The sequence below is a fragment of the uncultured Brachyspira sp. genome (assembly GCF_944393015.1).
In the GTDB taxonomy this organism is placed as follows: domain Bacteria; phylum Spirochaetota; class Brachyspiria; order Brachyspirales; family Brachyspiraceae; genus Brachyspira.
The window spans coordinates 1-56,004 of record NZ_CALXYQ010000016.1 but is presented as its reverse complement, the minus strand read 5'-3'; the positions used below and the strand labels follow the sequence as shown (position 1 = coordinate 56,004).

Sequence of the window (56,004 nt, the reverse complement as noted above, 5' to 3'; positions counted from 1 at the left end):
ATTTTTTAAATTTAAAATATTTGCAGGGCTTTGCCCCGCACCCCACTTCTTTTGTTGCCACAAAGAAGCAAAAAGGCCATATTTTAACTTAAATTTAATATTTTATATTACAAGTAAGACAAAATTAGTATTATTTAATACTAATTTTATATTTTCACTTTTTGCAACTTTTGCGGCGGGAAAAGTTGATATATTTTATTACTAATGTTAGAAATAAATTTATTATTTGTATAATAGAAAATCTAGTAATATACATAGTAAGTTAATATATACCCAATTTTTTATTTTTATTTATCAGTTATCATCTGCTCGTTTATCACTTTATAAAAAAGCCCGATTACTTAATAATCAGGCTTTAATAATCAATCATATTTTATAAACTATTAAGGTACATTGATATTAGCGAGAAGATTTTCTATAATCATATCGCTATTAACATTTTCAGCCTGTGCTTCATAGCTTACGCTTATTCTGTGCCTTAATACCTCATAAGCAACGGCTCTTATATCTTCAGGCATTACGAATCCTCTGCCCTGCATCATAGCATTTGCTTTTGCCGCTTTAGTTAAATATATTCCTGCTCTTGGAGAAGCTCCGTATTCTATATATTCGCTTTGAAGTTTATAATCTTTTGGATTTCTTGTGGCATCTATAATGTTTACTATATAATCAATCAATCTTTCTTCTATATGTATTTGATTAGCTAACTTTCTTAATTTTTCTATTGTTTCTATAGTAGTAATAGGTTTTAAAGAAGCTGGTTTTGAAGATGACATATTTTTTATTATAGTTTTTTCTTCGCTTTTAGTAGGGTATTTTACTATAACTTTAAGCATAAATCTGTCAACCTGAGCTTCTGGAAGAGGGTAGGTTCCTTCCTGTTCTATAGGGTTTTGAGTTGCTAATACTAAAAATACATCAGGAAGTCTATATGTTTTATCTCCTATAGTAACCTGATGTTCTCCCATAGCTTCCAAAAGTGCTGACTGTACTTTAGCAGGTGAACGGTTTATCTCATCGGCTAATATTATATTAGAAAATATAGGACCTTGTTTAGGAAGAAATACTGAATTTTTTATATCGTAAATTTCAGTACCTACTATATCTGCAGGAAGCAAATCCGGTGTAAACTGTATTCTTTTGTAGCTTGCATCTATTGTGCTTGCCAATGATTTTACAGTTAATGTTTTTGCAAGTCCTGGCACACCTTCTAACAATACATGCCCATCACATATAATTCCTAATAGAAGTTTATCGAGCATATTTTCCTGTCCGATAATTACTTTTTTTATTTCATTTTTTATAGCATTTACAACATCAAGAGCCATTTTTGAAGCTTCTGATATAGCTTGTAAATCCTTGCTGGCATTAGCTATTTCACTGCTGATTTCATTTGTATTTTCGCTGTTATTGATATTATCTGTCATATGTTATTCCTCATAGTTCTTTATATATTAAAATTATGGTGTTTGTTTATTTGCAAAGTTCTTTTTATTTAATTTATGCTGATCTTTTATGAACTTATAAATTAAAAGTGCTATAAGTATTATTACAATCCACTGTCCTATCATTATTAATAAGAACCATGAACTAAATACTCTTATATTATGTTCATTTATCATCTGTTCTTTAGGTACTAAACTGTTTCCTCTCTCTACATTATAATATCTTGCTTCCAACTCAGGTATTTTTAATTTACCGTTTCTTAAAGGCTTCATAGTATATATTATTTTATAATTCATAGTTGGAATTTCATTATCTTTATGTATAGTTTCTATTTCCACTCTTTCATTAAGCACTTCAAAATCGCTTATAGCATTTGTGTTTATACCTTCAGGTTTAAATTTATCAGCATCTCCTGTATATGTTAGGGTATACTCTAAATTCTGCCAAAGGTACATACTCTTTTTACTTACTTTTTCTTCTACTATCACTATGGGGTATAGTGCATTTACTGTTATCATTATTATTAAAAAAATATAGTATTTAATCATTGAAGTAGATTATATAAAAACATAAAAAAAGTCAATATATAAAATTATTAATAGATTAGTATTCTGAATATATTTTATAAGCTTTAATTCAAATCAAAATCCTGATACTTTCAAACTTTCATTACACTAAAAAATAATAGTATAGTTTTTATAACTGCATTAGTTAATTAAATTATCAAATATATTATTATCTAAGGAATTGGCTGAAATCAAATGTATATGATATAGAAGCACCTATTCCGAAATAGAATCCTGAGGCTAATTGCTCTAAATAAGGAGTAAAGTTTAGAGATAGGCTAGCATCACTGTTTAATACTAAATAAAGACCTACTCCTAAGTGATTAAGATATAATACTGCACTATTATAAAAATCATAAGCGAAATGATATTCTAAATATATACCAGCTAAAGAGAAGCCGAATAATGCTCCAGGATAAACCCCAAAAGCCGTCTTTAATCTTATAGATTCAACAACTCCCCTTGGATCATCGAAATACATAGGAAGTTCAAAATTGAAGAAGGCTGTAAAAAAGTCTCCTAAACCTATTAAATAATGAAGCTGAGGATTAAGTCCGAATTTCTGTTTATCTGATCCTGGAAATAATACTTCAATGGCTCCTATGAATCCATTAAAAAATTGGAATCTAGGCATTATAGAAAATTGAGGCTGTCCTTGTACACCTACACCTAGTTCAGGAAGATAAGTTATAGGAACTACTCTTGCAAATATATCTAAATTTCTTAATATTCCGAAATTTATCATTAAAGGGCTTGATAAAGTATATTTTGATGTACCTATTCTGTCATTGTTAAGATAAAGAGTTCCGCCAAGACGTAATGCTCCAGTCATACCTGTATACATTTTGTATGGAAAAGAGTAAGCCAATGCAGATAGTATTAACATTAAAATAGATGTAAATAAAAACTTTTTCATAAATTTAATCTTCTTAATTTATATTTTTTCTATAATAATACACTTTATACTATACTAATATAATATATTATGTAAAAAATATCAATAAATAAATATGATAAGTACTGAAATAAAATTTAGTATTTATAAAAAAATATTAGTCCAAAATTTGACTTATAAATTGTATATGATATAATACATGTCAAGTTCATCGGAGGACTTATTGGAGAGAAAAAATACCAAAGGTTGGATAAGATGTCTAATTATTAGATTTCTTATTCAGCCTTTTTTGTTTTTAAACTTTAATATTGGAGTTTATTTATGGATATGCTAAAAACAGATGTAAAAAAAATATTTTTTAAATATTTATCTGCTAGTTTTGGAAGTGCATTGATAGCTGCTATTTATTCTATAGTTGATGTTGCTATGGTTGGACAATATGAGGGCGATAATGGGGCTGCTGCTTTGGCAGTATTTGCTCCTATATGGAATGTAATATATGGTATAGGACTTCTTTTTGGTATAGGAGGCTCTGTACTTTTCAGTAAGGCAAAAGGCTCAGGAGAATATGATAAACAAAATAATTTCTTTACCGCCTCATTTATTGCTTTATCAATAGTAATATTTATAGTTTGGATATTATCATTAATATTTGAAGATAATATACTTTATTTTTTCGGTGCTGATGAAGTACTGCTCAATTTAGCTAAAAGATATTTTCTTCCTATAAAAATTATTCTTCCTCTATTTGCTTTCAGTCAATTTTTTGCTGCATTTCTTAGAAACGATAATGCCCCTATGAAAGCCACTTTAGGAGTTATGGCAGGAGGTATTTTCAATGTATTCGGTGATTATTTCTTTGTGTTTATATGCGATATGGGTATATTTGGTGCAGGACTTGCAACAGCTATAGGACAAATTATTACTGCTTCTATATTGATATCTCATTTATTTACTAAAAAAAATACTTTGAAATTTCAAAAGGTTAATAAATTATTTTCATTATCAAAGAATATTGCTTCTATTGGCTTTTCTACATTCTTTATAGATATAGCAATGGGAATACTGGCTTTAATGTTTAATAGGCAGATAATGAAATATTTCGGAACATCAGCCTTGGCAGTTTATTCTGTAATAATAAATATTAATATATTAGTTCAGTCATCAGCTTATGCAATAGGGCAGGCAGCTCAGCCTATAATATCAACTAATTTAGGTGCTGGAAAAATGGAGAGAATAAAATCAGCAGTAAAATGCAGTATATTTTCAGCTTTGGTTCTTAGCATAGTATATACTTTATTCACATACTTTAATACAGACTTTTTAATGAAAGCATTTATGAAGCCTTCAGAAGAAGCTTTGTCTATATCAAAAAATATTATGAGAGCCTATTTTATATCATTTTTAATACTTCCTTTCAATGTATATGCAACTTACTATTTTCAGGCAATAATGAAGCCTTCATCTTCTTTTATAATTGCTGTATTAAGAGGACTAATAATAAGCGGTATTTTAATATTTATAATGCCTTTAATATTTGTAAAAGATAGTATTTGGTATGTCATGCCTATTACAGAAGTTATAACTTTTATTATTGCTATGGTATTTTTTATGAAATACAGAATTATATATACCTAAACAAATATTTTTTGTTAAAAATAAATTTTTTAAATTTAAAATATTTGCAGGGCTTTGCCCCGCACCCCACTTCTTTTGTTGCCACAAAGAAGCAAAAAGGCTACATATAGGATTTTATTTAATAGGTTATCTTACATATAAGACAATTTTAGTATGATTTAATACTAATTTTATACTTGCACTTTCGCAAAGCGTGCCTGCGGCAGCAACTTTGACGAAGTCCGCAGAGCGTATGCGGCGGGAAAAAGTTGATAATACATTTACAAAATATATAAATTAATAAAATGTAATTGTTTAGTTATATTTAAAATAGTTATATTCATTATAAAAATATTTATTAAATTTAATGTAATAATAAAATATAAAGGAGATATATGGTTATGAAACTTTTAGATAAAAAAATAGCATTGGTAACATCATCTACAAGAGGTATAGGCTTAGCATGCTCAAAGAAACTTGCAGAAAATGGTGCGAAAGTTTATTTAGCTGTAAGAAGACTTGATGCCGGAAAAGAAGTGGCAAATGAGATAATAAAAAACGGAGGCGAAGCTGATGTTGTATATTTTGATGCTACAAAAGAAGAAACATTTACTTCTATGATTGAAGATGTTATAAAAAAAGAAAATAGAATAGATATACTTGTAAATAATTTCGGTACTACTGATACTAGTAAAGATTTTGACTTAGTTAATGGTGACACTGAAGCCTTTTTTAAAATAGTTAATGAAAACCTAAAGAGTGTTTATCTTCCTTCAAAGGCAGCTGTTAAACAAATGATTAAAACAGGAGGCGGAAGCATCATAAATATATCATCTGTAGGCGGTATTTTTCCTGATATGTCAAGACTAGCTTATGGTATATCAAAATCAGCAATAAATTTCCTTACAAAAAATATAGCAGTGCAGTATGCTAGAAATAATATAAGATGCAATGCTGTGTTACCCGGATTTGTAGCAACAGATGGGGCAATGGAGAGTATGTCAGAAGAGTTTCTAAAATCATTTTTGAAGAATGTACCGTTAAACAGAGCGGCAGCTGCTGAAGATATAGCTAATGCAGTATTATTCTTTGCAAGTGATAATTCTTCATTTATAACAGGTGAAACTATGCCTGTAGCTGGAGGTTTCGGGCTTCCTTCACCTATGTACAGTCAGTATATGGATATGGGTGGAAAGAAAGGTTAATTAATTTTCAATAATTATTTATTATGTAAAAAACGAAAAAGGCATGCTGTTTTGGCATGTCTTTTTTATTGACATTTTTTATAACAGCAATATAATACAAATATGTGATAAATTATATTAACCAAAAATCAAAAAGTGTTCTCACTAAATTAATTATTTTTTAAGAGGTTTATATATGTTTATAAAATTCAATAAAGTTTCTTTTTCTTATGATAGTTCTGATAATATATTAAATGATGTTTCTTTTCATATAGATAATTCATGCACTGCAATAGTAGGTGAAAATGGATGCGGTAAAACCACGTTAGCTAAACTTATAACAGGAATATTAAAGCCTAATTCAGGAAGCATAGAATATTCAAATAAAAATATTATAACTGCTTACTGCGATCAGGAGTGTATTAATTTACCTGATAATGCTGAAAATTTATTTTATGATGATAGTTCATACTCAGGATATTTAACTTCTATATTTAAAATAGATTATAATTATTTATATAGATTTGATACTCTTAGTTTCGGAGAGAGAAAAAGATTACAAATAGCTTCTGCTTTATACTCTAATCCTGATATATTGGTATTAGATGAGCCTACGAATCATATTGATATAGAATGCAAAGATATACTTATTAATGTAATAAAAAGACTCGATTGTATAGTTATAATTATAAGCCATGATATTGATTTTCTTGATGAGTTAGTAGAAAAATGTATATTTATAAGAAATGGAAATTGCAAGATAAGAATAGGTAATTACACTCAATGCAGAGGATATGAAAAAGATGAAGAAGATTATAATTTTAGTTTATATGAGGAAAGCAGGAAGAAAGCTAAAATATTAGAAAATAGATACAAAAAACTACAAAATGAATCGGATGCTAAAAAAAGCAAATGCGGAAGTAAAAGACATATAGATAAAAAAGATCATGATGCTAAGGGAAAAATTGATGCTGCAAGACTTACAGGTAAAGATTCAAGACTTGCAACTAAGGCTAAGCAGGCCAAAAGTTTATACAATAATACTGTAATAGAAATGGAATCTCTTTATACTAAGAAAAGAGAAGTTATGGATATGGAGTTTATTGGAGAAAGATATAAAGGTAAGTTTTTATTTTATTTAGAGGCAGGAGAAACAAAAATAAATAGTATAGTTTTAAGACATCCCGAACTTATAGTAAAAAAAGACAGCAGAATAGGAATTGAAGGTGTAAACGGAGCAGGTAAAACCAGTTTATTAAATTATATAATTGAAACAATGCATAATAATTCTATAGATAGAGAAAAGATAATATATATTCCTCAGGATATAGATAGAGAAAGTTGGAATAATACTTTTAATAATATAAAGGCATTGGATCATGAATCATTAGGTTTTTTAATGAGTTTTGTAAATAGGCTTGGAAGCAATGCTAAATCTGTTATTAATTCATTGAATCATAGTCCGGGTGAGATGCGTAAAATAATGCTTGGAATGGCGGTTATAAAAAAGCCTTATATTATAATGTTAGATGAGCCTACGAATCATCTGGATATAGACTCAATAGAGCGTTTGAAAGAGGCTTTAATTTCTTTTAATTGTGCTTTGATAATAGTAAGCCATAATAGAAATTTTATCAAGAATGTAGTAAATAGTTTATGGAATATAAAAATAGTAGATAATTATAGTATTTTAAATATTAAAAACACTATATAAATATATATGTAGGTTTAATATTTATATGTAATAGTATTAACTTTAATAAATTACTTCCGATAATAAGTTGTATATTTTATAAGGTTAATAATTTTATGTATTTCAATGTGAGAATCAGCTCTAAAATATTCTATGGTATCATATTAGTTGGAATAGCTTTTATGGTATATTTATTTGTATTCAGCCCTAAAGGGTTTCTTACATTAGATGCTAAAAAAGTTATTATAGAAACTAAAAAAAAGAAAGTTGAAGAATTAAATAGAAGAAAAATTCAGATATCAAATAATATAGAAAGGTTAAAAACTGATAAAGAATATATATTATCTTATGCTAAAACATTCGGTTATTTAGATGATACTAAAAACGAAAAGATTATAAAGATTATTAAAAATGAAGATGAAACAAAAAGTGCTGGAGAGGCATCAATATCATCAGATATAAAAGAAAATGATAATTATATTAATATCAGGGGTGCTTTAATATTAGCTTCAATGATAGCTCTATGTTTTATAACATATTTACTTCTTATAAACAAAAATTTACTTCCAAAATTGAAAAAGAAAAAAATAATTACTTCCAGAGGTTAAGTTTATATCAATATTATAATAAGCTTAAGGTATAAATTTATGTATTCTATCATAATTTTTTATTTAAATTAAGTATACAATACAAATTTACTATAATATTTATATGTATGAAAAAATAATTAATGGTTTATTTTATTTGTTAGAGAGGGTGATTCAAAGAAAATAGAAATCCAGCATCTTTATTTATTGGCTCATAAAATGGCACAAAACTAAAGCTGAATCCGTCATTCTTTTTATTACCATAAACCCTTTGATAGCTGTCATAAGCTACCGCAGCTCCGCAGAATAATCCAGCTGTTATTTCAAATAGCAAAGTTGATACCCATAAATCTTTATATCTTTTTCTTCCTGTAGTTGAAGTAATAACATTGGAGTTTTCTATAGATGATAGTAACATTATTGCATAAGTAGCATAAGTATATGAGAAAAATGCAGTTAAAATAAATGTTACTTCGGTATATCTAAAAGGATTGCTTTTATAAGTATCTTCCAATATAACAGGTGAACTTACAACTCCATTTTGATTTATAATATTTGTACCTTCCATACTAAAGAATGAGCCTACACTGTTAGTATCAATATTATATTCAGTTTTTAATTGTTCATTTGTTTCAGTTACAGTTTTTTTCACTGCATTATTATTTTCATTAGTTCCGTATTCCTTAGCTATATCAGAAAAATAAAAGGCACCAAAAAATGTATTTGATATGATAAATAGTATTAATATAATTTTAGTACTCATTATAGTATAAAAAACGCTCCAAATGTAAATTCTAATCCTGTAAGATTAACAGTTTTAATCTTTTCCGGTAAAGAAACCTCATGACCATCACTGAAAACGCCTAAATTAATAGGATTAGTGTAAAATCTATATCCAACTCCTAAATTTAATCCTATAGTATCTGTAACATTATACTGTAAAGAAGCTATAGCTCCTATGCCAAACATAATATCTCTTGAATCTATTTTAGATCCGCTTTTTAAATAGCTGTAGCTGTCAGTATAGTAATTTCCTCCAATTACTTCTCCTATAGTTGTAAACGATATTCCCATACCTATATAAGGAGCAATTACAAATCTCAAAACTTCCTGATATAAATTTATATTAATATCGAAATTAAATCTAGTGTCTACAGCATAACTTGATTTTAAAAAGTCTCCGAATAATATACCTATACTTAAATTTGGTGAAAATAATACACCATTATATCCCATTTTAAGATGCAGACCCAAAGCATATTCATTTTTCTTTAATGATATTTTTATTTTTCCTGCATTTGGGTTATAACTGCTTTGATATATTTTTTCTGTAGCCTGTATGTTATAAGAAGCATAATTTAAGAATATTCCGAATCCGAAATCACCTATAACTGTTTCTCTAGCAATATCTCCCGGCAATATATTATTTCCTCTTGATATTTTTGCTATTGAATATTCATTATTAAGTTCTTTTATTCTTAAAGTACCTTTATAGTTATATCCTCCGCTTATTACATTTCCAGAAGGCAGTATTATATCTTCTTTTTTGGAATAAACTTTAAATCTAGTTTTTGAACTTACTCCATGATTTTTACCAGCAAGAAGTATTACATTTCCGCCGTCTACATCAGCTATAGTTAATGTTATTTTGAATATGCTTTTCATTTTACTTTCTACTTTGTATGCCAAATTATTGCAGGCATTATCAATAAGACTTTCTCTTAAAGAATAAGAAGGGTATGTACTAGTACTGTAATAAGCAGAACCTTGTAATTTTGAAGAGTAAAGTATTTTAGTAGTTTCTACATCAACTATTTGAAGTACCATATCAACTGTAGAATATAAACTAAAACTGCCGTCATCATTATATTCTACTGCAACATTAGCGGCCACTATTTTACCTGTTACTGCTTTTGAATATCCGTATATTTTACCAACTTCAATTACTTGTTTTTCTGTGATACCAGTTAATTGAAGTTCCATTTCTTTTAAATATTTATCTAAATTTTTCCTATCTACTATATTAAATCTATTCATTCTTGTTAATGAATTTTCTATTAATGCTGTCATTTTAGCACCTACCTCTTCACCATATCCAGATGATGTACCTTGTATTTCGAAGACAGCTATATTTTCCTTTTCGTAAGTTTCGCCTATTTCTTTTTTTATTTGCTGAGATAGCAATAGAGATGGAAATATCAATATTAAAAATACAATTTTTCTTATAAACATTATTATATAGTTTTATTTCAATTTTCATTAACCTAGTATATGTTATATTCTTAGAATAAAAAAGTCAAATTTATACAGTTTTATTATTGTTGATAAATTATTAAAAAGAATATATATTATATCATATTAATAAAGAGGAGTATAAAATTATGAGTGAAAATAGTATAAAATACAGTTCAGCAGGTAATTTAGTATCTTTGACTATGAATAAATCGTATAATATAACTAGTTTTAGTATAGATGAAAGTCTTTTAGCAAAGGATCAGAAAGAATTATTAGAAGAAATGATAAGCTCAAGCATTAATGAAGCTGTTTCAAAAGTAAATGAGTTAAGAAAAAAATTAGAGGAAGAAGATTCTGATAATGAAAGAGAACAGGCTAAACCACAGCCTAATTTGTTTAATATGAATTTTAAAGATATGAATCAGATGTTTAATGATATAAGCAAAATGACTTCCGTAGAGTATAAAGACGGCAAAATAAATATTTCTTTAGATTCTATAACTCCAGATATGATATCAAAGATGAATGATATGATGAATAACATGAATAATAAAAATGATGATGATAATAAAAAGGAATAATCATTTTGAATAATATACAATCCTTAGATAAACTTACACAGATTATATCAAGACTTCCAGGCATAGGTACAAGGACAGCTATGAGGCTTGCCTTGTATTTATTTGACTGTGATGATGAATATTTAAAAGAATTTTCAGAGGTTTTATCTTCTTTGCATGAAAATATTAAGTTATGCAATATATGCTATAGTTTGAGTGATAATGATATTTGTGATATATGCAGTAATGATAAGAGAGAGCATAATAAAATATGTATTGTAGAATCTTATCCGGATATGCTTGCTATAGAAAAAACAGAAGAATATAATGGAGTTTATCATATATTAGGAGGGCTTATATCTCCTCTTAAAGGCATTGGTATAAGCGACATAAGAATAAGAGAACTTATAGAAAGAGTTAATAAAAATAATATAGAAGAAATAATGATAGCATTCAGTGCATCTTTAGAAGCTGATACAACTGCATCATATATTTATAAAACATTAAAAGAAAATAATTTTAGCGGTAAAGTAACACGCATCACTTATGGAATATCTTTAGCAAGCGATATAGAAAATGCAGATTCAAGGTCTTTAGCTAGAAGTATTTTAGACAGAGTCGAAATGAATTAATTTTTAATTTTTTTTAGTTTTTTTGTTTATAGTTATTATAATTATTATATAAAAGGCATTAAATGAAAAATTATATAGTATCTATTGGCGGCTCAAATATAGATATACAAGGATTTTCAAAAAGCAGAATACTTTTAAAAGAATCCAATCCGGGAAAAATAAAAGTCTGTACAGGCGGAGTAGAAAGAAATATCATTAATAACTTATCGAATATAGGATTGAAAAATATAAAATTTATTACTTCTATAGGAAATGATATTTTCGGTGATATACTTTTCAATAATATAAAATCATTAGGTGTTGATGTTTCTTATATAGTAAGGAATGGAAGCAGCACTTCATATATAGCTATTATGAATAATGACAGAGATATGGAAATAGCTATGTCTGATATGGATACTTTAGATAAGAATATAAATATCGAGTATTTAGAGAGTATAAAAGATATTATAGAAAATGCTGAGTTCATAACTATGGATGCCGTTATGAATAGAGATATATTTGAATACATTATAAAAAACTTTCCAAATAAAAAACTTCTTACCGATGCCGTTTCAATAAAAAAATCAGAACATATAAAAGGATTAGAAAAACATATTTATGCTTTGAAGCTTAATTCTAATGAAGCATCTTTTCTTATTGACAGAGATATAAATACTATAGAAGAAGGAAAAGAGGCTGTAAAAATATTTTTAGAAAAAGGCGTCAAAGAAATTTATATAACATTCGGGGCTTTAGGTATATGTTACGGTACTTATAATAATATTAATGAAGCATATTATCTTAAAGCTCCAAAGGTTAATATTGTAAATGCTACAGGGGCAGGTGATGCTTTTATGGCTGGAATTGTATATTCTATATTTCATGATTATGATTTGGATTATAAAGTGAAGTTTGCTGCTGTTATGGCTATGTTTGCTTTGGAGAGCGAGGAAACGGTTAATGACGGTACTAATTTTGATAAAGTAACAAAAAGAATAGATATATTTTTGGAATAAAAAATTAATTAAATATTGGAGAATAAATATGAATAATTTAGAAGAATTTTTAGATATAAGCGAAGAAGTTAAAGAGGCTTTATATGAGAAAAAGGCTGTTGTGGCATTAGAAAGTACAATAATATCACATGGTATGCCTTATCCTGAAAATGTTGAAAGTGCTTTAAACTCTGAAAAAAATATACGTGAAAATAATGCAGTGCCTGCTACCATTGCGATAATAAAAGGAAGAATAAAAGTAGGTTTAAATAAAGAAGAACTCGAATATATGGGCTCTAATAAAAATATAGCAAAATCAAGCAGAAGAGATTTACCTGTTATGCTTGCTTTAAAAAAAGACGGTGCTACTACGGTAACAACTACTATGATAGGTGCTTCTCTTGCAGGAATAAAAGTATTTGCTACAGGAGGAATCGGAGGAGTTCACAGATATGCTCAGGAAACTTTTGATATATCAGCCGATTTGCAGGAATTAAGCAAAACAAATGTTGCTGTTGTATGTGCAGGAGCAAAATCAATACTTGATATAGGGCTTACCATAGAATATCTTGAAACTTTTGGTATACCTGTTCTTGGTTATAAAACAGAAAATTTCCCAGCATTCTACACAAGAGAAAGCGGATACAAAGTTGATTATAAAATAGATACTACAAAAGATATAGCTAATATACTTAATACAAAATGGAAATTAGATTTGAACGGCGGGGTTTTAGTTTGTAATCCTATACCTGAAGAATATGAAATGGATAAAGATTACATCAATAAAATAATAGATGATACTGTAAAAGAGGCTAGGGATAAAAACATATCAGGAAAAAATGTTACTCCTTATATACTAGCTAAGCTTCATAGCGTAACAGAAAATAAGAGTCTTAAAGCTAACAAAGAGCTAGTTTATAATAATTGCCGTGTTGCTGCTAACATTGCTTATTATTATTCAAATTTGATTAGATATACTAAAAATTTTTAACTTTGTCAACTGATGTACTTTATATATATTATCTACTTTTTTCCGCACAAAAAAGTAGCAAAAAACTCAATTACTAGAACTTTATATTTGAAAAATATTTATTAAATATAGGATATAACCTAAATTTAGATTAAAAATGCAGGCTTTTTGGTTCTTTGTGCCAACAAAAGAACTGGGGTGCGGGGCAAAGCCCTGCAGATATTTAAAATTCAAAAAAATTATTTATGACAAAATATAGTTGTTTAGGTATAACATAATAAATAATTTTAATAATGTTAACTCCGATATTGATAATGGAGTATTTTAATATGTATGTAGAAAATGTTCGTATAAATAATTTTACAGTATTTAAAGATTGCTATACAGATTTCAGTAAAGGAGTTAACATATTTATTGGTGAGAATGGAACAGGCAAAACTCATTTACTTAAAGTTATTTATTGTTTAAATGAATATTTCTATGATGTGAAAAATCCAACATATTATTCTGCATTATCTGGCAGTCATTTTCCATTAGATAATATAGATTCTGTATCTGGTAATTATCTTCCTTTAAAAATTTGGGAAATTATTTTTAATAAACATATATTTTTTAAACCTTTTTCAATGTTAGTTAATGAATATGCTAATAATTTAGATGAGGCTTCTACTATTGACTCGTTTAATCTTTATTTAAAAGAAATGAATATTTTTCCATTTAATAAAAAATTTACATACATACCATGCAAAGATATTTTAACTAATTCAAAAGGTTTTATTTCATTATATAATAAAAGGGAAGTATCTTTTGAATCTGTATACTATGATATTTTAAATAAGGCTTTTGTGCCTCAATTAAGAGAATTAGATCCATATTTAGAAGATATTACAAAAAAAATAGAAAATGCAATAGGCGGAATAGTTATTCAAAAAGATGAAGTATTTTTTATTAAGTATAAAGATTTTGGTGAAGTTCAGTTTACAATGGTGGCAGAAGGGCATAAAAAACTTGCTTTGCTTTGGCTTCTTATAAAAAATGGAGAGATAGATAAAGATACTATACTTCTTTTTGATGAACCTGAATCAAATTTAAATCCTAAACTCACAAGAGTTCTAGTTGAAATATTACTAAGTTTATCAAGATTAGGTGTTCAAATATTTTTAGCCACACATAATAATTTTATCATAGAAGATTTTGAATTACAAAGAAAAGAAAATGATAAAATAAAGTTTCATTCTTTTTATTTTGATGAAGATAAAAACAATGGTGTATTAATTGAAAGTAATGAATATTTAAATAATATACAGCATAATTCAATAGAAGATAAATTTGAAGAACAGCATTTACAATCTATAGAAAAAGCATTTAAAAATTGATTATGGAAGTATTTGAAAAGAAAAGTAATTTTAAAATGATTTATGATGATAATTCTAATATCACTGTAAGAAAAATAGATGATGAGAATTTGAATTATAGTCATTTCATGAAGAATGTTGATTTTATTGTATATGTTAATAATATAATTGTTTTTATTGAAGTAAAAAATTATAATAAAAAATATTTATCACTTCAAACAGAAGAAGAAAGAAAAGATTTCTTTTCAAAATTTGTATATAGAAAACCAGAAAATGGACATTCATACACCTATGATTGTATACAAAAAGCAAGAGATACATTTATAAGAGAATATTCATCAAATAAATTAGGAAGCAATATACATTATTATGTTATTGTTTCTATGCCTAATACTGTTCCTAATTTTGTATTAAGAAATATGCGTAAAGATTTGGAACGTTATTTACCTATTTTTTCAAAAGTTGATGATAAATTATATACTAATCAATTTATACATACTTCTAATGTTTTATCAGAAAATTCTTGGAATAATTATATGAAAAATATATTAGGTATTGAAGTTAATTTTTATTAGTATATTTTTATAAATAATTTTAATAATGGATTTATATATGGAAAATTTAAATATCAAAGACTTTTTGAAATTCAATTTTTTATCAAATATAGAGCTTTCAAAAGATAATAAAAATTTACTGTTTGTTAAAAGCAATCAGGATTATGAAAATAATAATTATATTTCAGATGCTTTCATTTATAATATTGAAAAAAATAAAATTTATAAACTCACTTCAGTAAAAGATGCTTCTCTTGTTTCTTGGCTTGATAATGATACTGTAATATTTAAATCATCATTAAGAGATGAAGAATTGAAAAGCAAAAAATATGAGGAGTTTATTGATTATTCTTTAATTTATTCTATTAATATAAACGGAGGAGAGGCAGAGAGTTTATTTAATATTGAACTTGAAGTAATAGATTTATATTCTATAGATGAAAATAATTTTTTGATAAAAGCAATTTATGATATTAACAGAGATAAAAAAAGAAAAGAAGATAATTATTTAGAATGGGCTAAAGAAGAAATTGATTATGAAGTATTTGATGAAATTCCTTTTTGGATTAATAATGTAGGCGTAACAAATAAGAAAAGGGATAGACTCTATCATTATAATAAAAAAGAAAATAAATTGATTGCTATTACAGATGAATACAGTAATGTTAATTCTTTTAAATATAAAGATGGTAAAGTATTATGTATTATAAACTCTTTTAAAGACAAAGCTCCTACCACTTCAGAACTTCGATTATATGATATAAATGATCTTAATAATATAAAAGAAAAAATTATTATAGATTCTAATAAATACGTAATATACTTTGCTGATTTTATAATCGATGATGATAATAAAGAAAAAATTATATCTGTTATGACTGACATGAAAAAATACGGACTCAATGAAAATAGCAGTTTCTATTTAATAGATGAAAATAATAATATTAATCTTGTATATCATTATGATAATGGGCTTGGAAATATGATAGGAACTGATTGTTCTTTTGGAGGCGGTAAGGATATAAGAGTTTATAAAGATAAAATATATTTTGTAGGCACAGAAAATGAAAATGCTCATATTAAATGCTTGGATTTAAAAGGAAATATAAAAAATATCACTAATAAACAAGGAGCGGTTAATTATTTTGATGTTTCTAATGATGATATATATTTTATAGCTTTCAGAGATTTGAAACTAGAAGAAATATATTGTATTAATAAAGAAACAGAAAAGCAATTAACTTATTTCAATGAAGATATATTAAAAGAAAAAAGTTTATCAATACCGGAGAAAGTTTCATTTAAGACTCCTAATAATTTTGAAATAGACGGCTGGGTATTAAAGCCAATAAATTATGATGAAAATAAAAAATATCCTGCAATACTTGATATACATGGAGGGCCGAAAACTGCTTACGGAGAAATATTCTTTAATGAAATGCAGGTCTTGGCTAATATGGGTTATTTTGTATTTTTCTGCAATCCTAGAGGAAGCGAAGGAAAAGGAAATGCATTTGCCGATATAAGAGGAATATACGGAACTATTGATTATGAAGATATAATGAAGTTTACTGATATTGTTCTTGAAAAATATACTAATATAGATAAAAGCAGAGTAGGAGTAACAGGCGGATCTTACGGCGGATTTATGGTTAATTGGATAATAGGGCATACTGATAGATTCAAATGTGCAGCTTCTCAGCGTTCTATATCAAATTGGATAGATGATTTCGGAACTACTGATATAGGTTATTATTTCAATCCTGATGAGTTAGGCGGAGATGTATGGAGTGGTTTTGATAAGTTATGGGAACAGTCGCCGTTAAAATATGCTAATAATGCAAAGACTCCTACATTATTCATACATAGCGAAGAAGATTACAGATGCTATCAGAGTCAGGCTTTTCAAATGTTTACTGCTTTGAAATATTATGGTGTTGAATCTAGGATATGTTTGTTTAAAGGTGAAAATCATGACCTTTCAAGAAGCGGAAAACCTAAGCACAGACTTAGAAGGCTAAAAGAAATTACAGATTGGTTTGAAAAATATTTAAAATAGATTGAATTAAAAATTAATAATTACTTGATTTAATACTAATTTATGATAATGTTAAGAGGTTTGATAATAATAAATAAAAATAAAAAAATTAATTGAGGATTATATGAATACTAAATACATATTTGTAACAGGCGGAGTTGTATCTGGTTTAGGAAAAGGGATAACAGCATCTTCATTAGGAAGACTTTTAAAGGCTAGAGGATTAAGCGTAACTATACAGAAATTTGATCCTTATATCAATCTTGACCCCGGTACTATGAGTCCATTTCAGCATGGTGAGGTTTTTGTTACTGATGACGGTGCAGAAACGGATTTGGATATTGGGCATTATGAAAGATTTATAGATGAAAATTTAAATAAATTTAGTAATGTTACGACAGGAAAAATTTATCAGCATGTTATAAATATGGAGCGTGAAGGTAAATATTTAGGTGAAACTGTTCAGGTTATACCTCATATTACCAATGAAATAAAAAGAAGAATATACAGAGAGAATGATACAAAAAGAACTGATATAGTTATAACAGAGATAGGCGGAACTATAGGTGATATAGAATCTTTGCCTTATATTGAAGCTATAAGACAGATAAAAACAGAATTAGGTCAGGATAATGTTCTATATATACATGTAACATTGATTCCTTTTATAAGTTCATCTGAAGAAATAAAGACAAAACCTACTCAGCATAGCGTAAAAGAACTTATGCAAAGCGGTATTATACCGGATATTTTGGTATGCAGAACTAGTAAGCATTTGCAGGACTCTCATAAATCAAAAATAGCATTATTCTGCAATCTTCCTAAAGAAAATGTATTTGAAAACTTTGATGAGCCTAATATTTATAATGTACCTATAATGCTTGAATCACAGGGACTTTCAGATGTTGTATGCAAACATTTTAAGTTACAGACTGCTAAAATAGATTTAACAGATTGGACAGAGTTAATAATTAGGCAGAAAAATATTTCTATAACAAATGAAAGAGTGAGAATAGCTATAGTTGGAAAGTATATTTCTATGAAAGATGCTTATATATCTTTAATCGAGGCATTAAATCATGGCGGTATATATAATGATATTAATGTTGATATAGAATGGATTTCAGCTGAAGAATTAGAAAATAAGGATAATATATCAGAATATTTCAAAGATATTCAGGGACTTATAATACCTGGTGGATTCGGAGAGAGAGGAGTAGAAGGAAAAATACAGGCTATAAAATATGCTAGAGAAAACAAAATACCTTATTTGGGAATATGTTTGGGTATGCAGCTTATGAGCGTAGAATTTGCTAGAAATGTACTTAAATTGGAAGATGCCAATACTATAGAAGTTAAAGAAAATGCTAAGAATCCTATAATTACACTTATGGAAGAGCAGAAAAAAAGCATATTAAAAGGCGGTACTATGAGGCTTGGTGCTTTTGCCTGCGATATAAAAGAAGGAAGTTTAGCTAATAAACTATATGATAAAACTGAAATTAGCGAAAGGCATAGACATAGATATGAATTTAACAATGAATATATAGATGTAATGGAAAAAGCTGGATTTTTTGTAACAGGACGCATGAAAAATGCTGATTTGGTTGAGATTGTAGAATTGAAAGATCATCCTTTTATGATAGGAGTACAATTCCACCCTGAATTAAAATCAAGAATCACTAATCCTCATCCTTTATTTGTAGGATTTGTAGAGGCTGCTAAAAAATTAAAAGCATGATTATTTATTGTTGCTTAATATCGAATATTTTTATAAAAAAATATTTTTTGTTGCTGCAGCAACGGATTTTTATATATATAAGTTAGATAATAGTAGCAAAATAATCAAGGTTTATATATGGAGAATTATATTAATAATATAGATTATAAAAAAGTAGTTGCTTTAAAAGATTTAGTAGCAATTAAAGATATATCTATGCTTTCATTAGTTGATAGAAAAAGTTTAGCTATGAATATAATATCAGTTGATAAAAGTAAAGAAATTCCTACACATACAAGCACAGGAGATGTTTTAGTTACTGTGATTGATGGAAAGGCAGAAATAATAATTGATGGAACTTCATTTGAAACATCATCTGGAGAATCTATTTTAATTCCTGCTAATGCTCCTCATTCATTGAAGGCTATAGAAGCATTCAAGATATTAGTTATACAAGTGAAATCCGAGTAACCCTAAATAAATTCATAATTATGGTATGGGATTATTTCTTGTCCCATACCATCTTTATATAATGTAAAAATATTATAAATACTTATTTAAAATTTAATGAAAATAATATATATTATTAGATATATATTTTTTATAGGATTTATATTATGGGAAAAGTGAAAAATGTTTTTACTATGGCAACTTTATATCTTATCAAGAATTTACTAAATTTTTCTTCAAGATTATTGCCGGTATTTATAATTATAGTATCTTTATTAAAAGTATCAAAAGTATTGATTGATTTAAGCTGGTATTTTGTTCTAGTTATGTTATTAATAGAAGTGATACTTGTAATATTTGCATTGGCTTTTGATTCTATGTTTTTCAAAAATAAGAAAGTTTCTGATAATGCTTCAAGCAGTTCATCAGATAATACTGAAGAAGAAAAGTCGCAAACATCTGAAGTGGCAGTTGCTAATAAATTTTCAGTATTGAATATAGCCGTTATATTTTTTGCATTTTTGGGAATAATATTTGTTATATTGAAATTGTTTAATGCTGTTGGCTGGAGTTGGGTATGGGTTCTTTCTCCTTTATGGCTTTCCACTGCATTAGTGCTTGTTATATTATTAATATTTATAATAGTGTTTATAGCATCAGCATTAAGTAAAAAAGATAAGTCCAAAGAAGAAGATAATAGTTCTGAACAATCTTCATCAGAAAAGACAGAGAATACGGAAAAAATAGAAAATACAGGTAACATAGATAACATAGATAATACAGATAATACAGATAATACAGATAATAAAACAGAATAATTAAATAAAATAAAAGGAATATAATTTAATGGAAAATATGTTGTTAAATGTAGTTTTTACGGTAGCAGGAATATTGCTATTATATTTGGGCGGAACATATATTGTAGATGGAAGCGTTATGGTAGCTAATAGGCTTAAAATACCATCTATAGTTATAGGGCTTACTGTTGTTGCTATGGGTACTTCTATGCCGGAGCTTTTTGTAAGTTTATTCGGAGCTTTGAGAGGGGAGAGTGCCATTGCGGTAGGTAATGTTATAGGAAGTAATATATTTAATGTTGTATTTGTTCTTGGGGTATCTGCTTTATTTATGACTATGTCTGCCGGCAAAAAGTCATACTATGTTTCTATGATATCTATGTTTATAATGTATGCAGCTTTAGGTATTATGCTTCTTAATTTTAATACAAAGAGATTAAGCGGAGATAAAATATCTATAATTGAAGGTGTAATACTTATAGTTTTATTATGTATATATGTTTATTATTTATATAGTGTAATATCCAAAGATAAAGATGAATTAGCTGTATTTGAGAAGGAAGTTTCATCATCTACTAAAACTAATTCTATAGCAAGGGCAATATTTAAAATAATAGTTGCTGTATTGGCATTGGCATTCGGTTCTGATATATTTATTAAAGGTGTTACAGGAATATTCAGAAATTTCTTAAGCGAACATATAATAGGTTTCATAGTTGTTGCTGTAGGTACAAGCATACCTGAACTTGTTACAAGTGTAATAGCTGCCATTAAAAAAGAGGCTGATATATCTATAGGAAACATAGTAGGAAGTAATATATTCAATGTTGGAGGCGTTTTAGGTATATCATCTATGGCTTCATTTAAATTCGGCGGTATTGTTTTAAGCGAAGCACAAGATTATTTAATGGACTTTTCTATTATGGTATTTGTAGGATTATTATTATTAGCTTTTACTGTAAAAGGAAAGAGTTTAGGCAAAGTAAAAGGCTGCTTCTTTTTGATTATATATATTGCTTATGTTGTTTATCTTCTTAAAACTACATCTGTATCATAATTAATTATTTATTAATATATCAGTAAGTTTTGCTTGGTGATTTTCTAGTGTATTATTGTCAATATATGTTTGAAATATTAATTGAGTGAAGTTATTTTTATTTGATAATATATATACATAGTCCCCAAGCATAACTGCTTCATATACATCATGGGTAACATAAAAAATAGTTTTATTTGTTTTTGATTTTATATTTTTTATTATATCAATAAGTTCTTTTTTTCTTTTTATATCCTGTCCCTGTAAAGGCTCATCCATAAATATAAAGTTTGAATCATAAGCCAAAGCCCTAGCTAAAGATAATCTTTGCTTCATTCCTCCGCTTAATTCATTAGGTTTTGAGTTTATATTATTTATTAGTCCTGTAATTTCTAATGCATTCTTTATTTTTTTATCCATTTCATTTTTATTTTTTATTTTGTCTTTTAATACATATTCTATATTTTTGTATGAAGTTAAAAAATCTAAAAGTCTAGGCTCTTGATATACGAATGCTTTATCATCTTTATTTATTTTTGATGATATTATATTTAATAGAGAAGTTTTTCCTGAACCTGAAGCACCTAGTATTATATTTATTTTATCCAAATGAAAATCTATATTAAAATTTTTGAATATTATTAAATCATTATAAGAAAGATTTATATTTTCAAGTCTGAATATATAATCATTTATTTTATCTGTCATGATTAATCCTTATAATGATTTCAAATATACCATTAAATATTATTGCAATAAGGCAGTATGCAAACAAACTTACACTATCTAAATATAGATGAGATTCATAAAGTTTAGTACCTATTCCAAAAGAAGGCAAAGCTAATATTTCAGCTGCTAATATGCTTTTCCAAGTTATCCCCATAGATTGAGATATTCCAGTAAATATATATGGTTTTATATACGGTATATAAAGATTGATTATCTGAGTTTTTAAAGATACATTATATGATATTGACATTTCTATTAATTTTTGATCTACATTTATTATGCCGTTTGTTATAGAATCATACATTATTGGGAAAATAACAAGCATAGAAACGAATATTGGAACAGTATTATTATCGAACCATATTATAGCAACTAATATTAATGGTATAGTAGGTATTGTTCTTATAAAATTTATAATTGGTATTAATATATATCTGATAGGCTGAAATATTCCTGCTGATATGCCTACTATAAATGCCAATAAAAAAGATAAAGTAAATGTTATTAATACTCTAATTAAACTTGATGATAAATCTTTATAAAATGATTGTTCAGATATTATTTCTGCAAATTTTTTTAATATATTTGGTATATTTGGAAATACTATTTCAGAATTTACTTTTAAAGCTGTAAAATACCATAAACTAATGAATATAATAACACCTAATATTACATATATAAGTTTTTTATTTTTCATTATTATTTTATTCTTTTGAATATAAGTATTTCATTATCCAAAGTAGTAATTGTAAGATTATTACTTGTAAGTTCTATTGAAGAGGTTTTACTTAATAGTTCTATATATTTTTTTTCTTCTTCTACCGCTTCTGATGCACCGCCCATTTTAGTAACAACCATATCGGTAAATATTATCATATTACCTCTACGCATTTCATATTTTCCTAAATATGTATTAAATCCACTATATCCGTAAAATTCATCATTATAGAATGATATTGTAATTCCTCTTCCTTCAAACATATTTGTAAGCTGAAAAGTTTTTCCATTTAAGGTACTTGTAGATACATTTATTGATTGCGAAGTTGTAGCACAGGAGCTTATAAACATTATTATAGTAAAACTTAGTATTAAAATAAATTTTCTTATCATTAAAATATCCTATATGCATTGTAACATATTACTTAAAATTCTTCAAAGACTAAATTCTCATTGGATAATAAAGTATATATTATTAACTGATTTCCATTAATTTTATAGGAAGTAGCATTTTGCAGCATATTAAGATATTCTATTTCAGCGGCAATTTTATCACTTGTACCTGATTTTTTTGTCATTGAAATAGATAATATGTTAAATATATCTCCATCAACAGTATATGAAGATGAATAATTATTAACAGCAGAAAAACCATGTATTGTATCTGGTGTGAACTCTATCGTAATACCCATATCAGGATATAAACTTACCAATTTAAATCTTCTTCCAAAAAGAGAGTCGTTTTTTGGTTCTTCTATATGAGTAACTTTTGCTGTTGAGCATGAAAATATAAATAATGCTGCTATTAAAACATGTACAATATATTTCATAATTATCCTAAATTTAATATATAATATTATAAATATTTTCGGTAAAAACTTCTTATATTTGATAATGTAATTTTATATAATATTTTATAATGTTAGTATGATAAAACATATTGCAATTTGATGATTCTCATATATAATTAAGAAAATATAATATGAAATTTAAATATAAAGGTATGAAAACTAATGAAAAAATTTTTAACAATTCTTTTTATATTGTCATTGTTAGTTGGATGCAGCAATGTATCAAAAGATAATAAAGATTCTTCAAATAAGCTAAAAGTTTATGCTAGTATTTATCCGATGTATGATTTTGCTAAAAAGATATGCGGGGATAAGGCAGATGTATATAATATGACTTCTGCAGGATCAGAGCCTCATGATTTTGAAATAACTTCAAAAGATATGGCTAATTTAACAAAGGCTAATTTATTTATTTACAATGGAGGCGGAATGGAGCATTGGGTTGATACGGTTAAAGATAGTATAAAAGAATTGAAATATGTAGAAACTTCTTCCAATATAGATGATAAAGGTGTAGATCCGCATTTTTGGCTTTCGCCTATAAAAGCTAAGAAACAGATGGAGAATATAAAAAATGCATTGGCAGAGATAGATGCTGTTAATGCCGATTATTACAATTCTAATTATAATTACTATGCTGACAGATTAGATGAATTAGATAATCATTTTAAAGATGTTTTATCAAAAATAAAAAATACTAATGTAGTAGTCACTCATCCTGCTTTCGGACATTTTTGTGAAGCTTATTCATTAAATCAAGTTGCTATTGCAAGAGATGAGGCAGATCCAAAGGCTATGTCTGATACTATAGCTTTTATTAAGAATAATAATGTAAAGGCTATATTTTATGAAGATTTTTCAAGTTCTAAACTTGTAGATTCTATAGCAAAAGAAACAGGAGCAAAAATACTTACATTAAATCCTATAGAATCTTTAAGCGAGGAATATATTAATGCAGGAGAAGATTATTTTTCTGTAATGGAAAGTAATCTTGTTTCTTTGACTAATGGTCTTAATTAAAATAATATTATGAGTAAGATTATAGAGTTTAAAAATGTACATTTTGGTTATACTTCTGAAGATATACTTAAATGTATAAGTTTTGATGTGAATAAAGGTGATTTCGTATCTATAATAGGTTCTAATGGAGCGGGAAAGAGTACTATATTAAAACTTATTTTAGGAGAGATTAGCCAATTTAGAGGAAGCATAAAATTATATGAAGAGGATATTAACAAATTCAAAGACTGGAAAAGAATAGGATATTTGGAGCAGAATGCTTATTCAAAAATTATGAATTTTCCTGCTACTGTTTATGAAATAGTTATGTCCAATAATTTTGCTGACATAGGTTTATTTAAATTTCCGAATAAAACTCATCGTATAAAAGTTATAAATGCATTAAAGCTTTTGGGTATGGAAAAGTATAAAAATAGAATGATATCCAAACTTTCAGGCGGACAGATTCAAAGAGTTTTTTTAGCAAGAACATTGATATCTGAACCTGATTTACTTGTACTTGATGAGCCTACAAATGGTGTGGACAGAGAAACTATTGATTTAATATACAAAATTTTACAGGATTTAAATAAAGAAAAAAAAGTAACTATCATAATGGTTACGCATGATGTAGAGAAGATGTCTAATATATCAAATAGGGTATTTTGTTTTGAAGAAGGTTCTCTAGTAGAGCTTGAAAAGAAACAAATATACGATGAGCTTTCACATAAGCATAAGCATCCTAATAGCGATAGTGTTTGTTCTTGTTAATTGATTTATTTACATACCCGCCCTTTATTCTTTACTGCTTTATTTTGTATTTTAATTTTCATCATATTTATTGCCTAATTAGAATTTTTAGCACCCGCCCAAGTGTTGATTAAATTTAGAATTTTATTCAACGCACGGTGTACGCCTTTTTTATACATACTGAAAATTTTTAAGTTTATTAATTTTTTGTTGTTCTTTTCCCGCCGCACACCTACATAAAGGTACTCCATTCAGTTGCAGGTGTACTTCATTAAAGAACCTAATATCATAGATAAACTCAGATACGCTTCGCGAAAGTGCAAGTATAAAATTAGTATTAAATAATACTAATTGTGTTTTACAGGTAATATAAGTTACTAAATTAAAGTCAAAATGTGGCCTTTTTGCTTCTTTGTGGCAACAAAAGAAGTGGGGTTTGGGGCAAAGCCCCAAATATCAAAAAAATATAAATTTATTTTTAACAAAATATAGTTGTTTAGGTATAATTTAAATTCTATTTTTAATCAATCTATATTTTAAATTTCATTTTGTGTGCGTTGAGATGATTAAAAATTTAAATAAATTTAGGGTGGGTGTTATAGTTACAGAAAAATCAAAAAAGGAATATAACATTATATTATTAAATGAAACTCTAAATTTAGAGGGTGGGCAGATGTAATAGAATTTTATGCTACATTATGCCTTGATGATAATACAGATTTTAATAATATTATAATAATAAAAGTAATTATGCTTATTAAAACTATAGTAGCCCCAGGCTTAAGACCTTGATAATATGAAATAAATATCCCTAATATTGTAAAAAATAGATTGAATATCACAGCAAAAATAATAGTTTTTTTATAACTATTAGCAATTTGCATAGAACAGGCAACAGGAACTACCATCATTGATGACACTATTAAAGCACCTACAGCCCTTGCTGATATTGATACGGTAACAGCAGTTAATATTGTGAAAATAAAATTAATTCTATTTACAGGAACTCCTGAAAGTTTTGCTAATCTCTCATTGAAAGTTATATAAAAAATTTCTTTATATAAGAAAATGAAAATTAGTATTGATATGGAGCTTATTAATATTACTAATTTCAATTCAAAATCACTTATAGCAACAATACTTCCAAATAAGAAACTATTAAAGTTTGAATTGTTAGCTACGAACCCTGAAAGAAGCCCAGCAATACCTATAGACAAAGACATTATTATAGATATAGACATTTCTCCGTATTTAGCTATTTTCTTTCTTATGAACTCTATTGATAATGCAGAGAGTATGCAGAATATGATTGAAGCTACTATTGGATTTATATTAAAAACTAATCCGAATGTAACACCTGCAAGCGAAGTATGTGAAATAGCATCTCCTATCATAGAAAGCCTTTTTAATACAACGACTACTCCTATGCAAGGTATTATCACAGCAAGCATAATACCTACTAAGAAAGCTTTACGCATAAAATCATATTCAAATATTTCCATAGGATTTTCCCATATAATCACTAAAAAAGTATATTATTATCTTATCTGCTTTATAAGTTTGCAAATGAGTTCAGCTTCATTTTTTTGCAAAGTAGGGTATATAGGCAATGATATGCTTTTTAAATATGCATTCTCAGTATTAGGATAATTTTCATTAGGTAAATTAAGATACTGATGCAAAGGCTTGAATATAGGTCTTGCCGCTTCTACATTATGTCTTTCAAACATTTTTATAGCATCGTATATATTCATGCTGCCGTTAAGCATACATACATATCTATAATATGAAGGACTTTCACTGTCATGAGTAGATAGTTTCATCAAATTACTTTCAAGTATTGCATTATCATAAAATGAAGCTATATCTCCTCTTACTTCAACCATTCTTTCAAGATGTTTAAGCTCTTCTATTCCTATTGAAGCCTGAAGATCTGTTGCACAATAATTGAATCTTCTTACAAAATTTTCTTTTTTATCATAATGAATAATATCTCTTATAGCATCCATTCCTTTTTTCTTTGTAAGTATCATTCCGCCCGCACCGCCTGAAGTAATCATTCTAGTTGCAGAAAGAGAAAAGTATGCAAAATCTCCAAAACTTCCAAGCAAAGTATCTCTATATTTTCCGCCCAAACTATGAGATGCATCCTCTATAACAGGTACTTTAATATCAGCAAGCTCATCTATTAAAGCACAATTTCCAAACATATGAGAAACTATAATTGCTTTAGTTTTTTCATTGATAGCCTCTATAACATTGTCCATAGATATTTGAAAACTGTCTTCATCTATATCTATTAAAACAGGAGTAGCTTTTAAACTTGTAACTACTTGAAGAGGTGAAGCATTAAGAAAAGATGACATTATAACTTCATCGCCTTCGCCAACTTTTAAATGTCTTAATATAAGCTCTAATGCTGCAGTTCCGCTATTAACAAATATTGCTGTAAAACCTTTTCCAAAATAATTAGCAAAAGCTCTTTCAAATTCCTGTATAACATCACCTGTTGCAAGATTATCACTAATCATTACTTTTAAAGCGGATTCTAAATCTTTCTTTCTTATAGTAGGTCTGGAATGTCTAATCAATTTTTATTCCTCATATCAAATTAAAATATTATAAATGATAATATCATAAAATATATTATTTTCAATAAAATTCAATTATGATAAATATATATTTGTAAATTTTATTTGACTTTATTAGTTCAGTATTATATACTACTGGTAATAGTAATTATCTGAAATTTTATAAGGAGTATAATAATGAAAAAGTTACTTATTGCTTTGTCAATTGCATTATTATTCATTGCATCATGTTCAAAAAAAGATAATGCAAATACTTCATCTTTGAGTAAAGATGCTAAAAAAATAGGAATACTTCAGCTTGTAGAGCATTCAGCATTGGATCAGGCCAATAAAGGTTTTGTAGACGGTCTTAAAGAAGCCGGATATGAAGATGGTAAGAATATAACAATAGATTATCAAAATGCTCAAGGTGAACAAGCAAACTGTGTTACAATATCACAGAAATTTATTAATGATAAAGTAGATTTGATATTGGCAATAGCAACACCAGCAGCACAGGCAGTAGCTAATTTAACTAAAGATATACCTATACTTATAACAGCAGTTACAGACCCTGCAGATTCAAAGTTAGTTGCTGATAATAAAGTTCCAGGCGGAAATGTTACAGGTACTTCAGATTTGACACCAGTAAAAGAACAAATGGAGCTTTTAAAAAAATTAGTTCCTTCAGCTAAAAATATAGGTTTTTTATATAGCTCAAGCGAACAGAATTCTAAATTTCAAATAGATATAGCTAAAGCAAAAGCCGATGAATTAGGTCTATCTTATGTAGATGCTACAGTAACAACTCCTAATGATTTACAGCAGGTTGTTCAAAGTTTAATAGGTAAAGTAGATGTTATATATGTACCTACAGATAATATGGTATCAGCTGGTATGGCAAATGTTATAGGTGTTACAGGTCCTGCTAATATACCTGTAATATGCGGGGAGGCTGCTATGCTTGATGCCGGCGGAGTTGCTACTTATGGTATAGATTACTATGAGTTAGGAAAATTAACAGCTAATCAGGCAGTAAAAATATTAAAAGGCGAAGCTAAGCCTGCAGATATGCCTATAGAATATATACAAAATCCTGTATTGGAAATTAATACTAATGCAGCAAAAAAATTAAATATTACAATACCTGCAGATTTATAATAACTATAATTTATGACTATACAAAAGCCTGTATAATTATTTATATGGGCTTTTATTTTTTAATTTATGAATAATATAAAGATAACAATACAATATGACGGTACAGATTTCTATGGTTGGCAGATACAGCCTAATTTAAGAACGGTTCAGGGTGAGATATATAAAGCTGTTCAGAAAGTATATGGAGAAAAGATTACTATATACGGCTGCGGAAGAACGGATGCTGGAGTTCATGCTTTGGGCCAGGTTGCTAATTTCAGAGTTCCTAAAATGCTTGTTCCAATACATAAGGTTCATATAGCTTTGAATTCTTATTTAGATAGAGATTTAAGAATAATAAAAGCTGAAGAGATGCCTGATAGTTTTAATGCAAGAGCCTCCGCTACTTTTAGAGAGTATTTGTATATAGTTCATAATAGCAGTACATCTTTTCCTTTTTATGAAAGATATGCATGGTTTTATAGAAAAAATATTATAGATGAAAAATTAATTAATGAATATGCTAAGTATTTAATAGGTGAGCATAATTTTACTTCATTTTGTTCTACAGAAGATGAGAATGATTCTAAATTTAGGTATTTGGAGAGAGTTAAGGCTATAAGAAAAGGAGATACTATATATTTTATAATTAGAGGCAATGCTTTTTTACATAATATGGTTAGAATAATAGTAGGTACTTTAGTAGAGGGACAGAAGAAAAAAATGCCTATTAATTTTATAGAAGATATATTGAAAAGCGAAGACAGAGCAAGGGCATTTGTAACAGCACCGGCACATGGACTTTATTTCAGAAGAGCCTTTTTTAAAGATGAATTTTAAATTTAAGTAAAAAAAAACTTGAAATAAATTTTATATATGTTATAATGCTTTTTATATTTGTTTGGAGAGTTCGTTCAATTGGTAGAGCAGCGGTCTTGAAAACCGCCGGGCTAACACCCATGTGGGTTCGAGTCCCACACTCTCCGATTTTGTAAAACTTGATAGCTTCTTTATTATAAGGGGCTTTAGCTCATCAGGATAGAGCACTGGTTTCCTAAACCGGGTGGGCAGGTTCGAGTCCTGTAAGCCCCAAAATGTTTTGTCCTAATATCTTAATAAAAGTTTCTTAAAATGAATATCAAAGATTATATTTCATATCTATTAAATAAAAATAAGCTAAAAAAAGTTAAGCTTTTGGTATCCGATATAGATGGAGTTATGACTGACGGCAGATTGATATTTGATGATAATGGTGTTGAAAGTAAGTTTTTTAATACTCAAGATGGTATGGGAGTGGTTTTAGCATTAAAAGCTGGTATAAAAGTTGCTGTTATTTCAGGAAGTAATTCTAATGCTATAAAAACAAGATTCGATAAATTTAGAAAACATGGTTTTGAAGATTTGATACTTGGTCATGAAAATAAAATGCCTGTTATTTTAACTTTAATGGAAAAATATGGTTTAAAAAAGGAAGAGATAGCTTATATCGGAGACGATTTAATAGATTTAAGTGTTATGAAATATGCAGGAATATCTTTTTCTCCTAAAGATGCCCATTATGAAGCTTTGAAAGCTGCAGATGTTGTAATACATAAAAGAGGCGGATATGGTGCTGTTAGGGTAGTAATAGATATGATACTTAAATCTAAGGGTATTTATAATGAAATTATTAGTAAGTTTTAATATTCTATTTTTACTGCTATGTGTTTCCTGCACTAATTTTAATGATATCGGAAAAGAATTTAATCAGGCTGATGATTTTGTACCTCCGCCAGAAATGGAATTTTATGGCTTTAGAAGAGAAAGTTATGACACTAATTTTAAACAGTTAGATTCTTTTGCAACTAATGCTAAATTTTATAATAAACAGAAATTAGTTGAACTCTATGAAAGCAGAACTTATACTTATGATTCTAATAATACTATAGCTGCCAGTGTATCAGGAGAATTTATAACTATAAATCAGGAAACATTATTTACTCAAATATATACAAATGTTATTGTTAAAGCATCAAATAATACTAAACTTTATACTGAATATTTACAATGGGATAATGAAAAACAGCAATTTAAAAGCCCTGTACCAATTCGTGTAGAACAGGAAGATGGAAGCTGGCTTACAGGAAGCAGTATGGAAGGTGATATGGGATTAGAACATATTACAGTATATAATGAAACTGATGAAGGTGATGCTATAGGAGTTCCAGTTGCTGAAGATCAATAAAATTTTTGTTATAATAATATTGTTCATATTGGCATTGTCTTTACTTGCTCAATCTAGAAGAAGTGCTGATAAATTTACTTACAATAATAAAACAAAAGTTTTTCAATATACAGGTAATTCCAAGATGGAGGATTCATCTGCTGTAATTACAAGCCATGTTATGACATTCTATCAGGAAACAGAATTGGCTACATTTAGCGGAGGGGTTAGACTATTAAGTAAAACTAATGGTTCTACAATATCAGGCGGATATGCAAGCTATAATGGTAAAACTAGATATGCTTATGTAAAAAACAAACCTGTTTTAAGGTCTCCTACTAATAATATGACTATAAGAAGTTCATTTATGGAAAGAGATTTCAATACTCCAATAGCTAAGGCTATAAGTAATGTACATTTAACACATGTTGATACTGAAAGCAAAAGAAAAACAGATGGTTATGCTGATAATTTGATCTATGATATGGATAAAGAGACAGCATATCTTACAGGAAACCCTAGACTTTATCAAGGTGCTGATAGATTAGAAGGTGAAATATTAGAGTATAATGCTAAAACAGCTACTGCTAATGTTATGGGAAGAGGAAAAATATATGTACTTCAAACTAATAATTATATAAACTCTTCTGAAACAAATAAAAAGAAAGATAATGTAAGCAATTATAATATAGTAGTTGCAGATAGATTGTTTTTGAATGAATATGGCGGAAAGGATAATAATACTCGTACTTTATATGCTTATGGAAATGTTACAGCCTATTTCTATGAAGAGAATATGATACTTAAAGGCGGATACATAGAATATGAAATAGATAATGAACATATTTATATGTATCAGGATCCTTCTGTTAGAATGCCTGACAGGGGAATTATAGCTTTTGGTGAATGGATAGAATATAAAAAAGATGAAAAGTTTAAAGATGTTATATTCCACAATGATGTTGTTATGATAGATTATGATGAAAGTTTATCATTAGAAGGAGATTTACTGCATCTTGATCCGGATACTAAAGTAGCTACAGTAAGCGGCAGTCCTAAGGCTTATGTAGAAGATAGAAGTATTAAGATTACCTCTGTAACTATGCAGATGTTTAATGATGAAGAAAAACTTCGTGCTAATGGTAATGTACATGTAGAAGGCAAAGATATGAACTCACAAAGTGCTTGGGCCACTTATTTTGATAAGCAGAAATATCTAAGACTTTGGGGTGAAAGTCCTTATTTGAAGCAGAAAGAGAGTGTTGTAAGAGCTAGGGAAATAAAATATTATATAGATACTGAAAAAGTTGAAGCTATGGGTGTAAGCGGTGAAATACCTGAGTAATATAATATTTTTGTCTTTGATATTTTTTGTATCATGTCAGAAAAGTAATGAGCCTCTTAATAAAGATAAAATATATGATGTTAATATTACTTATATAGAAGATGATAATATTGTTGGTTTTACTCCTGGAGATTTTCTCGATATTTTTGATGATGATTTATCAAAACTCACTTATGATATCTTAGGCTACAAAATAAAGTACAATCTTAAAAATGGTGTAGATGTTAATAAATTTTATTCAGACAATAGAAAAGTCATAATAGAAAATTCAGATATATTTAAAAGAGATTTTATAGATATAAAAAATATAGATTATAATCAATTAGAGAAAGATATATTATATTCGCTTTCTAATGAAACTAGTGCAAATATAAAAAAATTATTTGGATATGAATATGGAACTCCTTTAAAAATTATAGCAGAAAATATAACTCCATCTTATGAGCAAAGTATACTTAATATTTGGAATAGTCCTGTAAAAGGCAGAAATGAACTTCTAGATGGAAAAAGATTATTTATATTTACATCTCTATATTGGAGAATAGTTGCTAATGAATTTAGAGATAGTTCTATAGTAATAGTAAACATGCCATTAACTTCAAATTATAGAGGTATGAGTGCTAAATCTATTGCTGATGGCGGATTTGTAGATAGAATAGTATGCGAAAATAATAATATAAAACCATGCAAATCAATTTCTATAATAAGCACATATCAATTTTTAACTGCCGGATTAAACAATGAAGAATTAAAGAATATATTTTCTTACTATATTGTACAGACTATAGCAATGATGTTTGCTAAATATGATATACATTCCGATGAAAAACATTCAATAATGTCAGAAGTTGATAGATTTGATTATGTTAACTGGTATAGTAACATAATAAATTTTCAATTAAAGCCTCCATACAAAACAATTAAATACTATAAAGATACTATTAAAAACTAAATTTAATAAAATAGTATAAATTAACTATGTAAAAATCAACATTATATAGAAAATGTCTACAAAAAATAATACAAAAATTATTAAATGTCTAATAAATATGTTTGATATGTAGTGTTTTTTTTAAGTAAGAAAACATAATAGTAAATTTTTTGTAAAAACAAGAGAAAAACAGTATTTACTTATGTCAAAAAGATAGTACAATTTATATAAACATTTTAATTAATATGTCGATTTTTATTAGTGGGAGAAAATTAATTTATGATGAAAAAGATATTTATTAACATTTTGTTATTAGCTAGCTTTTCGGCGGCTTATGGTTTTGATGAAGGTTTTATTTGGGCATTAAAAGCAAACTTTAATGGTACAGCAACATTACCTTCTATAAACTCATCTGATTTGGATAAAATAGGTGCTGCATATATGAAAGGCGGTGTTGGATACACTATGGATGGTGAGGCTGAACTTGGTTACTTATTCGGATCTGAAAAATGGTTTAATGGAATGGACCCTTCTAAATTTAGCGGTATGAGTGTATTTGTTTCTTTAGGTGTTGGAAATGGATTTGCAGGACAGGTTGCAGGAAATACTATTGATTTAGGAGATGGAAGCGGTCCTCAAACAGTTAACTTCTATATAAATGTTTCTTATGCTCCTGTAATAAGTTTTGGAGTTGGAACTAAGGCTTATTTCTTAAATAGCAGATTAGCATTAGGTTTACATATAGGAGGAAAATTAATAGCTGATTTATCTCCTGAATATTTAGCATATGCAGATCAGGAGATGCCTGGTTTTCCTGAAATAGGGGAGATAATAGTAAATGATTTTATGATCAAAAATATGAATCCTGTAATGTTCAGTCTTAAATTTATGATAGAATATAATCAGCCTATTAATGATAGAGTAGAAGTAATATTGGGTGCTTATACAAGATTTAATGTATATTCTCCTGGATATATAACTATGCCTCCTAGCTTATTGGAGCAGTTAAAATTAATAAGACCTGAATTTACAACTGATACTCCATTAAAATCATATTATATTAATTCATTAGATTTTGGTATAACAGTAGGATTGGCTTTTAAAGGATAATTCATTATTGATATAGTACGATTGGAGAAACACATATGAGAAAAATATATCTTTTGTTAATATTAATATCTATTTTTGCATTATCTTGCGGAAATCACTTTTTTAATCCTAGATATTATTACAATAAAAGTTCAAGTTCTTCTAGCGGAAGTAATCCTGAACCTCCAGCTCCGCCTGAAGAATTGCCTGAAGGAGTTGATGATCCTTTTGAAAAAGGGGATTGGAATAATCCAGGTTATGGAGGATATGATGGAAATAAATTTGACAGCTGGTTATTCCAAGCTAGCTTCAGAGGCGATAAACTTCCTATATATAATTTTAAAGAGCCTGATGGTAAGAATTGGATATCAAGTAAATCAGATTGGAAAGGAAATATGGCTGATTATTATATTCCTAATAAAGGAGAAAATAAAGTTTATGATGCTCCTATAGTTGTAACTTTAGATATAAGCCCTTTAACTATATATAAATATAATGGAGAAAATCCTCTTTATGGAAGCAGCGGATATTTACCAGGAAGAATGGATAGATTCCGTTTCTATTCTATAGATGGTAAAGCAAGCATAACTTTACAGCAGTATTTAATAGCTGTTGATACATATTCTAAGTTGATATTTGCTTATGGAAAAATTACAAAAACAGATGATTTATTTGGAAATGTTTACCCTACTGATTTTGATGCTATAGAAAGATATGGACAAAAAATAGCTTTTTATGAGTATGACCCAATAGGATATGTTGAGAGTACAGGTAAAGTTGTTTTATATGAACATTATGAAACTGAGTTTGTTAAAACTCCTACTTCTTATATGCCTTCACAGCATGGATTTGATACTATAGCTCAGCTTGATAAATCAAAGCCTGGAAGATCTCCATATTTGATTATCTTAGACGGAGAGGCTAGTGAAGAAGATAAAAAAACATTCTATGATAATGTAGCTTCTTTGGTATCTAAAGACTTTAATTGGCGTGATTATAGCGGATATGATTCTACAGCTCCTGGTACTAAAAAACAGATTGATTTAGAAAATTGGAAATCATCAGGATATGCAGGTAAGAGTCTTATATTATATACTTACACAATAACAGATTCTGGTAATAAACTTATTATAAAAGAAACTGATTTTGATACAAAGCAAGTTACTACAAAAGAATATAATATGGATAAAATTACAGCTACTAATAAAGCTTCATATACAAACAGCAGCGGAGAATCTTTATCTGTTACTATACAGGAAACAGATTCATCAAAAACTATATCTGTAAGCGGTAAGTTGTTAGATCCTAATTTCCAAGATTATGGACCAATATTTGTTGATAGAATAAGAAATGCAAGATTTGAATATGATAGTAAATATTTACCAGCAGGTAATACTTATATTCCAGGTGTTATTGGAACTATAGTTGGCGGAACTGTTAAAAATATAGTATATCAGTTCAATGAAGATGGTACTTCATTTACATTAGAATATGATTATGATGGTGAGCATTATACATATGTTAACAAATTGGCTCGTTTTGATTCTGATGCTGATAAACATTGGACAGCTAAGTATGAAAGTGATAAAGGAGGATTAGGAGGAAAGTATTTAAGAATTGTATTAAGAAATGGAGAAGGAACTTCAAACCCTGGACCTAATGAAATAGGAACAGTTGTACGCTCTAGTATGACTTTGCATTCATTAGATTTAGCTACTGATTCACCTACAAGTAATCTTGGTCTTGAGATGATGGGTAATAGAGTAAGTAAATAGATTAATAATTAATAAAAAATCAAACAGGTAATTATTAAAATTACCTGTTTGGTTTATATTTTTATTTTATAGGAGATTTTATGAAAAAACTACTATTTATTATTTATTTTTCAATCACAGCATTATTTTTAACTTCTTGCGGAGGACATTTCTTTAATCCTAGATATTATTATAATAGATCAAGCAGTTCTTCTTCATCAGGTTCTGCCCCAGATACAGGTCCTGAAAAACTTCCAGATGAAGTACCTGCCGATGAAGATCCTTTTAAACTTCCTGAAGATTATAATGATCCTAATTATCAGTTTCCTGCTGATAAATTTAAAAATTGGTTGTTTAAAGCAAGTTTTCAGGGGGATAAGCTTCCTATATACAATTTCTTTAATGATAATTCTAGAAGCTGGATTCCAGGAGGTGCTGACTGGAATAATATAACAGCAGAATACTATAATGGAAAAGATGGTGAGAATTATGTTGTTAGTGGAATTTTGACAGTTAGTATTACTAGCTTAAAAGTATATAAGTATCCTGGAAATAATCCTCTCTACAGCAGTTTAGGATATTTACCAGGAAGGATGGATAGATTCAATTTCTATTCTATAAATGGTGAAGCTTCTGTAGCTCCATTAAAACAATATTTAATAGCAGTTGATACATATTCTAAATTTATATTTGCCTTCGGAGCTATTACCGGTACTAAAAATGTTATGAGACAAGATGTACCAGTTTCATTTGAGGCTGTTGAAAAACATGGAGATAAAAAAGCATTTTATGAATATGATCCTATAGGATATGTTACAGAAAATGGATCTGTTATTTTGTATGAACATTATAAAACAGAGTTTGTTGATGCTCCTACTTCTTATATGCCTAAAGATCATAATTTTGATAAAATGGCACAGCCTACTCCTACAGGACAGGGTTACTCTCCTTATAGACCTTTAAATGCATCGTCTACAGAACCTGCTCCTGAAGAAGATCAAAAAACTTTTAAAGATAATATAAATACTATTAAATCTAATTATCCAGAATTTAAGTATCGTGATTATTCAGGATATATGGTTGATGGAACTTCAGCAATAGATTTGAATTTATGGAAATCAGGAAATTATGGCAGTCTTAGTCTTAAATCATATTCTTATACATTTGAAACAGCTTCAGGTGGAAATGGAGAAGCTCCTAATATAAAAGTTGTAGTAGAAACATATAATAATGCCAGTGCTAGAGAAGAAAAAACATATAAAGTAAAAACTATTACTTCTAAGTATAAGGCTATATATGAAAATACTGCTAATCCTTCAGATACTGTTATAGTGTCATTGGTAAGAGTAAATAATAAAGATAGCATATCTTTTGATGGTACTTCATTAGATCCAGACTTTGAAGATCATGGACCTATATTTACAGATAGAGTTATTGGTGCTAGATTTGAAGGAACTGGAGATAGCTCTACTAGAAATATAGTTTATCAATTTAATTCTGATGGAACTGAATTTACTTTGACTTATGAAGAGGAATATTGGGAATGGTTTGAATATAAATGGAGAAGTAAATCATTTACATATACATTAAGCAGATTTGATAATGATGCAAATAATAATTACAGGGCTGTTTATGGAGTTCCAGAAGGTACATGGGGTACTGCTGGTGATATTAGACATGGATGGGTTGTTCTAGAGGGTAATAATGATGGCACTATAAAAGTAAGCGGAAGTTATGGAACAATATTAACACCTGGTTCAGGTTCTTCGTATGGATATTCTGCTAACAGAAAATAATTTACAATAAATAAATTAAGCGGAGGGAATAAATAAACTCTCTCCGCTTTTTTATCAAATTAATATTTACAAAAACTATATTTTTTATATAATATATACTATATAATGTTAGGATAAATAAAATGTATAAAAAAATTATTTTATTATTAATATCTTTATTTTTACTTTCTTGTACTTCTCCTTTCGGACAGATGGGAATCAAATTTAAAGATAGAGAAGGTACTTATCAGGATGATTTAAAAAATATTACTGTAAGTGTAACAAAGGCTAGTAAGCAAAATCTGATTATTGATATTAGAGATGTTAATGGCATAGCTCTTAATGATGTTTATGATATAAATGCATCTACAACAACAGGAAATTTTACTCTTAAATCAGAAAATAATAAAGATTATGCTTATAGTATTAGTTTTTATGGAAATAGCAGCTTAGTTATTAGCGTGAGAACTGGAAGAAATTATCCTATAAACAATCAGGAATTAAAAAAAATATCATATAATAATTAGAATTAAAAAATATATTAAAATAAATCATTAGTATTTTTTAATAAAAAAGGTATATATAAAATCAATTATATATACCTTTTATTTTTGCATTAATTATTTTGTTTTTCTTTTATTTACTGAGGATTATCCTTTCCATGACAGTGTTTATATTTCTTACCGCTTCCGCAAGGACAAGGATCATTTCTTCCTATTTTCTGAGTCATTTTAACATTAGCCTGTGCAGTTTTTACTTTGCTTTGGATAGTTTGAGTATTTCCTCCATTCATAGCACTAGCACTGCTTTTCTCTTCAACACCTCCGTCAAATGCACTCTCTCTTTCCATACTGTCAAGTGAATTAGGTATTATTCTTACTCTCATTATCAAGTTCACAAGCTCATTATGTATAACATTCATAGTAGCTACGAACATTTTATAACCTTCAAGTTTGTATTCTGTAAGAGGGTTTTTCTCAGCATATCCTCTAAGTCCTATACCTTCTCTTAAACTGTCCATAGCAAATAAATGGTCTTTCCATCTGTTATCTATTATTGAAAGGAATATATTTTTCTCTACCTCTCTGAATATTTTTTCATCTATTTCGGACGCTTTTTTTCTGTATGCTTCTAATAATAGGTTAGTAAGATTTTTTACAGTATTATCAACACCGCCCTCTACAGCTTTATTAGCAGCATCTTCATCTATGCCTATTAAATAACTGTTAAGCCATTTAGTTACTTCTAAAGGATCAACATGTTTTTTATTATCTGATATGTCTTGAATAGTTTCTTCAGTTACTTCAGATATGATTTCTTCTACTCTAGGAGATATATCATCAGAGTAAAGTATATAATCTCTCTCACCGTAAACAGCCATACGCTGCTGATTCATAACATCATCATACTCAAGCAAATGCTTTCTTATATCAAAGTTTCTGCCTTCAACCTTTCTTTGAGCATTTTCTATTGATTTGTTAAGCCATTTATGTCCAAGTTCTTCTTCTTCGCCCATTCCCATAGCAAGCATCATCTTAGAAACTCTCTCACCGCCGAATAAACGCATTAAATCATCTTCAAGAGATAAGAAAAATACGCTAAGTCCTGGGTCTCCCTGTCTTCCGCTTCTGCCTCTAAGCTGATTATCAATACGTCTAGCTTCATGTCTTTCACTTCCTATAACATGCAAACCGCCTGCAGCAAGTACTTTTTCTTTATCTATTTTGGATTTTTCATTTATTTGTATAATTCTGTCAATTTTTTCTATCATTTCATCGGCATTATTTTTTTGAGCCAATTCTTTAGCCTCTTCAATTTTTCCGGCAATAACGCTTCTTACAAATGCTTCTTTATAAAGGTCTATTGATTTTACTTTCTTTGTTAATTCCTCTTTTTTGTAAGGATCTCTCTCTTTGAAAGCCTTATCTCTCATAAGTACAAGTATCTGCTCTATTTCAGCAACACCTTTAGCAACAGGGTTTCCTCCAAGCACAATATCCGTACCACGTCCTGCCATGTTTGTAGCAAGTGTAACGGCTCCCGGTTCTCCTGCCTGTGCTATTATCGCAGCCTCTCTTGAGTGGTTTTTGGCATTCAATACTTCATGATTGATTTTATGTCTTTTGAATACTTTTGATAATTCTTCGTTCATTTCTACTGATACAGTACCAACAAGAGCAGGTTTTCCGGCATCCTGAAGTTCTTTAATATATTTTGCCAAAGCCTCAAATTTAGCCTTTCTTGTTCTGTATATTCTATCTGATAAATCCTGTCTTGTTATAGGCTTATTAGTAGGTATAACAGCAACGTCTAATTTGTATATTTTATAGAATTCTTCAGCTTCTGTTTCAGCAGTACCAGTCATACCTGAAAGTTTAGGATACATTCTGAAATAGTTCTGGAATGTAATTGTAGCATAAGTTTGAGATTCATTTTGTATAGCAACTTTTTCTTTAGCTTCTATTGCTTGGTGAAGTCCGTCACTGTAGCGTCTTCCTTCAAGTACACGTCCTGTAAACTCATCTACGATTAAAACTTCTCCGTCTGTAACCATATAATCAACGTCTTTTTTAAACACTTTATGTGCTTTTAATGCCTGATTAACATGGTGAACTATTGTACTGCTTTGAGCACCGTATAAGTTCTCAACATTAAGCAGTTTTTCTACCTTGTGTACGCCTTCTTCTGTAAGGTATACGTTTTTATCTTTTTCATCAAGTACATAATCACCAGTGCCTGCCACCTCACGCATTCTTTCATCAACTTCAGCCTGTTTAAGCATTGGTATGATTCTATCAATTTCATAGTACATTTTTATATTTTTTTCAGCAGGTCCTGATATGATAAGAGGTGTTCTAGCTTCGTCTATTAAGATACTGTCTACCTCATCGACTATTGCAAAGTAGAATTTTCTCTGAACTTTATCTTCTTTTCTAGTTACCATGTTATCTCTTAAATAGTCGAATCCGAACTCATTATTAGTACCATAAACAACATCGCAGTTATAAACGGCTCTTCTTTCCGGTGAATGAGGTCTTGTATTATCAAGTATACCTACACTTATACCAAGCATAGAATATATAGGAGTCATCCATTCAGCGTCCCTTTTGGCAAGATAATCGTTTACTGTAACAACATGCACTCCAAGTCCTGTTAAAGCATTAAGATAAACGGCAAGTGTGGCAACAAGAGTTTTACCTTCACCTGTTTTCATTTCAGCAATTCTTCCTTGATGAAGTACCGCTCCTCCCATAACCTGTACATCAAAGTGTCTCATTCCTGTAGTTCTTATACTAGCCTCACGAACCACAGCAAATGCCGCTGGAAGTATATCATCTAATATATTTTGAAGTTTTTTCTTATTTTCTTCCTTGCTTAAATCTAATTCTTCTGTTTTGCATCCTATGTATTTTTCTACTCTTTCCCTGAATTCTTTTGTTTTATTAGTTAATTCTTCATTGCTTAATTTCTTTATTTCTTCTTCAAATGTTAATGTCTTTTCTGCTATAGGTTTTAATATTTTAGCGTCATTTTGTTCTTTAGAGCCGAATATTAATTTGAATACTAAGTCCATTGCTCCCATTAGTATAAACTCCTTAAAAATCTAATATATAGGTAAAATATTTTTTTATTAAAACTTAATAATAACATAAAATGTAAATATAATAAAGTAGAAAAATTGCAATTTTAGATAATATAAAAATAGGGTCATAAGATATTTATCTTATGACCCTTTTATAATGTTTTAATTGTTTATTATAAACTTACTTCTTTTTTACCAGTCAATTTGAAGAATATTAAAAGAGATATTATAGTTGATAAGGTTAATATTGTGGATAAAGCAGCAGCAGTTCCGTAACTAGCCCTTATAACTTCTTGGTAAATAGAAACAGCCATTGTTCTTGATTTTCCTGTATACAATATTACAGAAGAACTCAATTCATTGATTACTGTTATCCAGCTTAATATAGCTCCTGAAATAACACCAGGAAGCATCATCATAGCGGTTATCTTGAAGAAAGTTTTTACTTGAGAAGCTCCCAAACTTATAGAGGCTTCTTCCATACTTGGGCTTATTTGATATAGTATGGCAGAACTTGATCTTAATGTATAAGGCATTCTTCTTATAACCAATGACATTATTATTATCATAGATGTTCCGCTTAATATTATAGGAGGTTTGTTAAAAGCTAAAAGAAGCGTAATACCCAAAACAGATCCAGGTATTATATATGGAAACATAGTTATTGTATCTATAACACTTGTTAAAATATTTTTTCTTCTTATGGAAATATATGCTATAAACATACCAAGTATAACAATAATAAATATAGTTATAATTCCGTATAGATAAGTATTTTTTATAGAAGTTCCAAGAGAAGAGAATATTGAAATATAACTATTCAAAGAGAAACCTTTAACAAATATAGCTCTGTTTGTTTTTAAGAATGAAGTATATATAACTGTGAGCTGAGGAATTATAGATAAAAATACTATGAAATAAATGAATATATGTACTAATACAGACATAACTCCTTTGATTTCTTTAGGTTTTATAGGATTCATAGAACTCATAGTAAATGATTTTTTATTAACAAAGTATTTTTGAGCTATAAACATCATAGCGGTTATAAATACCATAATACTAGCCATAGAAGCAGAGAAGTTAGCATTGCCTCCTACTTCGCTTACGAATTCAGAGTAAATCATAGTAGGCATAGTTCTGTATCCTTCGCCTATAAGCATAGGAGTACCGAAATCAGCTAATGCATTCATAAATACTAATAATGAACCAGCCAATATAGTTGGAGTTATTAAAGGCATAGCTATAGTAACAACCTTTTTAAAAGGAGAACATCCCAAACTTTCTGCAGCTTCCATTAAAGAAACATCTATTTTACTTAAAGCACCTGAAACATACATAAATATGAATGGATATAATTTCAAAGTAAATACTAATAATATTCCTCCGAAACCATATATTGTAGGAGTTGAAATTCCAAATCCTGCAAAAAATTTAGTTACTACTCCGCTTCTTCCTAGTAAAAGTATCCAAGAATAAGCACCTATAAAAGCAGGAGACATCATGGATATTATTATGAGTATTTCTAAAAAAGTTTTACCTTTTATTTTATAAACGCTCATAAAATATGCCATAGGAGTTCCTATGATTATAGCTAATATAGTTACGCATATAGTTACTGAAAAACTATTTACAAGTGCCTGATAATAATATTTTCTGCTGAAGAAACGTAAAAAGTTATCTAAAGTCCAAGCTCCTGTTTCAGGATCTTTAAAACTGCTTATAAACAAAGAGAATAATGGATATACTAAAAATAAAGCAAAAATTACAGCTATTATTAAAGTAATATAAGTCCAAAAATCTATTTTTAAACGTTTATTCATATTTTTTTACTCCTTTAATAAGACTTTTTTCCATATCTGGAGTAAATACATTGATTTTATTAGCATTAGGTTTTAAAGTTATAACTTCATCTTTCTCATACATTCTATCTGTATATGATGAGTCTTGTGAATATTCTATGCTAGGCTGATCCGGAACAACTTCATTATCATTGAAATGTAAGAAATAATTAGTATATTTTCCAAGGAAAGTTTTTGATAAGATTTTTGCTTTGATTCCTTCTTGATTTTCAGAATTAACAAAAAATTCTTCAGGTCTTATTCCAACAATAACTTCATCGCCGTCTTTAACATCCAATAAATTATCCATTTTCAATTTATATCCGCATCTAAATAAAAGATAAGTATCATTTCCTTCTATTTTGATAGTTGCATAGAATAAATTTGAATGTCCTATGAAAGTAGCAACAAATACATTATAAGGTCTTGTATAAATACTTACAGGGCTTCCAACCTGCTGTATAACTCCGTTTTTCATTACAGCTATTCTGTCAGATACCGCAAGTGCTTCTTCCTGATCATGTGTAACATAAACAGTTGTAATGCCTACATGTCTTTGTATATCTTTTATTGCACTTCTCATTTCTATTCTTAATTTGGCATCCAAGTTAGAAAGAGGCTCATCCATAAGTAAAACACTTGGAGTGATAACTATTGCTCTTGCCAAAGCTACTCTCTGCTGCTGTCCTCCGGATAATCTTTCAGGAAGTCTGTCCTGATATTCTTCTATTTTTACCACATGAAGCATTTCATCTACTTTTTTCTTCATAGATTCTTTATTTTCTTTTCTGAGTTTTAATCCGTATTCAACATTTTCTCTAACAGTCATATGCGGAAATATTGCATAGTTTTGAAATACCATACCAATATTTCTTTTATGAGCAGGAATATTATTGATTACATCTTTATCAAATTTTATTTCTCCGCCTTCTATTGTATTAAAGCCTGCAATCATACGAAGCAGTGTTGTCTTGCCGCATCCAGATGGTCCAAGCAGAGTAAAAAATTCTCCGTTTTTTATCTCTAATGAAAGATCAGGTATTATTGTCAGCTTCTCATAACGTTTTACTACATTTTCAATGGATATAGATACACTCATTATAACCTCTCTTTTTTATTTATTATTAATTATATAAATAAAGAGTATAAAATATATTTATACTCTTTAATATTATTTTTTTATTTATTAGATACTAGTAAAAATATCTTTAAATTTATTTAGCCAATTTTGTTTGTTTTTATCAACTACAGCCTCATCATCTGTAATAACATTTATAGTATCTACAGACTGAAGTATAGCAGAAGGAGGTAAATCGCTTCTTACAGATCTTCTGTTTAATTTATCAGTTATTGTTTTTTGGGCATCATAGCTTGTAGCATAGTCAACAAACTTTTTAGCATTTTCTAAGTTCTTAGCATTTTTTATTATGTATATTCCGTCTGGTTTAATTATAATGCCTTCTTTCATATATACTAATTTAACAGGAGAACCAGCAGATACATAATTAGCACCGCCTTCTTCAAAAGTTAAACCAACAGTATATTCACCGTCAGCTACGCCTTTATAAACTGCAGAAGAACCGCTTAATAATTTACCGTCTAAATTAGCACATAATTTTTTTACATAATCCCATCCTTTTTCAGGATCGCCTTTACCCATAGCATAAAGCATATTTACTAAATGCTCAAAAGAAGATGAAGAGGCAGAAGGATCAGCAAATGCTATTTTTCCTTTTAATGCAGGATTGAGTAAGTCTTCATAACCTTCTATTTTTATATTGCCTGCTAAATTAGTGTTAACCATTATAACACTTGGTATAGCAGTGAATCTTGTAATAGCACCTTCAACATTTTTATATGCATCTGCTATGCTTGCTTCATTAGTAGTAGTGTAATTCTCAAATAATTCTACTTTAGGTTTTACAGTATTCAAACTTCCTCCCCAAAGTATATCTCCCAATGGATTATCTTTTTCAGATTCAACTCTTTTTAAAAGTTCGCCAACTCCGGCAGCTATAATATCAACATTGATTCCTGGATTTTTAGCTTTAAAATCATCTACCAATGGATTTATAAATTCTAATGGGTGAGGGCAATATATTACAAGTGAATTACCGCCTTGTTCACCAGATTCGCTTGAAGAACAAGAATAAAATAGTGCTAGTGATAGTATTACTGCACTGCAGATTAGAATAATTTTTTTCATGATATCAATCCTTTTTGATTTTTATTTATAAATTATTAGATACTAGTGAAAATATCTTTAAATTTATCCAACCATTTTTGACGGCTTTCTTCTACAACATCAGCATTATCAGTAATAGAATATATTTCTGACATAGGTTTTACGATATCTGTAACAACAGCATCATTTCTTATTGCCCTTCTGCTAAGTTTTTCAACAAGCATATTTTGAGCATCTAAACTTACACAATAGTCTATGAATTTTTTAGCATTCTCTAAATTTTTACCGCCTTTTATAATATATACTCCGTCAGGCTTGGATATAACACCTTCTTTCATATATACTACTTTTACAGGAGAGCCTGAAGACATATAGCTTATTCCAGGTTCTTCATAAGTCAAACCAACAGCATATTCACCGTCAGCTACACCTTTATAAACAGCAGAAGAACCGCTTAATAGTTTACCGTCTAAATTAGCACATAATTTTTGTACATAATCCCAGCCTTTTTCAGGATCACCTTTTCCCATAGCATAAAGCATATTTACCAAATGCTCGAAAGCAGATGAAGAAGCAGAAGGATCCGCAGCAGCTATTTTTCCTTTTAATGCAGGATTGAGTAAATCTTCATAACCTTCTATTTTTATATTGCCTGCTAAATTGGTATTAACCATTAATATGCTAGGTATTGCTGAAAATCTAGTGAAAGGTCCTTCTGTATTTTTAAATTCATCTAAAATATTTGCTTCATTAGTAGAAGTATAACTTTCAAATAAATCTGTTTTTGATTTAACACTGTTCAATGTTCCTCCCCATAGAACATCACCTAATGGATTCATTTTTTCAGCTTCTACTCTTTTTAATAATTCTCCTGTACCTGCTGTAACCACTTCAACATTTATATCAGGGTTTTTAGCTTTGAAATCATCTAAAATAGTATTCATTAAATCCAATGGATGAGAACAGTATATTACCAATGAATTACCGCTTTTAGTATCTCCTGAAGAGCATGAATAGAATAAAGTCATTGACATGATAAGCATACAAAAAATAATAAAATTTTTCATAGCGAACTCCTTTAAATTGTTAATTTGTGAAAAATATTAGATATTCTTTAATAAAAAGATGATAATAAAAACTGCATCTTTTATTAAAAATTAGAAATGTTTGAAAGAACAATATAAAATAATATTTTTTATATACTAGTAAAAATATCTTTAAATTTATTAAGCCAATTTTGTTTATTTTTATCAACCGCATCATCATCATCTTTTATAACATTAATAGTATCTATAGACTGAAGTATAGGAGAAGGAGGCAAATCATTTCTTACAGATCTTCTGTTTAATTTATCATTTATTGTTTTTTGAGCATCATAGCTTGTAGCATAGTCAACGAATTTTTTAGCATTTTCTAAGTTCTTGGCATTTTTTATTATACATATAGGATCTGCTTTAAAAACAACACCTTCTTTCATATATACTAATTTAACAGGAGCACCAGCAGATACATAATTAGCACCGCCTTCCTCAAAAGTTAAACCAACAGTATATTCACCGTCAGCCACACCTTTATAAACGGCAGAAGAACCGCTTAATAATTTACCATTCAAATTAGCACATAATTTTTTTACATAATCCCATCCTTTTTCAGGATCGCCTTTACCCATAGCATAAAGCATATTTCCTAAATGCTCAAAAGAAGATGAAGAAGCAGAAGGATCGGCAAATGCTATTTTTCCTTTTAATGCCGGATTAAGCAAATCTTGATAACCTTCTATTTTTATATTGCCTATTAAGTTAGTATTAATCATTATTACACTAGGCATAGTTGTAAATCTAGTTAAAGGGCCTTCAGTATTTTTATATGCATCAGCTATATTAGGTTCATTAGTAGAAGTGTAGTTTTCAAATAGCTCTATTTTATTTCTTATGAGGTTTAAACTTCCTCCCCAAAGTATATCGCCTAATGGATTATTTTTTTCAGATTCAACCCTTTTTATAAGTTCTCCTGTTCCGGCTGCTATAACATCAACATTAATACCGGGGTTTTTAGCTTTAAAATCATTTACAAGATGGGTTATAAATTCTAAAGGGTGCGGGCAATATATTACAAGCGAATTACCGTTTTTAGTGTTAGATTCTTTTGAAGAACATGAACAGAAAAACATAGCACAAAATAAGATAGTTAGTATATATTTTTTCAAGATAAGAATCCTTAATTTATTAATTATATATCTATTATAGTAGATATTTTTATGCAAATCAATACTAAAAAGAAAATACTTCTTTACAAATATGTAAATTAAATATTTAAATTATTAAAAGAATTATTTTATATAATAACTATATTGATTTATTAATAATATAATATATCATTAATTAACTATAATTATTTTAGGGTTTGTATATGCAGTGATATTTTCTTTTATTTCATAATTTGAAAACAATATTCCAATTTTTTCTAAATACTTATTTTATTACATTATTTATATTATTATAGAGGACTTCAATGTTAAATATTTTATTAGTTATAATAGGCTCTATTGCTTATGGATTTCTTCCTATTTTTGTTAAGAATATTATTGCCTATAATTATTCTTCGCTTTCAATAGTTTTTTATAGATATTTTCTTACAGCAATTTTTTTGTTTATAATCATTATTGTTTCAAAGAAAAGTTTTAAAATAACAAAAAGACAATTCATAGAATTATTGATATTTAGTATAATAGGGCTTGGACTTACATTCTTTTTCTTATCACAATCTTTATTATATATATCTGCAGGATTAAGTAATATGATACATTTCGGATATCCTGTTATAGTTTTACTTGTAATGATATTTATGTTTAAAGAAAAAGCCAATATATTAAAAGTTCTTTCTATAATATTTGCTGTTGTCGGAATAGTAATGCTCACTCAAGTTGTAGAGATTGAGTCATTTTTGGGAGTAGTGTATGCATTAATAACTACCATTACTTACGGCTCTTATATAATAGCTAATAAAAAATGCAGTTTTGCTGAAGTTGATACTATGGTTTCTCTTTTCTATATGTCTTTATTTGTATCTATTGCTTTTTTTATAGCAGGAATATTTACAGATTCTTTACAGCTTCTTAATAATTTATATGTATTTGGAAATTTTGCTGCGATATCTTTAGTATTTACAATATTTTCTCTTGGGCTTTTGCTTTATGGAGTAAAAAGATTAGGTTCTTCTTTAGCATCTATACTTAATATGTTTGAACCGGCTACTACTGTTGTTGCTTCTATTTTTATATATAAAGAAGAGCTTACTATTAATATTATTATAGGTTCTATTTTAATAATACTCTCCACAATAAGTATGGTGATAGGCAGTAAAAAATAATTGTTATTCTATTACTTTTTTGTGCAATAAAATAACAAAAATGTGTTTTAGTATATTGACAATTTTATTTTAAATGTTAGAATATACAAACACTTTGTAAGTGTATATTAATTTCTGTTATAAAAATATATAAAGGAGATAGTTATTTATGAAATTAACAGAACTAGATATTGAAGAAGGTTTTGTTGTTGATAAAGTAGCCACCGATGGTGAGATTAGACAAAGAATTATAGAAATGGGATTCACTCCTGGAGCTAAAGGCTGGGTTGTTAGAAAAGCACCTTTAGGAGACCCTATACAAGTTCATATTATGGACTATGAAATTTCTCTTAGAAAATCAGAGGCTAATGGGATAGAAGTTGCTAAATCAAATGTGGAAATAAAAAAGGAAAGAGTATTAAAGCCTATAGAACATAAAGATGTGAAAGATGAAGATGATACTTTAATGGAAAGTAAATCTGATATAGCAAAGAAAATAAAAGCTCCGTCAAATAATACTAAATTTAAAATAGCTTTAGCAGGAAATCCTAACTCTGGAAAAACAACTATATTCAATGCTTTAACAGGTGCTAATTATAAAGTTGCTAATTATCCGGGTGTAACAGTAGAAAAAAGACAGGCTAATATGCTTTATAATGGTTATACTTATGATTTGATAGATTTGCCTGGTGTTTATAGTTTAAGTGCATATTCTCAAGATGAGGTAGTGGCATGCGATGTTCTTCTTAATGAGAAGCCTGATTTTATAATAAATGTTATAGACTCTACAAATTTAGAAAGAAATCTTTATCTCACATTACAGCTTGTAGAATTAGGTATTCCTATTGTATGCGTACTCAATATGTATGAGCATGCTGAAAAGAATGGTATTAAAATAGATGAAAAGAATTTGAGTGAGCTTTTCAAATTCCCGGTTATGAAAGTTCATGGAAATAAATATGAAAGTGTTGTTAGGATATTAGATGAAATAGAAAAGATGCATACTTCCGGAAATAAACTTCATAGAGATTCTGCGATAAGATATGGTGAAGAAGTAGAAAAGTCTATTAAGAATATTGTTGATACTATGCATGGCGATATAAGCGAGATTCATAAAAGATGGCTTGCTATTAAAACTTTAGAAAAAGATGAAAGAGCTATTCATTCTATAAGAAGAGAATGCAATAATGGTGGCGAAGTAATAGAAGTATTAAATAAAGAAATAATTAAATTAGAAACTTCTATGAATGCAAAAACAGACTCTATAATGGCCGATAAAAGATATTCATATATAAGAGGAGCTTTACAGGAGGCTGTTCATAAAGATAATATACAGGCATTCAATTTTACAGAGGCCGCTGATGTAATATTCTTAAATAAATGGCTTGGTCTTCCAATATTCTTGGTTGTATTATGGCTGATATTTAAAGTAACATTTACTGTAGGAGCTTATCCTCAAGCTTGGCTTGAAGCAGGAATAGGGGCATTATCTGGTTTTGTAGGAAGTTTGCTTCCTGAAGGCAGTTTGATACAGTCTGTTGTTGTTGATGGTGTTATAGGAGGTGTTGGTGCTGTATTATCGTTCCTTCCATTAGTATTGATATTGTTTACAGGAATTTCATTCTTAGAGGATTGCGGTTATATGGCTAGGGCTGCTTTCTTAATGGATAAGATAATGCATAAATTAGGCTTGCATGGTCAGTCATTCATACCTCTTTTCTTAGGTTTTGGTTGTACAATTCCTGCAGTTATGGCGGCTAGAACATTGAGAAGTAAGAAGGATAGGGTAGTAACTATATTGATTACAACATTTATGAGCTGCGGTGCTAGACTTCCTGTTTATATATTGTTTATAGGTGCTTTCTTTGCTCCTAAAATGGCTGCTTCTGTGATGTTTAGTATATATATGATTGGTGTATTGATGGCATTTATAATGGCATTCATATTCAGAAAAGCATTTTTCAAAGGCGAGGAAACTCCTTTTGTAATGGAACTTCCTCCATATAGAATACCAAGAGCTAAGGCTGTATTAAGACATATGTTTGACAGAGGCTGGATGTATATTAAAAAAGCCGGTACTTATGTATTTGCTGCTTCTGTTATAATATGGGCTTTAATGACATTCCCTCAATATACTCCTACAGAAGAAGATAGTGCAAGACTCATGCAGGAAGCTAAATCATTGGCTGTTAGTCAGGGATTAGATGCTAATGATGAAGAAGTTGTCACTGCTGAATATGACAGATTAGTAGCTTCTGAAGGTTTAAGAAATAGTTATGCTGGTAAAATAGGTACATTTATAGAACCTGTATTAAAGCCTTTAGGTTTTGATTGGAGAATAGGTATTGGGCTTGTTGCCGGAGGTGCTGCTAAAGAGGTATTTGTTTCTACTATAGCACAGATTAAATCTATAGAAGATGGAGATGAAACAGTTCTTACTGAATCATTACAGAATGACCCTGTATTTAATCCTATAGTGGCATATACATTACTTCTTTTTGTACTGCTTTATTTCCCTTGTTTTGCGGCTATTGGTGTTATAGGTGCTGAGATTGGTAATAAATGGATACCTTTCTTAATGATTTATACTTTAGCTGTTGCTTGGATAGTAAGTTTTGCTTTCTATCAGATTGCAGGAAGGATAGCAGGTATTATATAGTTTTGATCCATAGGATAGTTTTTTAATATAGTGTTTAGTCCAAGGCTTTGTTTAGGCAAGGTCTTGGGCGTTTTTTATATTGATAATTAGTAGAATAATCAATAAAAATATTGTTTACTTAATTTATTTTATTAGTATAATTATTAAGTAAAAATTATATATGAGAATTTATTTTTATGAGAAATACTTTATTTATTACTTTATTATTAATATTTAATCTAATATTTTTGAATACTTGCGGCAATTATTTCAGTCCAAGATATTATTATCAGCAAATGGGAAATACAGGCGGAGGAGATAAAACAGAAGAGCCTGATATTGGCGGGGAGGATATTTTAAAACCTGAAGGAGACCCATTTTATAATTATAATAATGAAAGACCTTGGAATGAAAAAAACTATGGAGGATTTGAACTAGATCTTGACAATGAGTATGTAATTGCCGCTTCTTTCGGATTAAAAAATGAACCTACATACATGCTTATCAAAGATGGTACTTGGAAATTGAAAGATTCTTTAAGAAATGAATATTATTATAATGGAACAAATACTAAAGCTGCAGGATTTACAGTTAGTAAAGTTAAATATTATATGTATAGGAATATGAATCCTACTTTTAGTTCTACAAGTGCCTATAATAAAAGTGAAAGACTACAGAGATTTTGGTTTTATAGATTTACTGGAAGTGCAGGACTTGATACTGATAATTATTTAATAGCAATAGATAGTTATTCAAAATTGGTATTTGCTTTTGCTATACCTGTAAAATGGAAAACTATTGTAGGAATACCTGCGCCTATGGAATGGGGAGCTGTTGAATTGGGCTGGGAAGCTAGTGCTGACAGTGCTACTTTAAATAAACAGGTGAAATTTGCTGTTGATGGATTTACTTATTTTTATGAATATGATCCTGTGGGAATAGTTCATTCCGATGGTACTATAGAGATATATCCTTGGTGTACTTCATCTATAGCAAATGATAATAGTTATGCACCTAGAGTAGAAGGCGGTAAAGTAGATTTATCAAGGGATATTGCTGATATTGGAAAACCTGGACGCTCTCCTTATATGCCCATAAAAATTATTGAGAAAAATAAAATAGCTTTGCAGGTTCAGAATTTAGAGATAGAAAATATTAGTGCTAAAACTTTGAATACTAAATTAGGCGGTAAAACAGAATATTATGATTATGCTGGTTTTATATATGATATTAGATTGGCAGGCAGTTTAAATACTGAAGAACCTGTATTAAATACTATAGCTTCAAAAGAAAAACCTAGTTTATTCTTTGATTCTTTGACAACTGTAAATATTGGTGAGAGAAAAAGTATTCTCTCTACAGTTTATACTACAGATATTCAGTATGAAGATAAAGATGAAGTTTATTTTTCTTTAGATGCTTCTATAACAATGTATGATAAAACTTATAAAATACCTCAGGTTGTTAATGGCACTATTTTAATAGAACATCAAAAACCTATGATAAAGTTTAAGTATGATAAAACTCAAGCGATGTTTGTATTTGATTCTTCTATAGGAGATACTGCAAATATTTCTTATGATAAAAGTTTTACTCTTAAAAAAGGCGAAATTAAAGAATTTGTAATTACAATAAAAAATGATACTATAGGTGCAGATGAAACTTCTGGAGAAATAAAATTAATATATACATTATCCTATTGAATTGTGTAATTTTTTCATAATAATGAATTTTTTTTAAAAAAGTTATAAAAGTTAAATATATACTGTTTATTTTCTTTAATAAATGGCTTATTTTTAAAAAAGAATTTGTTTAACTAAGGCTATACTATAATTTATTAAGGAAATGCGTATGTATAATGATTTTTATAATGATAATACAAAATTTAGTAATGCCTTAGCAAGCAGCAATGCAGATATAGCGAATGAAAAGCAAATATTAGCTTCAATTATATCTAATGGCATATCTTTAGAGAAGGCAAATACTATAGTAGAAAAACTTTATTATAATTTCTATAATCTGCATAATATAGTTAATGCTTCAGAAGAAGAACTGTCAAAGGTTAAGGGGCTTAATTCAAAAAAGATTAGTCTAATAAAAAGTATTCCTTCTATTTTGGAGTATTATTTACTGAGCAGTTTGAAAGTAGCTTCTCCTCATATAAAGAAAAAAGATTTAATTAATTATCTTATTATAAAGTTAGGGAAATTAAAATTTGAAACTTTTTCTATTATTTGTTTAGATGTAAATAAAAGATTCATATCTATGGAGCATATATTTAGAGGCACAATAGATTCTGCTACTATATATCCAAGGGATTTAGTAGAAAAGTCATTATCATTAGGAGCAAGTTATGTTATAATATCTCATAATCACCCATCTGGTATATCCAAACCATCAAAAGAGGATATTGAAATTACAAAGGTTTTATATAAAGCATTTTTAATGGTAGAAATAAAAATGATAGATCATATTATAGTTGCCGGTAATTCTTTTTATAGTTTTAGGGAAGATGGTATGTTTGACAAATACAAACATAATGCGGAGGTTTGAGTATGCTTACTACTAATTTAAAGAAACCTTTTTATAATAATATGCTTAGTGATAATAAAGAAGAAGATAATACTAATAAAGAGAGATTGATAGAAGATGATGAGCTTATATCTTCTGTAGGTAAAAATATAAGAGCTATAAGAAAATCACAGACTAAAACAATATCAGAAATAGCAGAAATGTCAGGAATATCTGCTAAATATCTTCAAAGTGTTGAGGTAGGTAAAAGAAATATATCCATAATAAATTTAAATAAAATAGCTAATGCTTTGAATGTGCCTATAGCCATATTATTTAGTTATGATCATATAGAAAAAACTAAGAAACTTTTATATATAGCAAATAAACTTAAAAATTATTCAGCTTTGCAGTTATCGAATATAGATACTATAATAAAGGATTTGAAAAATATAATAGATTGAATTTTTATAGACTTTATCCATCTTCTTTTAATAAAATCCCTTAATTATATTAAATATATAATTAAGGGATTAACTTATTTTATTGTATGCCCAAAATCTTAACCATTTCAGCTTCTATCGCTTTAATATCTCCTTTTGCTTCCTGAATAGCTTTTATTTCTGCTCTTCTTTGCTCCAACAATTCTTCCTGACCTTTTTTATCCAAAGTAGCTTTTTTAGCAAAATACGCATCGCTTATAAGTTTGTCAGCTACTCTTAAAGTTCTGTCGGACACTATTGCTTTGTCTGATGCATTCTCTGCCTTAGACATATCAAAGCTGGCATCAGTTTTTAAAGCTCCTTCAGGTACTCCATTAAGTATGCTTCCTTTCCATTCCAATTTTGGCTGATAACTATATGTAATATAATCAAAAACTTCTGCATTCTTTATTTCATTATTATCAATGAATATATCATATGCTTTATTATTAAGAGTATCCAATAAAAACATTTTATTTTTACCATTTTCTGTGTATATTTTTTGAGTACATCCCAAATCTTGAAAATCTCGATAATTAATAAACTGTCCTATTTCTGAATCAAAATCTATTTCCAAATTCTCTTTTAAAAGTAAAGTATAATGTGCTATACCGCCTCTTCCAGCAGAACTTGTATATTCACCTAAAAGCATTAATTCTTCTTTGCCGTCATTATTGATATCACATAAGAAGAAAGATACTTCATGTAAAGGATAATACATGTTGCTAGCTATATAAGATGAATATTGTTTTATATCAAAGTTTCCTGAATCTATAAATTTGGAGGCTTTAGTATAATCTTTCAAATCATTTGTAGAAATTGAATTAATTTTGGCAGATTCTACATTATCTATATCTCCAAGTCTGAAATTATAATTTTTTATTTCTTTAAATGAAGCATATAAATTATCTTTTATGAACTCAGGATTATAATAATGCATATTTACTAATCCCTTCATAGTGCTTTCAATTAAAAATGTATCCTTTTTAAACTCAAGTAAATTAAGGTTGTTCCAACCGTCATAACAATAAACGGCATTAATATTATAATAATTTTGATAATATTCTAAATAGTCTTCTATATCATCATTAGCTAATCTATTATTTATATAAGTTTTTATATATTTGTTCATTATATTTGTATTGTCTATTTCTTCTGCTATTTCTACTGAAGATAAACGGGCTGTACCTTCCAATTCAATTGAAGTTAAAGAATAATTATTTTCATTGAATAAATCTATATATCCATTAT

At 28.4% G+C, this 56,004-nt stretch carries 49 protein-coding genes, 2 tRNA genes and 1 pseudogene; 34 read left to right on the top strand and 18 right to left on the bottom strand.

The features are described from left to right. Window positions 1–383 precede the first annotated feature (383 nt). The 3 genes from Q0K19_RS07280 to Q0K19_RS07270 form a co-directional block, all read right to left on the bottom strand. Window positions 384–1,328 (bottom strand): AAA family ATPase, encoded by a 945-nt coding sequence (locus tag Q0K19_RS07280; RefSeq protein ID WP_367172148.1) that lies wholly within the window; start codon window positions 1,326–1,328, stop codon window positions 384–386. A 132-nt stretch (window positions 1,329–1,460) separates the two neighbouring features. Further along, entirely contained in the window at window positions 1,461–1,964 is a 504-nt protein-coding gene (locus tag Q0K19_RS07275; RefSeq protein WP_297246776.1) for a BatD family protein, read from the bottom strand. A gap of 217 nt (window positions 1,965–2,181) precedes the next feature. Continuing rightward, window positions 2,182–2,928, bottom strand: coding sequence for a hypothetical protein (locus Q0K19_RS07270; protein ID WP_297246774.1), 747 nt, complete (start codon window positions 2,926–2,928; stop codon window positions 2,182–2,184). A gap of 300 nt (window positions 2,929–3,228) precedes the next feature. On the opposite strand from Q0K19_RS07270, the gene Q0K19_RS07265 reads away from it, so the two are divergent. The 4 genes from Q0K19_RS07265 to Q0K19_RS07250 all read left to right on the top strand — a co-directional run bounded on the left by Q0K19_RS07265 (window position 3,229) and on the right by Q0K19_RS07250 (window position 8,009). After that, window positions 3,229–4,545 carry an MATE family efflux transporter gene (locus Q0K19_RS07265; protein WP_297246772.1) on the top strand — a complete coding sequence of 439 codons (1,317 nt, stop codon included), beginning with the start codon at window positions 3,229–3,231 and terminating at the stop codon, window positions 4,543–4,545. A gap of 380 nt (window positions 4,546–4,925) precedes the next feature. Further along, window positions 4,926–5,729 (top strand): SDR family NAD(P)-dependent oxidoreductase, encoded by an 804-nt coding sequence (locus Q0K19_RS07260; protein WP_297246770.1) that lies wholly within the window; start codon window positions 4,926–4,928, stop codon window positions 5,727–5,729. A gap of 175 nt (window positions 5,730–5,904) precedes the next feature. Continuing rightward, window positions 5,905–7,422: an ABC-F type ribosomal protection protein Tva(A) gene (gene tva(A), locus Q0K19_RS07255; protein WP_297246768.1), complete on the top strand. Its 1,518-nt coding sequence runs from the start codon at window positions 5,905–5,907 to the stop codon at window positions 7,420–7,422. Between the two features lie 95 nt (window positions 7,423–7,517). Then, window positions 7,518–8,009: a septum formation initiator family protein gene (locus tag Q0K19_RS07250; protein WP_297246766.1), complete on the top strand. Its 492-nt coding sequence runs from the start codon at window positions 7,518–7,520 to the stop codon at window positions 8,007–8,009. Window positions 8,010–8,148: 139 nt separating this feature from the next. On the opposite strand, the gene Q0K19_RS07245 is transcribed toward Q0K19_RS07250, so the two are convergent. Continuing rightward, the gene (locus Q0K19_RS07245; protein WP_297246764.1) at window positions 8,149–8,751 is read right to left on the bottom strand and encodes a hypothetical protein; all 603 of its coding nucleotides are present in this window, start codon (window positions 8,749–8,751) and stop codon (window positions 8,149–8,151) included. Continuing rightward, on the bottom strand, window positions 8,751–10,220 hold the full coding sequence (locus Q0K19_RS07240) for a CsgG/HfaB family protein (protein ID WP_297246762.1): 1,470 nt from the start codon (window positions 10,218–10,220) through the stop codon (window positions 8,751–8,753). Before Q0K19_RS07240 ends, Q0K19_RS07245 begins: the two co-directional genes overlap by 1 nt. 149 nt (window positions 10,221–10,369) lie before the next feature. On the opposite strand from Q0K19_RS07240, the gene Q0K19_RS07235 reads away from it, so the two are divergent. The 11 genes from Q0K19_RS07235 to Q0K19_RS07185 all read left to right on the top strand — a co-directional run bounded on the left by Q0K19_RS07235 (window position 10,370) and on the right by Q0K19_RS07185 (window position 21,333). Then, window positions 10,370–10,804 carry a YbaB/EbfC family nucleoid-associated protein gene (locus Q0K19_RS07235; protein ID WP_297246760.1) on the top strand — a complete coding sequence of 145 codons (435 nt, stop codon included), beginning with the start codon at window positions 10,370–10,372 and terminating at the stop codon, window positions 10,802–10,804. A gap of 5 nt (window positions 10,805–10,809) precedes the next feature. After that, window positions 10,810–11,415 carry a recombination mediator RecR gene (gene recR / locus Q0K19_RS07230; protein ID WP_297246758.1) on the top strand — a complete coding sequence of 202 codons (606 nt, stop codon included), beginning with the start codon at window positions 10,810–10,812 and terminating at the stop codon, window positions 11,413–11,415. 62 nt (window positions 11,416–11,477) lie between these two features. Beyond that, window positions 11,478–12,413: a carbohydrate kinase family protein gene (locus Q0K19_RS07225; RefSeq protein WP_297246756.1), complete on the top strand. Its 936-nt coding sequence runs from the start codon at window positions 11,478–11,480 to the stop codon at window positions 12,411–12,413. A gap of 28 nt (window positions 12,414–12,441) precedes the next feature. Then, the gene (locus tag Q0K19_RS07220; protein WP_297246754.1) at window positions 12,442–13,383 is read left to right on the top strand and encodes a pseudouridine-5'-phosphate glycosidase; all 942 of its coding nucleotides are present in this window, start codon (window positions 12,442–12,444) and stop codon (window positions 13,381–13,383) included. Between the two features lie 308 nt (window positions 13,384–13,691). Beyond that, window positions 13,692–14,738 carry an ATP/GTP-binding protein gene (locus Q0K19_RS07215; protein WP_297246752.1) on the top strand — a complete coding sequence of 349 codons (1,047 nt, stop codon included), beginning with the start codon at window positions 13,692–13,694 and terminating at the stop codon, window positions 14,736–14,738. A 2-nt stretch (window positions 14,739–14,740) separates the two neighbouring features. After that, window positions 14,741–15,292, top strand: coding sequence for a DNA-binding protein (locus Q0K19_RS07210; RefSeq protein WP_297246750.1), 552 nt, complete (start codon window positions 14,741–14,743; stop codon window positions 15,290–15,292). Between the two features lie 37 nt (window positions 15,293–15,329). Continuing rightward, on the top strand, window positions 15,330–17,330 hold the full coding sequence (locus Q0K19_RS07205; protein WP_297246748.1) for a S9 family peptidase: 2,001 nt from the start codon (window positions 15,330–15,332) through the stop codon (window positions 17,328–17,330). Window positions 17,331–17,433: 103 nt separating this feature from the next. Beyond that, window positions 17,434–19,050, top strand: coding sequence for a CTP synthase (locus Q0K19_RS07200; RefSeq protein ID WP_297246746.1), 1,617 nt, complete (start codon window positions 17,434–17,436; stop codon window positions 19,048–19,050). Window positions 19,051–19,167: 117 nt separating this feature from the next. Then, the gene (locus Q0K19_RS07195) at window positions 19,168–19,500 is read left to right on the top strand and encodes a cupin domain-containing protein (protein WP_297246744.1); all 333 of its coding nucleotides are present in this window, start codon (window positions 19,168–19,170) and stop codon (window positions 19,498–19,500) included. Between the two features lie 146 nt (window positions 19,501–19,646). Then, window positions 19,647–20,297: a hypothetical protein gene (locus Q0K19_RS07190; RefSeq protein WP_297246743.1), complete on the top strand. Its 651-nt coding sequence runs from the start codon at window positions 19,647–19,649 to the stop codon at window positions 20,295–20,297. Window positions 20,298–20,325: 28 nt separating this feature from the next. Beyond that, a complete protein-coding gene (locus tag Q0K19_RS07185) occupies window positions 20,326–21,333 on the top strand; it encodes a calcium/sodium antiporter (RefSeq protein ID WP_297246741.1) in 1,008 nt (335 codons plus the stop codon). Here Q0K19_RS07185 and Q0K19_RS07180 read toward each other — a convergent pair whose 3' ends face one another. From Q0K19_RS07180 to Q0K19_RS07165, 4 genes are read right to left on the bottom strand one after another with little or no spacing between them, the layout of a single operon-like run. After that, window positions 21,334–22,020 (bottom strand): ATP-binding cassette domain-containing protein, encoded by a 687-nt coding sequence (locus Q0K19_RS07180; protein WP_297246739.1) that lies wholly within the window; start codon window positions 22,018–22,020, stop codon window positions 21,334–21,336. It abuts the gene before it with no gap. Further along, a complete protein-coding gene (locus Q0K19_RS07175) occupies window positions 22,010–22,738 on the bottom strand; it encodes an ABC transporter permease (protein WP_297246737.1) in 729 nt (242 codons plus the stop codon). Before Q0K19_RS07175 ends, Q0K19_RS07180 begins: the two co-directional genes overlap by 11 nt. A 2-nt stretch (window positions 22,739–22,740) precedes the next feature. Further along, on the bottom strand, window positions 22,741–23,151 hold the full coding sequence (locus tag Q0K19_RS07170) for an META domain-containing protein (protein WP_297246735.1): 411 nt from the start codon (window positions 23,149–23,151) through the stop codon (window positions 22,741–22,743). Between the two features lie 32 nt (window positions 23,152–23,183). After that, window positions 23,184–23,588 carry an META domain-containing protein gene (locus Q0K19_RS07165; RefSeq protein WP_297246733.1) on the bottom strand — a complete coding sequence of 135 codons (405 nt, stop codon included), beginning with the start codon at window positions 23,586–23,588 and terminating at the stop codon, window positions 23,184–23,186. Window positions 23,589–23,771: 183 nt separating this feature from the next. Between Q0K19_RS07165 and Q0K19_RS07160 the strand changes: the two genes are divergently transcribed. Together Q0K19_RS07160 and Q0K19_RS07155 are read left to right on the top strand one after the other, a co-directional pair. Continuing rightward, on the top strand, window positions 23,772–24,629 hold the full coding sequence (locus Q0K19_RS07160) for a zinc ABC transporter substrate-binding protein (protein ID WP_297246731.1): 858 nt from the start codon (window positions 23,772–23,774) through the stop codon (window positions 24,627–24,629). Between the two features lie 9 nt (window positions 24,630–24,638). Further along, window positions 24,639–25,379 (top strand): metal ABC transporter ATP-binding protein, encoded by a 741-nt coding sequence (locus Q0K19_RS07155; RefSeq protein WP_297246729.1) that lies wholly within the window; start codon window positions 24,639–24,641, stop codon window positions 25,377–25,379. Window positions 25,380–26,044: 665 nt separating this feature from the next. On the opposite strand, the gene Q0K19_RS07150 is transcribed toward Q0K19_RS07155, so the two are convergent. Both Q0K19_RS07150 and Q0K19_RS07145 read right to left on the bottom strand, forming a co-directional pair. After that, window positions 26,045–26,860 (bottom strand): metal ABC transporter permease, encoded by an 816-nt coding sequence (locus Q0K19_RS07150; protein ID WP_297246727.1) that lies wholly within the window; start codon window positions 26,858–26,860, stop codon window positions 26,045–26,047. A 36-nt stretch (window positions 26,861–26,896) separates the two neighbouring features. Continuing rightward, on the bottom strand, window positions 26,897–27,949 hold the full coding sequence (locus Q0K19_RS07145) for a DegT/DnrJ/EryC1/StrS family aminotransferase (protein ID WP_297246725.1): 1,053 nt from the start codon (window positions 27,947–27,949) through the stop codon (window positions 26,897–26,899). Between the two features lie 177 nt (window positions 27,950–28,126). Between Q0K19_RS07145 and Q0K19_RS07140 the strand changes: the two genes are divergently transcribed. From Q0K19_RS07140 to Q0K19_RS07085, 12 genes are all read left to right on the top strand, one after another. Next, the gene (locus Q0K19_RS07140; protein WP_297246723.1) at window positions 28,127–29,089 is read left to right on the top strand and encodes an ABC transporter substrate-binding protein; all 963 of its coding nucleotides are present in this window, start codon (window positions 28,127–28,129) and stop codon (window positions 29,087–29,089) included. Window positions 29,090–29,155: 66 nt separating this feature from the next. Next, the gene (gene truA, locus Q0K19_RS07135) at window positions 29,156–29,908 is read left to right on the top strand and encodes a tRNA pseudouridine(38-40) synthase TruA (protein ID WP_297246721.1); all 753 of its coding nucleotides are present in this window, start codon (window positions 29,156–29,158) and stop codon (window positions 29,906–29,908) included. Window positions 29,909–29,971: 63 nt separating this feature from the next. Next, a tRNA-Ser gene (locus Q0K19_RS07130) sits at window positions 29,972–30,054 on the top strand. A gap of 33 nt (window positions 30,055–30,087) precedes the next feature. Beyond that, window positions 30,088–30,160 (top strand) — tRNA-Arg (locus Q0K19_RS07125). 39 nt (window positions 30,161–30,199) lie between these two features. After that, window positions 30,200–30,751: an HAD family hydrolase gene (locus Q0K19_RS07120; protein ID WP_297246719.1), complete on the top strand. Its 552-nt coding sequence runs from the start codon at window positions 30,200–30,202 to the stop codon at window positions 30,749–30,751. Next, window positions 30,729–31,292 (top strand): LPS export ABC transporter periplasmic protein LptC, encoded by a 564-nt coding sequence (gene lptC, locus Q0K19_RS07115; protein WP_297246717.1) that lies wholly within the window; start codon window positions 30,729–30,731, stop codon window positions 31,290–31,292. The genes Q0K19_RS07120 and lptC overlap by 23 nt, the downstream gene beginning before the upstream one ends. Beyond that, a complete protein-coding gene (locus Q0K19_RS07110; protein ID WP_297246716.1) occupies window positions 31,276–32,616 on the top strand; it encodes an LptA/OstA family protein in 1,341 nt (446 codons plus the stop codon). Before lptC ends, Q0K19_RS07110 begins: the two co-directional genes overlap by 17 nt. Next, complete coding sequence (locus Q0K19_RS07105) at window positions 32,600–33,568, top strand: hypothetical protein (RefSeq protein ID WP_297246714.1); 969 nt, start codon at window positions 32,600–32,602, stop codon at window positions 33,566–33,568. The genes Q0K19_RS07110 and Q0K19_RS07105 overlap by 17 nt, the downstream gene beginning before the upstream one ends. A 261-nt stretch (window positions 33,569–33,829) precedes the next feature. Then, on the top strand, window positions 33,830–34,657 hold the full coding sequence (locus Q0K19_RS07100; protein ID WP_047116880.1) for a hypothetical protein: 828 nt from the start codon (window positions 33,830–33,832) through the stop codon (window positions 34,655–34,657). A 35-nt stretch (window positions 34,658–34,692) separates the two neighbouring features. Beyond that, a complete protein-coding gene (locus Q0K19_RS07095) occupies window positions 34,693–36,411 on the top strand; it encodes a hypothetical protein (RefSeq protein WP_297246712.1) in 1,719 nt (572 codons plus the stop codon). Window positions 36,412–36,491: 80 nt separating this feature from the next. After that, a complete protein-coding gene (locus Q0K19_RS07090) occupies window positions 36,492–38,186 on the top strand; it encodes a hypothetical protein (protein WP_297246710.1) in 1,695 nt (564 codons plus the stop codon). Between the two features lie 122 nt (window positions 38,187–38,308). After that, entirely contained in the window at window positions 38,309–38,692 is a 384-nt protein-coding gene (locus tag Q0K19_RS07085) for a hypothetical protein (protein WP_297246708.1), read from the top strand. Window positions 38,693–38,805: 113 nt separating this feature from the next. Here Q0K19_RS07085 and secA read toward each other — a convergent pair whose 3' ends face one another. The 6 genes from secA to Q0K19_RS07055 form a co-directional block, all read right to left on the bottom strand. Beyond that, window positions 38,806–41,748 carry a preprotein translocase subunit SecA gene (gene secA / locus Q0K19_RS07080; protein WP_297246706.1) on the bottom strand — a complete coding sequence of 981 codons (2,943 nt, stop codon included), beginning with the start codon at window positions 41,746–41,748 and terminating at the stop codon, window positions 38,806–38,808. 173 nt (window positions 41,749–41,921) lie between these two features. Then, window positions 41,922–43,571, bottom strand: a complete 1,650-nt coding sequence (locus Q0K19_RS07075) for an iron ABC transporter permease (protein ID WP_297246704.1) — start codon at window positions 43,569–43,571, stop codon at window positions 41,922–41,924. Then, on the bottom strand, window positions 43,564–44,688 hold the full coding sequence (locus Q0K19_RS07070; protein ID WP_297246702.1) for an ABC transporter ATP-binding protein: 1,125 nt from the start codon (window positions 44,686–44,688) through the stop codon (window positions 43,564–43,566). Before Q0K19_RS07070 ends, Q0K19_RS07075 begins: the two co-directional genes overlap by 8 nt. Before the next feature lie 87 nt (window positions 44,689–44,775). After that, the gene (locus Q0K19_RS07065) at window positions 44,776–45,795 is read right to left on the bottom strand and encodes an ABC transporter substrate-binding protein (RefSeq protein ID WP_297246700.1); all 1,020 of its coding nucleotides are present in this window, start codon (window positions 45,793–45,795) and stop codon (window positions 44,776–44,778) included. 35 nt (window positions 45,796–45,830) lie between these two features. Continuing rightward, entirely contained in the window at window positions 45,831–46,841 is a 1,011-nt protein-coding gene (locus Q0K19_RS07060) for an ABC transporter substrate-binding protein (RefSeq protein WP_297246698.1), read from the bottom strand. Window positions 46,842–46,969: 128 nt separating this feature from the next. After that, window positions 46,970–47,980 (bottom strand): ABC transporter substrate-binding protein, encoded by a 1,011-nt coding sequence (locus Q0K19_RS07055; protein WP_297246696.1) that lies wholly within the window; start codon window positions 47,978–47,980, stop codon window positions 46,970–46,972. Between the two features lie 305 nt (window positions 47,981–48,285). Here Q0K19_RS07055 and Q0K19_RS07050 point away from each other — a divergent pair, with 305 nt between their 5' ends. The 5 genes from Q0K19_RS07050 (at window position 48,286) to Q0K19_RS07030 (ending at window position 54,735) form a co-directional block, all read left to right on the top strand. Beyond that, on the top strand, window positions 48,286–49,143 hold the full coding sequence (locus Q0K19_RS07050) for a DMT family transporter (protein ID WP_297246694.1): 858 nt from the start codon (window positions 48,286–48,288) through the stop codon (window positions 49,141–49,143). A gap of 148 nt (window positions 49,144–49,291) precedes the next feature. Further along, complete coding sequence (gene feoB / locus Q0K19_RS07045; protein WP_297246692.1) at window positions 49,292–51,781, top strand: ferrous iron transport protein B; 2,490 nt, start codon at window positions 49,292–49,294, stop codon at window positions 51,779–51,781. A 176-nt stretch (window positions 51,782–51,957) separates the two neighbouring features. Further along, window positions 51,958–53,463, top strand: coding sequence for a hypothetical protein (locus tag Q0K19_RS07040; RefSeq protein ID WP_297246690.1), 1,506 nt, complete (start codon window positions 51,958–51,960; stop codon window positions 53,461–53,463). Window positions 53,464–53,611: 148 nt separating this feature from the next. Beyond that, window positions 53,612–54,313 carry a RadC family protein gene (locus Q0K19_RS07035; protein ID WP_297246688.1) on the top strand — a complete coding sequence of 234 codons (702 nt, stop codon included), beginning with the start codon at window positions 53,612–53,614 and terminating at the stop codon, window positions 54,311–54,313. 2 nt (window positions 54,314–54,315) lie between these two features. Further along, the gene (locus Q0K19_RS07030; RefSeq protein ID WP_297246686.1) at window positions 54,316–54,735 is read left to right on the top strand and encodes a helix-turn-helix transcriptional regulator; all 420 of its coding nucleotides are present in this window, start codon (window positions 54,316–54,318) and stop codon (window positions 54,733–54,735) included. A gap of 79 nt (window positions 54,736–54,814) precedes the next feature. Here the strand turns inward: Q0K19_RS07030 and Q0K19_RS07025 are convergent. Continuing rightward, window positions 54,815–56,004: pseudogene (locus Q0K19_RS07025) on the bottom strand (hypothetical protein); the annotation flags it as partial.

Bases quoted from the DNA above. Each gene is read 5' to 3' on its own strand.
- Q0K19_RS07280 (WP_367172148.1), bottom strand. From the start codon at position 1,328: ATGGCTCTTGATGTTGTAAATGCTATAAAAAATGAAATAAAAAAAGTA.
- Q0K19_RS07275 (WP_297246776.1), bottom strand. From the start codon at position 1,964: ATGATAACAGTAAATGCACTATACCCCATAGTGATAGTAGAAGAAAAA.
- Q0K19_RS07270 (WP_297246774.1), bottom strand. From the start codon at position 2,928: ATGAAAAAGTTTTTATTTACATCTATTTTAATGTTAATACTATCTGCA.
- Q0K19_RS07265 (WP_297246772.1), top strand. From the start codon at position 3,229: ATGGATATGCTAAAAACAGATGTAAAAAAAATATTTTTTAAATATTTA.
- Q0K19_RS07260 (WP_297246770.1), top strand. From the start codon at position 4,926: ATGAAACTTTTAGATAAAAAAATAGCATTGGTAACATCATCTACAAGA.
- Q0K19_RS07250 (WP_297246766.1), top strand. From the start codon at position 7,518: ATGTATTTCAATGTGAGAATCAGCTCTAAAATATTCTATGGTATCATA.
- Q0K19_RS07245 (WP_297246764.1), bottom strand. From the start codon at position 8,751: ATGAGTACTAAAATTATATTAATACTATTTATCATATCAAATACATTT.
- Q0K19_RS07240 (WP_297246762.1), bottom strand. From the start codon at position 10,220: ATGTTTATAAGAAAAATTGTATTTTTAATATTGATATTTCCATCTCTA.
- Q0K19_RS07235 (WP_297246760.1), top strand. From the start codon at position 10,370: ATGAGTGAAAATAGTATAAAATACAGTTCAGCAGGTAATTTAGTATCT.
- Q0K19_RS07225 (WP_297246756.1), top strand. From the start codon at position 11,478: ATGAAAAATTATATAGTATCTATTGGCGGCTCAAATATAGATATACAA.
- Q0K19_RS07220 (WP_297246754.1), top strand. From the start codon at position 12,442: ATGAATAATTTAGAAGAATTTTTAGATATAAGCGAAGAAGTTAAAGAG.
- Q0K19_RS07215 (WP_297246752.1), top strand. From the start codon at position 13,692: ATGTATGTAGAAAATGTTCGTATAAATAATTTTACAGTATTTAAAGAT.
- Q0K19_RS07210 (WP_297246750.1), top strand. From the start codon at position 14,741: ATGGAAGTATTTGAAAAGAAAAGTAATTTTAAAATGATTTATGATGAT.
- Q0K19_RS07205 (WP_297246748.1), top strand. From the start codon at position 15,330: ATGGAAAATTTAAATATCAAAGACTTTTTGAAATTCAATTTTTTATCA.
- Q0K19_RS07200 (WP_297246746.1), top strand. From the start codon at position 17,434: ATGAATACTAAATACATATTTGTAACAGGCGGAGTTGTATCTGGTTTA.
- Q0K19_RS07195 (WP_297246744.1), top strand. From the start codon at position 19,168: ATGGAGAATTATATTAATAATATAGATTATAAAAAAGTAGTTGCTTTA.
- Q0K19_RS07190 (WP_297246743.1), top strand. From the start codon at position 19,647: ATGGGAAAAGTGAAAAATGTTTTTACTATGGCAACTTTATATCTTATC.
- Q0K19_RS07185 (WP_297246741.1), top strand. From the start codon at position 20,326: ATGGAAAATATGTTGTTAAATGTAGTTTTTACGGTAGCAGGAATATTG.
- Q0K19_RS07180 (WP_297246739.1), bottom strand. From the start codon at position 22,020: ATGACAGATAAAATAAATGATTATATATTCAGACTTGAAAATATAAAT.
- Q0K19_RS07175 (WP_297246737.1), bottom strand. From the start codon at position 22,738: ATGAAAAATAAAAAACTTATATATGTAATATTAGGTGTTATTATATTC.
- Q0K19_RS07170 (WP_297246735.1), bottom strand. From the start codon at position 23,151: ATGATAAGAAAATTTATTTTAATACTAAGTTTTACTATAATAATGTTT.
- Q0K19_RS07165 (WP_297246733.1), bottom strand. From the start codon at position 23,588: ATGAAATATATTGTACATGTTTTAATAGCAGCATTATTTATATTTTCA.
- Q0K19_RS07160 (WP_297246731.1), top strand. From the start codon at position 23,772: ATGAAAAAATTTTTAACAATTCTTTTTATATTGTCATTGTTAGTTGGA.
- Q0K19_RS07155 (WP_297246729.1), top strand. From the start codon at position 24,639: ATGAGTAAGATTATAGAGTTTAAAAATGTACATTTTGGTTATACTTCT.
- Q0K19_RS07150 (WP_297246727.1), bottom strand. From the start codon at position 26,860: ATGGAAATATTTGAATATGATTTTATGCGTAAAGCTTTCTTAGTAGGT.
- Q0K19_RS07140 (WP_297246723.1), top strand. From the start codon at position 28,127: ATGAAAAAGTTACTTATTGCTTTGTCAATTGCATTATTATTCATTGCA.
- truA (WP_297246721.1), top strand. From the start codon at position 29,156: ATGAATAATATAAAGATAACAATACAATATGACGGTACAGATTTCTAT.
- Q0K19_RS07120 (WP_297246719.1), top strand. From the start codon at position 30,200: ATGAATATCAAAGATTATATTTCATATCTATTAAATAAAAATAAGCTA.
- lptC (WP_297246717.1), top strand. From the start codon at position 30,729: ATGAAATTATTAGTAAGTTTTAATATTCTATTTTTACTGCTATGTGTT.
- Q0K19_RS07100 (WP_047116880.1), top strand. From the start codon at position 33,830: ATGAAAAAGATATTTATTAACATTTTGTTATTAGCTAGCTTTTCGGCG.
- Q0K19_RS07095 (WP_297246712.1), top strand. From the start codon at position 34,693: ATGAGAAAAATATATCTTTTGTTAATATTAATATCTATTTTTGCATTA.
- Q0K19_RS07090 (WP_297246710.1), top strand. From the start codon at position 36,492: ATGAAAAAACTACTATTTATTATTTATTTTTCAATCACAGCATTATTT.
- Q0K19_RS07085 (WP_297246708.1), top strand. From the start codon at position 38,309: ATGTATAAAAAAATTATTTTATTATTAATATCTTTATTTTTACTTTCT.
- secA (WP_297246706.1), bottom strand. From the start codon at position 41,748: ATGGGAGCAATGGACTTAGTATTCAAATTAATATTCGGCTCTAAAGAA.
- Q0K19_RS07075 (WP_297246704.1), bottom strand. From the start codon at position 43,571: ATGAATAAACGTTTAAAAATAGATTTTTGGACTTATATTACTTTAATA.
- Q0K19_RS07070 (WP_297246702.1), bottom strand. From the start codon at position 44,688: ATGAGTGTATCTATATCCATTGAAAATGTAGTAAAACGTTATGAGAAG.
- Q0K19_RS07065 (WP_297246700.1), bottom strand. From the start codon at position 45,795: ATGAAAAAAATTATTCTAATCTGCAGTGCAGTAATACTATCACTAGCA.
- Q0K19_RS07060 (WP_297246698.1), bottom strand. From the start codon at position 46,841: ATGAAAAATTTTATTATTTTTTGTATGCTTATCATGTCAATGACTTTA.
- Q0K19_RS07050 (WP_297246694.1), top strand. From the start codon at position 48,286: ATGTTAAATATTTTATTAGTTATAATAGGCTCTATTGCTTATGGATTT.
- feoB (WP_297246692.1), top strand. From the start codon at position 49,292: ATGAAATTAACAGAACTAGATATTGAAGAAGGTTTTGTTGTTGATAAA.
- Q0K19_RS07040 (WP_297246690.1), top strand. From the start codon at position 51,958: ATGAGAAATACTTTATTTATTACTTTATTATTAATATTTAATCTAATA.
- Q0K19_RS07035 (WP_297246688.1), top strand. From the start codon at position 53,612: ATGTATAATGATTTTTATAATGATAATACAAAATTTAGTAATGCCTTA.
- Q0K19_RS07030 (WP_297246686.1), top strand. From the start codon at position 54,316: ATGCTTACTACTAATTTAAAGAAACCTTTTTATAATAATATGCTTAGT.